At 66.4% G+C, this 57,671-nt stretch carries 41 protein-coding genes (1 of these 41 running past the window's edge); 26 read left to right on the plus strand and 15 right to left on the minus strand.

Annotated features, from left to right (window positions below; all coding sequences use genetic code 11):
• Positions 1 to 150: 150 nt before the first annotated feature.
• From ftsE to ung, 4 genes are read left to right on the plus strand one after another with little or no spacing between them, the layout of a single operon-like run.
• The gene (ftsE, locus tag QMX83_RS01335) at positions 151 to 837 is read left to right on the plus strand and encodes a cell division ATP-binding protein FtsE (RefSeq protein ID WP_260341656.1); all 687 of its coding nucleotides are present in this window, start codon (positions 151 to 153) and stop codon (positions 835 to 837) included.
• The gene (ftsX, locus tag QMX83_RS01340) at positions 834 to 1,784 is read left to right on the plus strand and encodes a permease-like cell division protein FtsX (RefSeq protein ID WP_282294875.1); all 951 of its coding nucleotides are present in this window, start codon (positions 834 to 836) and stop codon (positions 1,782 to 1,784) included. Before ftsE ends, ftsX begins: the two co-directional genes overlap by 4 nt.
• 7 nt (positions 1,785 to 1,791) lie before the next feature.
• Positions 1,792 to 2,634 carry a response regulator gene (locus tag QMX83_RS01345; protein ID WP_282294876.1) on the plus strand — a complete coding sequence of 281 codons (843 nt, stop codon included), beginning with the start codon at positions 1,792 to 1,794 and terminating at the stop codon, positions 2,632 to 2,634.
• Positions 2,631 to 3,335: a uracil-DNA glycosylase gene (ung, locus tag QMX83_RS01350; protein ID WP_282294877.1), complete on the plus strand. Its 705-nt coding sequence runs from the start codon at positions 2,631 to 2,633 to the stop codon at positions 3,333 to 3,335. Before QMX83_RS01345 ends, ung begins: the two co-directional genes overlap by 4 nt.
• Before the next feature lie 6 nt (positions 3,336 to 3,341).
• Here ung and QMX83_RS01355 read toward each other — a convergent pair whose 3' ends face one another.
• Positions 3,342 to 3,701: a helix-turn-helix transcriptional regulator gene (locus tag QMX83_RS01355; protein WP_282294878.1), complete on the minus strand. Its 360-nt coding sequence runs from the start codon at positions 3,699 to 3,701 to the stop codon at positions 3,342 to 3,344.
• A 501-nt stretch (positions 3,702 to 4,202) separates the two neighbouring features.
• Here QMX83_RS01355 and QMX83_RS01360 point away from each other — a divergent pair.
• From QMX83_RS01360 to rpoH, 6 genes are all read left to right on the plus strand, one after another.
• Positions 4,203 to 6,212: a hypothetical protein gene (locus tag QMX83_RS01360; RefSeq protein ID WP_282294879.1), complete on the plus strand. Its 2,010-nt coding sequence runs from the start codon at positions 4,203 to 4,205 to the stop codon at positions 6,210 to 6,212.
• Between the two features lie 108 nt (positions 6,213 to 6,320).
• Positions 6,321 to 17,333 (plus strand): Ig-like domain-containing protein, encoded by an 11,013-nt coding sequence (locus tag QMX83_RS01365; RefSeq protein WP_282294880.1) that lies wholly within the window; start codon positions 6,321 to 6,323, stop codon positions 17,331 to 17,333.
• Positions 17,334 to 17,343: 10 nt separating this feature from the next.
• The gene (locus tag QMX83_RS01370) at positions 17,344 to 20,973 is read left to right on the plus strand and encodes a hypothetical protein (RefSeq protein ID WP_282294881.1); all 3,630 of its coding nucleotides are present in this window, start codon (positions 17,344 to 17,346) and stop codon (positions 20,971 to 20,973) included.
• 639 nt (positions 20,974 to 21,612) lie between these two features.
• Entirely contained in the window at positions 21,613 to 21,954 is a 342-nt protein-coding gene (locus QMX83_RS01375; protein WP_282294882.1) for a hypothetical protein, read from the plus strand.
• On the plus strand, positions 21,954 to 22,262 hold the full coding sequence (locus QMX83_RS01380) for a hypothetical protein (RefSeq protein ID WP_282294883.1): 309 nt from the start codon (positions 21,954 to 21,956) through the stop codon (positions 22,260 to 22,262). Before QMX83_RS01375 ends, QMX83_RS01380 begins: the two co-directional genes overlap by 1 nt.
• A 297-nt stretch (positions 22,263 to 22,559) precedes the next feature.
• Complete coding sequence (gene rpoH / locus QMX83_RS01385) at positions 22,560 to 23,435, plus strand: RNA polymerase sigma factor RpoH (protein ID WP_282294915.1); 876 nt, start codon at positions 22,560 to 22,562, stop codon at positions 23,433 to 23,435.
• Positions 23,436 to 23,504: 69 nt separating this feature from the next.
• Here rpoH and purD read toward each other — a convergent pair whose 3' ends face one another.
• Positions 23,505 to 24,791, minus strand: a complete 1,287-nt coding sequence (gene purD, locus QMX83_RS01390) for a phosphoribosylamine--glycine ligase (RefSeq protein WP_282294884.1) — start codon at positions 24,789 to 24,791, stop codon at positions 23,505 to 23,507.
• A 68-nt stretch (positions 24,792 to 24,859) separates the two neighbouring features.
• The gene (gene purH, locus QMX83_RS01395) at positions 24,860 to 26,443 is read right to left on the minus strand and encodes a bifunctional phosphoribosylaminoimidazolecarboxamide formyltransferase/IMP cyclohydrolase (RefSeq protein WP_282294885.1); all 1,584 of its coding nucleotides are present in this window, start codon (positions 26,441 to 26,443) and stop codon (positions 24,860 to 24,862) included.
• A 77-nt stretch (positions 26,444 to 26,520) separates the two neighbouring features.
• Here purH and QMX83_RS01400 point away from each other — a divergent pair, with 77 nt between their 5' ends.
• From QMX83_RS01400 to QMX83_RS01425, 6 genes are read left to right on the plus strand one after another with little or no spacing between them, the layout of a single operon-like run.
• Entirely contained in the window at positions 26,521 to 27,126 is a 606-nt protein-coding gene (locus tag QMX83_RS01400) for a CDP-alcohol phosphatidyltransferase family protein (RefSeq protein WP_282294886.1), read from the plus strand.
• Between the two features lie 37 nt (positions 27,127 to 27,163).
• On the plus strand, positions 27,164 to 28,921 hold the full coding sequence (locus tag QMX83_RS01405) for a bifunctional alpha/beta hydrolase/class I SAM-dependent methyltransferase (RefSeq protein WP_282294887.1): 1,758 nt from the start codon (positions 27,164 to 27,166) through the stop codon (positions 28,919 to 28,921).
• Complete coding sequence (locus tag QMX83_RS01410) at positions 28,914 to 30,245, plus strand: phosphatase PAP2/dual specificity phosphatase family protein (RefSeq protein WP_336618941.1); 1,332 nt, start codon at positions 28,914 to 28,916, stop codon at positions 30,243 to 30,245. The genes QMX83_RS01405 and QMX83_RS01410 overlap by 8 nt, the downstream gene beginning before the upstream one ends.
• Positions 30,242 to 30,661 carry a hypothetical protein gene (locus tag QMX83_RS01415; protein ID WP_282294888.1) on the plus strand — a complete coding sequence of 140 codons (420 nt, stop codon included), beginning with the start codon at positions 30,242 to 30,244 and terminating at the stop codon, positions 30,659 to 30,661. Before QMX83_RS01410 ends, QMX83_RS01415 begins: the two co-directional genes overlap by 4 nt.
• Positions 30,662 to 30,700: 39 nt before the next feature.
• The gene (locus tag QMX83_RS01420; protein WP_282294889.1) at positions 30,701 to 31,333 is read left to right on the plus strand and encodes a lysophospholipid acyltransferase family protein; all 633 of its coding nucleotides are present in this window, start codon (positions 30,701 to 30,703) and stop codon (positions 31,331 to 31,333) included.
• A complete protein-coding gene (locus QMX83_RS01425; RefSeq protein WP_282294890.1) occupies positions 31,330 to 32,310 on the plus strand; it encodes a phosphatidate cytidylyltransferase in 981 nt (326 codons plus the stop codon). The genes QMX83_RS01420 and QMX83_RS01425 overlap by 4 nt, the downstream gene beginning before the upstream one ends.
• A gap of 44 nt (positions 32,311 to 32,354) precedes the next feature.
• Here the strand turns inward: QMX83_RS01425 and fis are convergent, their stop codons facing one another.
• From fis to prmA, 3 genes are all read right to left on the minus strand, one after another.
• Positions 32,355 to 32,630, minus strand: coding sequence for a DNA-binding transcriptional regulator Fis (gene fis / locus QMX83_RS01430; protein ID WP_125360167.1), 276 nt, complete (start codon positions 32,628 to 32,630; stop codon positions 32,355 to 32,357).
• Positions 32,631 to 32,760: 130 nt separating this feature from the next.
• Positions 32,761 to 33,534 carry a DUF3426 domain-containing protein gene (locus tag QMX83_RS01435; RefSeq protein WP_282294891.1) on the minus strand — a complete coding sequence of 258 codons (774 nt, stop codon included), beginning with the start codon at positions 33,532 to 33,534 and terminating at the stop codon, positions 32,761 to 32,763.
• Between the two features lie 29 nt (positions 33,535 to 33,563).
• Positions 33,564 to 34,484, minus strand: coding sequence for a 50S ribosomal protein L11 methyltransferase (gene prmA, locus QMX83_RS01440; protein ID WP_282294892.1), 921 nt, complete (start codon positions 34,482 to 34,484; stop codon positions 33,564 to 33,566).
• 171 nt (positions 34,485 to 34,655) lie between these two features.
• Here prmA and QMX83_RS01445 point away from each other — a divergent pair, with 171 nt between their 5' ends.
• The 3 genes from QMX83_RS01445 (at position 34,656) to QMX83_RS01455 (ending at position 37,938) form a co-directional block, all read left to right on the plus strand.
• Positions 34,656 to 35,615 carry a hypothetical protein gene (locus QMX83_RS01445; protein WP_282294893.1) on the plus strand — a complete coding sequence of 320 codons (960 nt, stop codon included), beginning with the start codon at positions 34,656 to 34,658 and terminating at the stop codon, positions 35,613 to 35,615.
• Complete coding sequence (locus QMX83_RS01450; protein ID WP_282294894.1) at positions 35,612 to 35,983, plus strand: hypothetical protein; 372 nt, start codon at positions 35,612 to 35,614, stop codon at positions 35,981 to 35,983. The genes QMX83_RS01445 and QMX83_RS01450 overlap by 4 nt, the downstream gene beginning before the upstream one ends.
• Positions 35,984 to 36,168: 185 nt before the next feature.
• Positions 36,169 to 37,938, plus strand: coding sequence for a hypothetical protein (locus QMX83_RS01455; RefSeq protein WP_282294895.1), 1,770 nt, complete (start codon positions 36,169 to 36,171; stop codon positions 37,936 to 37,938).
• Between the two features lie 50 nt (positions 37,939 to 37,988).
• Here QMX83_RS01455 and accC read toward each other — a convergent pair whose 3' ends face one another.
• From accC to QMX83_RS01475, 4 genes are all read right to left on the minus strand, one after another.
• Complete coding sequence (accC, locus tag QMX83_RS01460) at positions 37,989 to 39,356, minus strand: acetyl-CoA carboxylase biotin carboxylase subunit (protein ID WP_282294896.1); 1,368 nt, start codon at positions 39,354 to 39,356, stop codon at positions 37,989 to 37,991.
• A 10-nt stretch (positions 39,357 to 39,366) separates the two neighbouring features.
• Entirely contained in the window at positions 39,367 to 39,843 is a 477-nt protein-coding gene (gene accB / locus QMX83_RS01465) for an acetyl-CoA carboxylase biotin carboxyl carrier protein (protein ID WP_125362305.1), read from the minus strand.
• 44 nt (positions 39,844 to 39,887) lie between these two features.
• Complete coding sequence (gene aroQ, locus QMX83_RS01470; protein ID WP_282294897.1) at positions 39,888 to 40,325, minus strand: type II 3-dehydroquinate dehydratase; 438 nt, start codon at positions 40,323 to 40,325, stop codon at positions 39,888 to 39,890.
• Between the two features lie 154 nt (positions 40,326 to 40,479).
• Complete coding sequence (locus tag QMX83_RS01475; RefSeq protein WP_282294898.1) at positions 40,480 to 41,376, minus strand: LysR family transcriptional regulator; 897 nt, start codon at positions 41,374 to 41,376, stop codon at positions 40,480 to 40,482.
• A 99-nt stretch (positions 41,377 to 41,475) separates the two neighbouring features.
• Here QMX83_RS01475 and QMX83_RS01480 point away from each other — a divergent pair, with 99 nt between their 5' ends.
• Positions 41,476 to 42,345, plus strand: coding sequence for an NmrA/HSCARG family protein (locus QMX83_RS01480; RefSeq protein WP_282294899.1), 870 nt, complete (start codon positions 41,476 to 41,478; stop codon positions 42,343 to 42,345).
• 10 nt (positions 42,346 to 42,355) lie between these two features.
• On the opposite strand, the gene QMX83_RS01485 is transcribed toward QMX83_RS01480, so the two are convergent.
• Positions 42,356 to 42,817: a hypothetical protein gene (locus tag QMX83_RS01485; protein WP_282294900.1), complete on the minus strand. Its 462-nt coding sequence runs from the start codon at positions 42,815 to 42,817 to the stop codon at positions 42,356 to 42,358.
• A gap of 162 nt (positions 42,818 to 42,979) precedes the next feature.
• On the opposite strand from QMX83_RS01485, the gene QMX83_RS01490 reads away from it, so the two are divergent.
• Positions 42,980 to 43,471 carry a GNAT family N-acetyltransferase gene (locus QMX83_RS01490; protein WP_282294901.1) on the plus strand — a complete coding sequence of 164 codons (492 nt, stop codon included), beginning with the start codon at positions 42,980 to 42,982 and terminating at the stop codon, positions 43,469 to 43,471.
• Positions 43,472 to 43,929: 458 nt separating this feature from the next.
• Here the strand turns inward: QMX83_RS01490 and QMX83_RS01495 are convergent, their stop codons facing one another.
• Positions 43,930 to 44,505, minus strand: a complete 576-nt coding sequence (locus QMX83_RS01495) for a metal-dependent hydrolase (RefSeq protein WP_282294902.1) — start codon at positions 44,503 to 44,505, stop codon at positions 43,930 to 43,932.
• A gap of 156 nt (positions 44,506 to 44,661) precedes the next feature.
• On the opposite strand from QMX83_RS01495, the gene QMX83_RS01500 reads away from it, so the two are divergent.
• From QMX83_RS01500 to QMX83_RS01510, 3 genes are all read left to right on the plus strand, one after another.
• Complete coding sequence (locus tag QMX83_RS01500) at positions 44,662 to 49,338, plus strand: ATP-dependent helicase (RefSeq protein WP_282294903.1); 4,677 nt, start codon at positions 44,662 to 44,664, stop codon at positions 49,336 to 49,338.
• A gap of 76 nt (positions 49,339 to 49,414) precedes the next feature.
• Entirely contained in the window at positions 49,415 to 50,095 is a 681-nt protein-coding gene (locus tag QMX83_RS01505) for a type 1 glutamine amidotransferase domain-containing protein (RefSeq protein WP_282294904.1), read from the plus strand.
• Between the two features lie 108 nt (positions 50,096 to 50,203).
• Entirely contained in the window at positions 50,204 to 51,331 is a 1,128-nt protein-coding gene (locus QMX83_RS01510; RefSeq protein ID WP_282294905.1) for a Fic family protein, read from the plus strand.
• Positions 51,332 to 51,383: 52 nt separating this feature from the next.
• Here QMX83_RS01510 and QMX83_RS01515 read toward each other — a convergent pair whose 3' ends face one another.
• Positions 51,384 to 53,921: a TonB-dependent receptor gene (locus QMX83_RS01515; protein WP_282294906.1), complete on the minus strand. Its 2,538-nt coding sequence runs from the start codon at positions 53,919 to 53,921 to the stop codon at positions 51,384 to 51,386.
• A 297-nt stretch (positions 53,922 to 54,218) separates the two neighbouring features.
• On the opposite strand from QMX83_RS01515, the gene QMX83_RS01520 reads away from it, so the two are divergent.
• Entirely contained in the window at positions 54,219 to 55,136 is a 918-nt protein-coding gene (locus QMX83_RS01520) for a helix-turn-helix domain-containing GNAT family N-acetyltransferase (protein WP_282294907.1), read from the plus strand.
• A 144-nt stretch (positions 55,137 to 55,280) separates the two neighbouring features.
• The gene (locus tag QMX83_RS01525) at positions 55,281 to 56,183 is read left to right on the plus strand and encodes a LysR family transcriptional regulator (RefSeq protein ID WP_282294908.1); all 903 of its coding nucleotides are present in this window, start codon (positions 55,281 to 55,283) and stop codon (positions 56,181 to 56,183) included.
• Here QMX83_RS01525 and QMX83_RS01530 read toward each other — a convergent pair.
• Positions 56,164 to 57,504: an ATP-binding protein gene (locus QMX83_RS01530; protein ID WP_282294909.1), complete on the minus strand. Its 1,341-nt coding sequence runs from the start codon at positions 57,502 to 57,504 to the stop codon at positions 56,164 to 56,166. The two genes, QMX83_RS01525 and QMX83_RS01530, sit on opposite strands and share 20 nt — an antisense overlap.
• Before the next feature lie 16 nt (positions 57,505 to 57,520).
• Positions 57,521 to 57,671: the final stretch of a response regulator transcription factor gene (locus QMX83_RS01535; protein WP_282294910.1), read on the minus strand. It continues 560 nt past the right edge of the window; 151 of the gene's 711 nt are visible here — the last part of the coding sequence; the start codon falls outside the window, past its right edge; its stop codon occupies positions 57,521 to 57,523.

The raw sequence follows: 57,671 nt of genomic DNA on the forward strand, positions 1-57,671 counted from the left end.
GCCGTTGGCCGGCCACCGCGATGTCAGGCACCTCATGGGCCGGCCAACGGCCGGCGCTACCGGGCATCTCCCGATCGACGGTCGCGTCTGTCGATTGGTCGGGGATGTCTCCGTCCCCACCTCGCAACGCGGCTCCGGCATAATCGGGGAATGAGCGTCCTGCGTTTCGACAATGTCAGCAAACAGTATGCGGGCGGCCACCAGGCACTGGTGGACGTCAGCTTCGAGGTTGCGCCCGGTGAAATGCTGTTCGTCACCGGCCACTCCGGTGCGGGCAAGAGCACCCTGCTCAAACTGATTCACCTGGACGAACGTCCCAGCCGTGGTGCCGTGCTGCTGGCCGACCGTAATCTTCTGAAGGTGCGTGGCGGCGACATCCCGCGTCATCGGCGTGAAGTGGGCGCGGTCTACCAGGATCATCGCCTGCTGATGGATCGCAGCATCGGCGAGAACGTCGCCCTGCCGCTGATCCTGCGCGGTACCCGCCGCGCCGAGATCGGCAAGCGGGTGCGCTCGGTGCTGGAGCGGATGGGTCTGGCCCACCGGGAAAAAGCGCTGCCTTCGCAGCTGTCGGCCGGCGAACAGCAGCGCGTGGGCATTGCCCGCGCCATCGTCGGCGAACCGCGCCTGCTGGTGGCCGACGAACCCACCGGTAACCTCGACCCCACCCTGGCGGCAGAAATCATGGCGCTGTTCGCCGAGCTGCCCGAACGCGGGACCAGCGTGCTGGTGGTCAGCCATGACCTGCCGCTGCTGCGCCGCATGCGCAAGCGCGTGCTCATTCTGGATCACGGGCGTCTGGTGGACGACATCTCACCGCAGGACCTGGCCGAATGAGCACCGCGACCAATAAAGAAGCGGCGGCACCTTCGCGCCTGGGCGTATGGCTGCACCATCATGGCCACAGCGTGGTGTTCAGCCTCGGCCGCGCGTGGCGCAAGCCGTGGGCGACCCTGCTGACCATCATGGTCATGGCCGTGGCGCTGGCCCTGCCGTTGGGCCTGTCCATCGCACTGGACAACGTGAAGCTGTTCGCCGGCAGCGTGCAGCAGTCGCGCGACATCAATCTGTTCCTGAAGACCAGCATCGACGAAGCCGCTGCGGCCCAGGTGGCCGAGACGCTGCGCGGGCGTGCCGATGTCAGTGCCGTGACTGTCCGCACTCCGGAACAGGGACTGACGGAACTGCGTGACAGCGCCGGCCTGGGCGAAGCCATCGATGCCCTGCACGACAATCCGCTGCCGTCGCTGCTGATCATCACCCCGGCCAACGACACCGATGATGCGCGCCTGGCGCAGTCACTGCAGGGGCTCCCGCAGGCCGATCTGGTCCAGCACGATGCGCTCTGGCGCAAGCGCCTGGACGCCTGGATGGGCTTCGGTTCGCGGCTGGTCCAGGTGCTGTCGGCCCTGCTGGGGCTGGGCGCGCTGCTGGTGGTGGGCAACACCGTGCGCCTGGACATCCAGTCGCGGCGGGACGAAATCGGCGTGCTGCAGCTGCTGGGTGCCAGCGACGGTTTCATCCGCCGCCCGTTCCTGTATCTGGGCGCGTGGTACGGGTTGGGCGCGGGTGCGCTGGCACTGGCCCTGATCGGTGTGGCCGGACTGGCATTGCGCCCGCCACTGGCCGAACTCTCCAGCAGTTATGGCAGCCCGTTCGTGTTGCATGGGCTGGATCTTCTGCATTCCTCGCTCGTCCTGGTCGGCACCGTGGTGCTGGGCTGGCTGGGCGCGTGGCTGGTGACAGGGCATTTCCTGCGCCAGACCCGACCGTCTGAAACCTGAGGCCCGCATGCGCCCGCAAGCTCTCAAGCACCTCGTCGACGCCGCCCCCCGGGTGATGGTGGTCGACGGTTCCAAGCTGGTCCGCAAGCTCATTGCCGACGTGCTGCAGCGCGAGCTGCCGCAGGTCGAGGTGGTGGGCTGCGCCTGTATCGAAGACGCGCGGCAGGCGCTCGATGCCGGCCCGGTCAGTCTGGTCACCACCTCGCTCACCCTCAGCGACGGCGATGGCCTGGCGCTGGCGCGCATGGTGCGCGAAGCGGCCGGGCAGGCCTACGTACCGGTCATCGTGGTGTCCGGTGACGCTCAGCAGCATCTGGAGCAGCGCCGCTTCACCGAGTACGTCACCGACTACTTCGACAAGGCGCTGGGTCATGAAGCGCTGGCCTCGTTCATCAAGGGCTACGTGCAGCCGGAAACCATCCCCGGCGCGACCATCCTGTACATCGAAGACAGCCGCGTGGTGGCCGAAGCCACCAAGCGCATGCTGGAACGGCAGAGCCTCAACGTGCTGCACGTGATGACCGCCGAAGAGGCGTTCGCGCTGCTTACCGCCGAATCGCTGGGCCGCAGCAACACCCGCATCGATCTGGTGCTGACCGACGTCACCCTGAAGGGCGAGCTCAGTGGTCGCGATGTGGTCGAGCGCGTGCGCGTGGACTTCGGCTACGGCAAGCGGCGTCTGCCGGTGCTGGTGATGACCGGCGACGGCAACCCGCACAACCAGTCCGGTCTGCTGCAGTCCGGCGCGAACGACCTCGTGCAGAAGCCGATCGAAGAGCGCCTGCTGGTCACCAAGGTGCTGTTCCAGCTGCGCCTGGCCCGGCTCAACGACAAGCCCGTGCTGCGATGAGCGACGCGGTGCCCGCCATCCAGCTGGAACCCAGCTGGAAGGCACACGTTGGCGACTGGCTGTTGCGTCCGGAGATGCGTGAGCTCTCTGCCTTTCTGCGTGAGCGCAAGGCCGCCGGTGCGCAGGTGTTCCCGCCGGGCCCGCAGATCTTCGCGGCATTCGACGCCACCCCGTTCGAGCAGGTGAAGGTGGTGATCCTCGGCCAGGACCCGTACCACGGGCGCGGCCAGGCACACGGCCTGAGCTTCTCGGTGATGCCCGGCGTGCCGGTGCCGCCGTCGCTGCTGAACATGTACAAGGAAATCGAAAGCGACCTCGGCATCGCGCGGCCGGACCACGGCTGTCTGCTGCCGTGGGCGCAGCGCGGCGTGCTGCTGCTCAACGCGGTGCTCACCGTCGAGGAAGGGCAGGCCGGTGCGCACCAGAAGCGGGGCTGGGAGGGCTTCACCGACCACGTGGTGGAAACCCTCAACCGCGAACGCGACGGCCTGGTGTTCCTGCTGTGGGGCAGCTACGCCCAGCAGAAGGGCAAGGTGATCGACACCCGCCGCCATCGCGTGCTCAAGGCCCCGCACCCGTCGCCGCTGTCGGCGCACCGGGGCTTCCTGGGCTGCCGCCACTTTTCGATGGCCAACGCCTACCTGGAGCAGCGCGGGCAGCCACCGATCGACTGGTCGCTGCCGCCGCGCGCGGCGCTCTGACGATCGCTACGCGCCCAGCATCTCGATGATGTCGTGCGCCACCTGGCGTTTGCGCGGCGGTAACCGCCGTACCAGCGACAGAATGTTGCCCTCCAGGTCATTGCGGACGTAGTCGGCCGCAGGCTGTGTCGTTTCCAGCTCCTCTCCTTCCGGTTTTCCGCAACCGCGACCGGTGGCCAGCCACTCGAACCGCACGTGGGTAACGACGGCAATCCGTGCCAGATGCGACACACTGGGATGGGTGCCGCCGCGCCGCTCCCACTGTGCCACCGCACTGCGCTTGACTCCGGTTTCCAGCGCTAATTGCGTCTGAGACAACCCCGCAGCGGTCCGCGCGCTGCGAATTCGATCCGACATCGACAACATAGAAATCCCCCTTTCCCTGTCCTTAAGTGATGGGTGGTTATCGATACTACCCGGGCAGTGATTCTTTTACCTGCATGTGCAGAATGACTGACTGCCCTTGCCCCTCATGGGTATCCCATCATAACCACCCCGAGCGACAGCGTTACTAACTACCGTCTTCACAAAACGTTGTTTGACCCCTTGCCGCGTCCACGTAATTAATCCTGAAACCGGCCATGAATCGCCGGAAATAAACACCAGAACGTAGAAAGCAGTGCGTTTGCTGCTCCTCATCGTCGAGCCAATTCGACGCGTGAAGGAGGGGTGCGGCCACGGCGCAGGGGATGGGTGATGGATAAGGTTTCAGGTGTGAAGCGGGTGTTATGGGTATTCACCAAACTTAATGCGATTGCATTAATTGTGACGTTATTCGCACTATTTTCAATCGCCCCGAAAGTAAATGCGCAGGATGCGTGTACTGCGAACGGAGCCTGTGTTTCCGCGGGTCCCCGCTTGGTGGAGGTGAATTCCACCCAGAGCCCGGTACTAAACCTGCTGTTTACGACACTGCTGCCGGGCACCAGCATCAATATCACCGCGCTGGACTGGACCAACATCGCTGGCGCGGATGTGAATCTCAACGCGCTGCTGACCCAGCTCAACGGCGGCGTGGTGGTCAGCGATCCCAGCCAGGTCCTCAATGCCAATATCACCCTGGCCCAGCTGCAGGCAGCGCTGGTGTCCGTGCTGCAGGCCGACGGCCAGACCGTGGCGGCCAATTCGCTCAATCTGCTGACCCCTTCGCTGAGCGGACTTACGGGGACCATCCGCCTGGCCGATCTGCTGCAGGTCTCCCTGCCACCGGGTTCGCTGGCGAACGTCAATCTTGACGTGCTGGACCTCATCACCGGCGGGGTCCAGCTGTACAACTTCCGCAACGTGGTGACCACGCCCACGCCGATTACCCTGACCACCGCTCAGCTGGCTCCGCTTGGCCTGGCCGGTCTGGCCAACGTGCGGGTGTGGGCGCAGGTGGTGGAGCCGCCGGTCTACACCTGCGGCCCGGTCGGCAGCGCGTTCCACAGCGCCGCCATCCGTATCAAGTTCGACTTCGACATTGCGCAGGGGCTCAACGTCGCCCCGCTGATCAGCGCGGTGAATGGCCTCAATGTCGGCGGCTTGGTGTCGCTGTCCGGCACCGCGATCACCGCGTCGCTGCTGCACCTTTCCGTGTATGCCGATGTCGCCCGCGCCGAAGGCACCATCAACGCCGTCAACCTGGCCAGCAACGCGGTCACCCTGCAGGCGCGCCCCGGTCTGGTGAACCTGTACGTCGGCACCATCAGCGATGCGGTGTTCTTCAACCGCAGTGCCACGCTCACCCCGGCCAGCGTGACACCGATCAATGCCACCACGCTCAATGTCACCGTGGCGGTCAGCCTGTTGTCCAACGCACTGAAGCTGGCCGACGTCGACGTACCATTGACCGTCTCGCTGCGCGCGGTGGCCACCGGCACGCCCGGCTTCCAGTCGGTGGCCTTCAACGGCCCGTATCCGCAGACACGCACGCTCAGTACCGGCACCGTCAGCGCCTCCACCATGGTCACCACGCTGATCAATTCGCTGGATGTGCAGATCACCAGCGGCACGCCGGTCGTGCGTCTGGTCAACAACCTGATCACCCTGCCGCTGCCGGTGAACACCATCGTCAACGCGCTGGTCAGCACGTTGCTGCCGCCGCTGCGCACGGTGACCAACGCACTGGTGGGACCGGTCCTGACCACCGTGCTCGGCGGCGTGGTCGACAACCTGCTGGGCCTGCTCGGCATCCGCATCGGGCAGGCGATCTTCACGGTGGAGAGCATCTCGCAGAGCTGCGCGGCCACCGTGCAGCTGGTGAAAACGCTCGCGCCGACCACCGACACCGGCGTGTTCAATCTCAGTGTCGCGCAGGGAGCCACAGTGCTGGCGAGCGTGGCCAATGTCGGCAACAACGGGGCCACCACAGCGGTGGTCACCACACCGGGGACGGTCTACACGCTTGCCGAAACCGCCGGCACCGCCACCGTGCTGGCGCGCTACGCCAGCACCTGGGACTGCCGTGACGGGGCCGGGACGGTGCTCACCAGCGGTACCGGGCAGAGTTTCAGCTTCACCGCACCGGCGTTGTCGGCACAGCCGCTCAATGTGGTCTGCCGCATCACCAACCGAACGCGACAGGCCGATCTATCGATCACCAAGAGTGATGGCAGCGGCAGCTACATGCCGGGCGGCACCGCCAGTTACGTCATCACCGTCAGCAATGCCGGGCCCGATCCGGTGACCGCCGCGCAGGTGACCGACACGCTCCCGGCCGGGGCCACGCTGAGCGCGCCATGGACCTGCACGGCATCGGCCGGCAGCGTCTGCAGCGCCGCAAGTGGGGGCGCTGCCGGCGGCACCGGGGTGACGCTGGGGGTCAATCTGATCAATGGGGGGCAGGCCACGATCACCGTGCCGGTCAGTTTCAGCGCAGACCCCGCCGCGTACTAGCCACATCCACCCGGAGGCCACCGCGGTGGCCTTCGGCAGCAACGACGCAACACGTGACGCGCAGGTCGACCGCTCTGGTCGCCGCGCGGTGCTTCCGAGGATCACTGCATGCAAACCGCCAGCGCCCGTCGCTTCTCCTGCCACACCCCCGCCAGCCGCCTGCGCGCCCGCGCGCTGCACCTGGCCGGGGCGCTGCTGCTGACGCTGGTCACGGCCACGGCCCACGCGCAGGCCTACCGCAACCCCTTGGTCAACACCGCCACGGTCACCGCGCCGGCTGACATCTCTGATCCCACCCCGGGCAACAACACCGCCAGCGACAGCAATGCCCTCGCGGCCACCGCGCAGCTGAGCGTGATCAAGAGCATTGTCACGCCGGCGACCGGCCCGGTACCGGCCGGTGGAGCCGTGCAGTACCGCATCGAAGTGCGAAATACCGGTCCGTCGCGGGCGGTGGGGGCCACGTTGACCGACTCGGTGCCGGCCCAGCTGACCGGTGTGAGCTGGACCTGCCCGGTCGTCTCGGCCGCCACCTCCTGTGCGACTGCCAGCGGCACCGGCAGCCTCAATGTCGCCGTGAACATTGGTGTGGGTGACGTGCTGGTGGTGCTGGTCAACGGCACCGCACCCACCGTGACGCCCGCCACCATTTCGGCCAACGCGGCCACCATCACGCCGCCGCCGGGCACCACCGACCCGACCCCGGGCGACAACACCGCCACCACACCGACCATCACCGTGCAGGCAGCGGCGATTGTGGCGACCAATGATGACTACAGCGCCACCCCGTTCCCGCCTGGCGCAGGCGGTACCACGCCGCGTGTGTTCGTCAATGACACCCTGGGCGGTGCTGCGTTTGTTGACGCCGCTGTGGTGGCGACGCTGACCAACGCACCCGCCGGCTACGACATCAACGCCAACGGCACCATCGTGGTGCCGGCTACGGCGGCCGCCGGTCCGGTCACGCTGACCTACCAGATCTGCGAGACGGCCTCGCCCAGCAATTGCGCCAGCGCCAACGTGGCGCTGATCGTCAGTCCGAATGCGGTGGACGACAGCGTGGCGGTGCAGGCCGGGCAGGCCGTCAACGGCAATGTCAGCGCCAACGACAACCTGTTCGCCGGCTCCACCTTCGTGCAGACCGGTGCGGCCCCCACGCAGGGCAGCGTCGTGCTGCAAGCCAGCGGTGCGTTCACCTACACCGCCAACGCCGGTGCCACAGGCACCGATAACTTCAGCTACCAGCTGTGCCTGCCCGCGCCGAATGCAGCGGTGTGCGACACCGCGGTCGTCACCGTCAATCTCACCGCCAACGTCATCGACGCGGTGGACGACAACTTCAACGCGGCACCGATTCCGGCGGCGACCGGTGGCACCACTTCCACCGTGCTTGGCAACGACACCTTCAACAACGTGGCAGTGGTGCCGGGTGATATCACCACCACGCTGATCACCGCGCCGGCCGGCTACACCATCAACGCGGCTGGAGATATCACGGTGCCGGCCAACGCTGTCGCCGGCCCGGTCACCCTGGGCTACCGCATCTGTCTGACCGCCGCGCCCACGCTGTGCGACACCGCCGCGGTGCAGCTGGTGGTAGGTCCGAATGCGGTGAACGACACGGTCAGTACGCCCGGTGCCGGGCAGCCGGTGTCCGGCAATGTCGGCAGCAATGACAACACGCCGGCGGGCTCCGCGTTCACGAGTGCGGGTCCCGCAGCAACCAAGGGCGTCGCCACCGTCAATGGCGACGGCACCTTTACCTACCAGCCCAATGCCGGCAGTGCAGGTACCGACTCGTTCGGCTATCAGGTGTGTCTGCCGGCTCCCAACGCGGCCGTGTGCGCCACTGCGACCGTCACCGTGAACCTGGGGGCGAACGCGCTGGCCGCCAATGACGATCTGTTCGGTACGCCGGTATCGGGCCTCAATGGCGGCACCACGCCCAGCGTACTGGGCAACGACACGCTCAATGGAGCCCTCGTCAGCCAGGGCACGGTGACCGCCACGCTGCAGGGGACGGTCGCTGGCTTCGCCCTGGATGCGACCACCGGCGTCATCACGGTGGCCGCCGGCACCGATCCCGGCGCGGTATCGCTGAGTTACCAGCTGTGCGAGGTCGCTGCACCGGGCAACTGCGATGTGGCCAGCGTGCAGGTGCTGGTCAGCCCCACCGCCGTGGCCGACACCATTCCAGTGCAGTCCGGGCAGAGTGCCAGCGGCTCGGTGGCCGGCAATGACGACATCACCACCGGGGTGGTCTTCACTGCGCTCAGCCAGCCGACCCAGGGTGTGCTGACCTTTGCTGCCGACGGTGCCTTCACCTACGTCTCCAATCCGGGCAGCAGCACCAACGACAGCTTCAGCTACCAGGTGTGTCTGCCTGCCCCGAACAGCGGCGTCTGCTCCACCGCCATCGCGACCTTCGTCATTGCCGCCAACACCGTGGATGCGGTGGACGACCCGTTCACCGTGCCGGCGATCTCGCCGGTGACCGGTGGCAGTACGCCCAGCGTGCTGGCCAACGATCTGTTCAATGGCGTGGCAGTCAACGCGGCACAGGTCACGGTCAGCCTGATCAACACCCCGCCGCCGGGCTACACGATCACCAGCGCCGGCGTGATCAACGTGCCGGCCGGTGCCGCCGCCGGTGCGGTCAGCCTCACCTACGAACTGTGCGAGGCGGGCACCACGACCAACTGCGACACCGCGCAGGTCGCGCTGCTGGTTGCCCCTGCCGCAGCCGATGACACCTACACCACGCCGGCCGGACAGCCGCTGGCCGGTGATGTGAGCCTCAACGACAACGCACCTGCTGGATCCACCTTCAGCGTGATCAGTGCGCCGGTGGCCGGCACCCTGGCGCTGCAGCCGAATGGCACCTTCACCTACACCCCGGCCGGCGCGGGTACGCAGACCGCGCAGTACCAGGTCTGCCTGCCGGCTCCGGACGGTGCGACCTGTGCCACCGGCACCATCACCTTCAACGTCATCGCCAACACGCTCAATGCGGTGGACGACAACTTCCGCGCGCCGGTGTTCGCACCGGGCGCAGGCGGCAACACGCCCAGCGTGCTCGGCAACGACACCTTCAACGGTGCCGCCGCCAGCCCGCTGCAGGTCACTGTGAACCTGGACAGCGCGCCGGCGGGCTTCAGCATCGACAGCGCCGGTGTCATCACCGTGTCGGGGTTCGCCCCGGCCGGTGCCACCGCGCTGACCTACACGCTGTGCGAACTGGGTTCGACCACCAACTGCGACAACGCGACGGTGCAGCTGCTGATCGCCCCGGACGCGCAGGACGACACCGCCAGCGTGACCGGCACCCAGACCGGCACCTTCAACCTGGCCAGCAATGACAATGCACCGGCCGGCTCCACCTTCACCGTGATCAGCGCGCCGACCAAGGGCACCGCCGTTCTGAATGGAGCGGGCAGTCTGCAGTACACCGCCACGGCCGGGCAGACCGGTACCGACACCCTGACCTACCAGGTATGCCTGCCCGCACCGGACGGCACCACCTGCGATACCGCCCAGGTCACGGTGACGTTGGCCAACGCCGCATTGGTGGCGGTCAACGATGACTACAGCGCCAGCCCGATTCCGCCGAGCGGTGGCAGCACCGCCAGCGTGCTGTTGAATGACACCTTCAACGGTGCCGCGATCGTGCCTGGCACGACGCCGGTCACCGCATCGCTGCTCACCCTGGAGTCGGGCTACAGCATGGCGGCCAACGGCGTGATCAGCGTCGCTGCCGGTACGCCGCCGGGGTCGATCGCGCTGAACTACCAGGTCTGCGAAACCGCGCTGCCGAGCAACTGCGCCACCGCCACCGCCGTGGTGGTGATGAGTCCCGACGCGGTCAACGACACGCTGCCGGCCACGGCCGGCACCACCACCGTGCTCAACGTACTCGCCAACGACATCGCGCCGACCACGCCGGTCGTGACCATCAGCGTGGCCCCGGTCAGCGGCACCGCCGTGGTCAATGGCGACGGCACCATCAGCTATACGCCCACCGGTCCGTTTGTGGGTCCGGATACCTTCACCTATCAGCTCTGCCTGCCGGCTCCGCACGGCAGCGTCTGCGACACCGCGACGGTCGCCCTGACCGTCAGCGCGACATCGCTGGTGGCAGTCAATGACAGCTACCTGGCCACGCCGATTGCGCCAGGTGCCGGCGGCAGCACCACCAGCGTGCTGCTCAACGACACCTTCAATGGCAACCCGATCGTGCCGGGCACCACGCCGGTCACGGCCACGCTGCTCAGCCCGGTCACCGGCTACACGATGTCGACCGCGGGCGTGATCACCGTGGCACCGGGCACCACCCCGGCCGCCACCACGCTGAGCTACCAGGTCTGCGAAAACCTGGTGCCGACCAACTGCGCCGCCGCGACCGCTCTGGTCGCGGTGAGTCCGGAAGCCGTGGCCGACGGGTTGCCGGCCACCGCCGGCACCACCAGCGTGCTCAACGTACTGGCCAACGACACCGCACCGCTGAATCCGGTGGTCACGATCACGGCAGGCCCGACCAATGGCACCGCCGTGGCCAACGGCGACGGCTCGATCAGCTACACCCCGACCGGAGCCTTCACCGGCACCGATACCTTCACCTACCAGCTGTGCCTGCCCGCACCGGGCGGCAGCGTGTGCGACAGCGCCACGGTGACGGTTACCGTCAGCGCCACGGCGCTGGTCGCGGCCAACGATGATTTCACCGCCACGCCGATCGCACCGGGGGCCGGTGGCAGCACCACCAGCGTGCTGCTCAACGACACCTTCAGTGGCACGCCCATCGTGCCGGGCACCACGGCGGTGACCGCATCGCTGATCACCCCGCCCACCGGCTACAGCATGACCGCCAACGGTGTGATCACCGTGGCCCCGGGCACGACGCCGGCAGCCGTTACGCTCAACTACCAGGTCTGCGAGAACGCGGTGCCGACCAACTGCGCCGGCGCATCGGCCATCGTGGCCGTCAGCCCGGACGCGGTGGCCGATGCGCTGCCGGCGGCCGCCGGCACCACCACCGTGCTCAACGTGCTGGCCAATGACGCGGCTCCGCTGAACCCGGTCGTGACCGTGTCGGTCGCGCCGACCAATGGCACGGCCGTGGTCAATGGTGACGGCACCATCAGCTACACCCCGACCGGTCCGTTTACCGGTCCCGACACCTTTACCTACCAGCTGTGCCTGCCGGCCCCGAATGCCGCGATCTGCGACACCGCCACGGTGAGCGTGACGGTGGCAGCGACCACGCTGGCAGCGACCAACGACAACTTCACTGCTACGCCAATTGCACCGGCGGCCGGTGGCAGCACCGCCAGCGTGCTGCTCAACGACACCTTCAATGGCACCGTCATCGTGCCGGGCACCACCGCCGTCACCGCCTCGCTGCTGTCCCCGCCGAGCGGCTACAGCATGACCGCGGATGGCGTGATCACCGTGGCCGCGGGCACAACGCCGGCGGCGGTGACCCTGAACTACCAGGTCTGCGAGAACGCGGTGCCGACCAACTGCGCCGCCGCCAGTGCGGTGGTCGCGGTCAGCCCGGTAGCGGCGGACGACATCCTGCCGGCCACATCCGGTACCACCACGGTGCTTAACGTCACCGCCAACGACACGCTGCCGGCCAACCCGACCATCACCGTGTCGGTCGCGCCCACCAATGGCACGGCCACCGTCAATGGCGACGGCACCATCAGCTACACCCCGACCGCCGGCTACACCGGCGCGGACAGCTTCACCTACCAGGTGTGCCTGCCAGCACCGGGTGCGTCGGTCTGCGATACCGCAACGGTGTCACTGACGGTCAGCGCCACCTCGCTGGTCGCGACCAACGACGACTTCACCGCCACGCCAATTCCGCCGGCCGCCGGTGGCAGCACCACCAGCGTGCTGCTCAACGACACCTTCAACGGCACGGCCATCGTGCCGGGCACCACCGCCGTGACCGCGTCGCTGCTGACGCCGCCCACTGGCTACAGCATGTCCGCGACCGGCGTGATCACGGTGGCACCGGGCACCACGCCCGCTGCGGTGACGCTGAATTACCAGGTCTGCGAGAACGCCGTGCCGACCAACTGCGCTGGTGCCACCGCGGTGGTGGCGGTCAGCCCGGATGCGGTGGTCGACACACTGCCGGCCACCGCCGGCACCACCACCGTGCTCAACGTGCTGGCCAACGACACCGCACCGCTGAACCCGACGGTGACCGTATCGGTCGCGCCGACCAACGGCACGGCCACGGTCAATGGCGACGGCACCATCAGCTACACCCCGAACGGCGCCTTCACCGGCCCCGACACCTTCACTTATCAGCTGTGCCTGCCGGCACCGGGGGCGGGCGTCTGTGACACCGCCACGGTCACCGTCAACGTCAGTGCCACCACGCTGACCGCGCTCAACGACAACTTCACCACCACGCCGATCGCACCGGCCGCCGGTGGCAGCACCGCCAGCGTACTGCTCAACGACACCTTCAACGGCGTGACCATCGTGCCCGGCACCACGCCGGTGACCGCTTCGCTGCTGACCGCCGTAACGGGCTACAGCATGAGTGCGGACGGTGTGATCACGGTCGCGCCGGGAACGACGCCGGCGGCGGTGACGCTGAATTACCAGGTCTGCGAAAACGCGGTGCCGACCAACTGCGCCGGCGCATCGGCCATCGTGGCGGTCAGCCCGGAAGCGGTCGCCGACACGCTTGCCGCCACCGCCGGTACCACCACCGTGCTCAACGTTCTGGCCAATGACACCGCACCGCTCAACCCGGTGGTGACAGTATCGGTCGCCCCGACCAACGGCACCGCCACGGTCAACGGCGACGGCACCATCAGCTACACCCCGACTGCCGGCTACACCGGACCGGACAGCTTCACCTGTCAGCTGTGTCTGCCGGCACCGGGCGCGGGCGTCTGCGACACCGCCACGGTCACGCTGAGCGTAGGTGCGACCAGCATCGTCGCGGCGGCGGATAACTTCACCAGCACGCCGATTGCACCGGCGGCCGGTGGCAGCACCACAAGTGTGCTGCTCAACGACACCTTCAACGGGGCCACCATCGTGCCGGGCACCACGCCGGTGAGTGCGTCGCTGGTGACGCCGGTGACCGGTTACACGATGGCAGCCACCGGTGTGATCACCGTGGCTCCGGGCACCACGCCGGCGGCTGTGACCCTGAACTACCAGGTCTGCGAAACGGCCGTGCCGACCAACTGCGCCCAGTCCAACGCCATCGTCGCGGTCAGCCCGGACGCGGTCGCCGACACGCTGCTGGCGAGCGCAGGTGCCACCACGCTGCTCAACGTGCTGGCCAATGACACCGCACCGCTGAATCCGGTGGTGACCGTGTCCGTGGCACCGACCAACGGCACCGCCACGGTGAATGGCGATGGCAGCATCAACTACACCCCGACCGCCGGCTACACCGGTACGGACAGCTTCACCTATCAGCTGTGCCTGCCGGCACCGGGGGCCGGTGTCTGCGATACCGCTACGGTGACCCTGAATGTCACGGCCACGAGCGTGCTGGCAACCGCGGACGACTTCACCGCATCGCCGATCTCGCCAGCTGCCGGCGGCACCACCGCCAGCGTGCTGCTCAACGACACCTTCAACGGGCTGCCGATTGCACCGGGCACCACGCCGGTGACCGTCACCCTGGTCACGCCGCCCATTGGCTACACCATCGCCCCCAACGGTCAGATCACCGTGGCTGCCGGAACCACGCCCGCGGCCGCGACGCTGACCTACCAGGTGTGCGAAACCGCGGTGCCGAGCAACTGCGCGCAGTCCACCGCCATCGTCGCGGTGAGCCCGGCGGCGGCCAACGACACGCTGACCGCCACCGCCGGCACCACCACGGTGCTCAACGTCACTGCCAATGACACCCTGCCGTCCAACCCGACCCTGACCGTGCTGGTGGCACCGGGCAACGGGGCGGCCGTGGTCAACGGCAATAACACCATCAGCTACACCCCGACGGCGGGCTTTACCGGCACCGACACCTTCACCTACCAGGTCTGTCTGCCGGCACCGGGGGCAGGGGTGTGCTCCACCGCCACCGTCACCGTCACCGTCGGCACCACCAGCCTGAGCGCGCTCAACGACGACTTCAGTTCGACGCCGATCGTGCCTGCCTCCGGGGGTACCACCACCAGCGTGCTGCTCAACGACACCTTCAATGGCACGACCATCGTGCCCGGCACCACGCCGGTGACCGCCACCCTGATCACGCCGCCGACCGGCTACACCATGGCTCCCACCGGTGTGATCACGGTGGCGTCCGGGCTGACCCCGGTGGCGACGACGCTGACCTACCAGGTCTGCGAGAACGCCGTGCCGACCAACTGCGCACAGGCCACCGCCCTGGTCGCGGTACGTCCGAACGCGGCGGATGACACCGTGGGGGCGGGTACCGGTACCACCGTGCTCAACGTCGCCGCCAACGACACGTTGCCGCTCAATCCGGTGTTCACGGTGCTGGTCGCGCCGCTCAACGGCACCGCTGTGGTCAATGGTGACAACACCATCAGCTACACGCCGAACCCGGGCTACACCGGCACCGATACCTTTACCTACCAGGTGTGCCTGCCGGCTCCCAACCTCAACGTGTGCGACACCGCCTCGGTCAGCGTGACCGTGAGTGCGACCACGCTGCAGGCGGTGAACGACAACTTCAGCGGCACGCCCACTCTGCCCGGTGCTGGAGGCAGCACCGCTTCGGTACTGACCAACGACCTGATAAACGGTGTGCCGGTGCAGGCCTCGCAGGTCACTGTGTCGCTGATCGCGCCGCCGGCCGGTGTCAGCATCGACGCCAACGGCATCATCACCATCGCCGGCAGCGCCGCAGCAGGTGCCTTGTCGCTGACCTACCAGATCTGCGAAGCGGCCAACACCGGCAACTGTGCCCAGGCCATCGCGCTGGTGCTGGTGCGTCCGGATGCGGTCAACGACGTGGCGACCACGCCGGCAGGCCAGGTGCTGAACGCCAGCGTGGCCGGCAACGACAACGCCAGCGGCGGGTCGGTGTTCTCGCTGGTCACCGCACCGGCACAGGGCACCGTGGTGCTCAATGCCAACGGCAGCTACACCTACACGCCCAACGCCGGCTTCAGCGGCACTGACAGCTTCCTGTACCAGCTGTGCCTGCCGGCCCCGTATGCGGGTGTCTGCGATACCGCCACCTTGACCATCACCGTGACCGCCGCGGGCGGCACCCTGGATGCGGTCGACGACACGGTGACCAATGTGCCGGTCACCGGGGCCAACGGCGTAGTGAATGTGCTGGTCAATGACACCTTCAACGGCAGCGCGCTTGACCCGACCACGGTGCTGCTGACCCCGACCAACACCACCGCCATCACCATCCAGCCCAACGGCAGCGTGGACGTGTCGGGCGGCGTGGCCGGTGCCACCTACACCACCACCTACCAGATCTGCCTGGTGAGCCAGCCCAGCGTGTGCGACATCGGCACGGTGAGCGTCACCCTGGCCAGCCCGCCGGTGGGTACGCCGGTGCAGCCGGCCGACGACAGCGCCAGTACCCAGCAGGAGACCGCGGTGGTGATTCCGGTGCTGGCCAATGACCTGGTCGGGGGTGCCCCGGCAGTACCGGCCGGGCTGGTCATCACCATCAGCACCGCACCGACTTCGGGCAACGTGGAAGTGCTGGGCGACGGCACCCTGCGCTACACCCCGAACGAGATGTTCAGCGGCACCGATACGTTTGCCTACACCGTGTGCACCCAGACCACGCCGGCCGACTGCGGCATCGCGACGGTGAGCGTGCAGGTGCTGCCGAACGACGTGGAAGTGGAGGAAGAGGTCATCACCGCCGAGGACGGGCAGCCGACCACCTTCTCCATCGTGGACAACGTCAGCACCACCGGTGCACCCATCAACTGGCGCTCGTTCCGGATCCTGTTCGCGGCGCGCTACGGTCGGGTGACCTGCGAGGACGGCGTCTGCATCTACACCGCCTTCGTCGGCTACAGCGGCGCGGACAGCTTCACCTACAACATCTGCGACATGTCCATTCCCACCCCGGTGTGCGTGGACGGCGTGGTCAACATCACCGTGGTCGCCGGCGACACCTTCCTGCGTCTGAGCAAGCAGGCCGCGCAGCGCACGGTGAAGGTGGGCGAGCTGATGCGCTACACAGTCACCGTGGAGAACATGGGCGAAGTGGATGCGCTGGGCGTGACCGTGCTGGATACGCTGCCGGCCGGCTTCACCTTCGTCCAGGAGGGCTTCGCGGTCCGCGACATGGACAACGCCGGCTTCGTCACCTCGCGCACGCCGCTGCGGGTGGATGGCATCGACATTCCCGCCGGTGGCCAGGCCACCCTGGTGTACTACCTGCGGGTGGGCGCGGGCGTCGGCCAGGGCATCCATACCAACCGTGTCACCGCCGTGGATGCGGTCAACACCACCATCGGCAACGTGGCCTCGGCCGACGTGGAGGTGATCGGCGATCCACTGCTGGACGAGAGCCTGATCATCGGCAGCGTGTTCGAGGACCGCAACGGCAACGGCGTGCAGGACGACGGCGAGCGCGGCATTCCGGGTGTGCGGGTGGCTTCGGTGGAAGGCCTGGTGATGGAAACCGATGCGTTCGGTCGCTACCACCTGGTGGGTATCGATGGCGGCGGCGCACGCGGCCGCAACTTCATCCTCAAGGTCGACCCGACCACGCTGCCGGCCGATGCGCGCTTCACCACCCGCAATCCGCTGCTGCGCCGGGTCACTCCGGGCCTGCCGGCACGCTTCGACTTCGGCGTGCAGTTGCCGGATGCGCGCTTCGAGGCCGCGCCAGCGACCGCGCGACCGCCCACGTTGAACGTCGGGGAGGGCGTGTTCGAACCGGGTACGGCGCGGCTGTCGGCCGACAGTGACGCGGTGCTGGCACACGCCGCACGGTTGCTGCAGGCCGGCGGTGGCGGTCGCCTGCTGCTGCAGACCCCCAGCGGCCAGGAGGCGCTGGGACTGGAGCGGGTGGAAGCACTCCGACAGGCGTTGTTGCCACGCGTCCCGGCCGACGTCGCCGACCGCGTGCAGGTCCAGGTGCAGCCCACCGCACCGGCCCGCCCTGCCGACCGCGCCGAGCGCTGAGGAGATGACCATGAACAAGACTCCCTTCATGACGGCCCTGGTCATCGTCCTCGCGCTGGGCCTGCCGGTCGCTTCGGCCCAGACCACGACGCCGCCACCTGCAGTGGATGTCCCCAGCACGCTGTGCGGTGCCGACGGCTGCCGCCGTGGCAATGAACTGCTGCTGCAGGTGCAGGAAGAGCCGATGGCCGCACCGTCACCGGCACCGGCCGCGCCGGTGGGGGCCAACGTGCCCGCTCCGGGCGGCCAGTTCGTCACCGAGCTGCCCGATGGTGCGGTGGTGTGGGCGACGGAAGACCCGGCGTTGTCCGCGCCGGTACTCAACGTCCAGACCGGTTCAATGGCTCCGTTCGAGAACGGCCGCCTGACCAAGCCGCTGCGTTTCCACGGCTACAACAATTACGCCTCGTTCATCGAGCGGATCGAGATCACCCTGTATCGCGGCTCCGACACCGACCTGGTGACCCCGCTGGCCCGCATCGACATGCCGGTGGACTACGTGGCCAACACCGAGTGGGACGGCCAGCTGCCGGCTGACCTCAACCTGCGCGAGGGCGACGACCTGCAGTACATCGCGCGCGCCTATGGCAAGGACGGCTCGTTCGATGAAACCAGTGCGCAGCACTTCCAGCTGGTGCTGCCCACCGACTACGAGCGTGGCACCCAGCAGGTACGCGACAACGTGCAGAAGACTCTGGGCAAGGTGCTCAACGGTGAAGACGCGCGTGACCAGCAGCTGACCAACGCCATTTACGGCCAGAATGCGCTGCGCCAGCAGAACATTCCCATCTACGGCTCGCGCGTGCGCATCTACGGTCGTGGCCTGGCTCCGAATGCGCGGGTGCTGATCAACGGCCAGAGCTTCCCGGTCGACCTGGAGCAGAAGTTCGCGGCCGAGTTCCTGGAGCCGATCGGCCAGCACCGGTACAACGTGCAGGTAGAGGCGCTGGATGCGCCGCCGCTGAGCCGCACGTTGGACGTGGATGTGACCGGCAGCTACCGCTTCCTGGTGGCGCTGGCCGACGTGACCATGTCCAAGAACACCGCCAGCGGCAATCTCGACCCGCTGGTGGCCGACCAGGACCGTGATGACAGCTTCCTCAGCGAAGGGCGGCTGGCGTTCTATCTGAAGAGCAAGCTGCGCGGTAAATACCTGATCACCGCGCAGGCGGATACCTACGACCGCGAACTCAAGGACCTGTTCAGCGGCTTCCTCGATGCCGACGCGCGCGACGTGTTCCGTCGTCTCGACCCGGACCAGTACTACCCGGTGTATGGCGACGATTCCACCACCTACCGCGACGTGGACACCCAGGGCCAGCTGTACGTGCGCGTGGACTGGGACCAGAACCAGGCGCTGTGGGGCAACTTCAGCACCGGCTTCACCGGCACCGAGTACGGCCAGTACGTACGCTCGCTGTACGGTGCGGCGTTGAGCTGGCGCTCGCGCGCGACCACCCCGCTGGGTGATCCGCGCTCGTATCTGAAGGCCTTCGGTTCCGAGGCGCAGTCCGCGCTCGGCCACAGCGAGTTCCTCGGCACCGGTGGCAGCCTGTACTACCTGCGGCACACCGACCTGCTGCCAGGCTCGGAACAGGTCGTGCTGGAAGTGCGCGACCGCACGACCGGCCGCACCGAAGTACGCACCACCCTGCAGGCGGGCGTGGACTACGAGGTCAACGAGATCCAGGGCCGCATCCTGCTGACCCGCGCGCTGTCGCAGATCACCCGCGAGAACGTGCGCACGCTGACCCGTGATACCCCGCTGGACGGCTACGACCAGATCCTGCTGGTCGACTACGAGTACGTGCCGCTGGGCTTCAGCACCGACGACGTCAGTGCCGGTCTGCGCGGCAAGCAGTGGTTCGGTGACCACGTGGCCGTGGGCGGCACCTACGTGGATGAGAACCGCAGTGGTGACGACTACAGCCTGATGGGGGCCGACCTGACCCTGCAGGCCGGGCGGGGTACGTACCTGAAGCTGGAGCAGACCCGCACCGAGGCCACCGCCGCGCCGATCTTCTACTCGGACAACGGCGGCTTGAGCTTCATCCAACGCAATCCGCTGACCGACCAGCGCAAGGGCGATGCGCGCGCAGTGGAAGCGCGGGCCAACCTGCGCGAGCTGGGCTGGACGAAACAGGACTGGAGCTTCGGTGCCTGGTGGCGCGACGTGGACGCGGGTTTCTCGGTGTCGCGCACCGACACCGGTCTGGCGCTGGAGGAGTATGGGGCGGAGTTCCTCGGCTACTTCACCGACAACCTCAGCCTGTATGGTCGGCAGAGCCGTGCCGAGCGGGGCGACGTGGCGGTGGAGCAGTCGCAGCTCACCCTGGACTGGCGGCTGGGCAACAACGGCCAGCTTGGCGGCGAACTGCGCCGTGTCCGCGAGGAGAGTGCCGGTGTGGAAGTGGACGGCACCTTGGCCGCACTGAGTTACCGCCAGCGCTTCGGCGCGAAGTGGGAGCTGTACGGCGTGGGGCAGCTGACCGTGGACGATGACGGCGGCGCATACGAGGACAACAACCTGCTCACCCTGGGCACGCGCTATCTGTTCGGCGACCGCTCCAGCGTGGGCGCGGAAGTGAGCAGCGGCAGCCGTGGCGACGGCGGCAAGGTCGAAGCCGAGTACTGGATGACGCCCGAGCACAGCTTCTATGGCAACTACAGCTACAGCACCGACAGCACCACGGTGGATCCGCTGTATGACACCGGCCTGCAGTCCGGCTGGACGCTGGGCCAGCGCTGGCGCTTGAGCAACCAGGTCAACGTATTCAATGAAAGCCAGTACCTGAAGGATCGTCGCGAAGACACCGCCGGACTGGTGAACACCTTCGGCATGGACTTCTATCCCGCACAGGGCTGGAACCTCGGCTTCACCGTGATGGATGGCAAGCTCGACGCCACCACCGGCCGCGTGGACCGCCGCGCGTACAGCGTGAGTGGCGGGCGCACCGATGCCAACACGCAGTGGACCAGCAAACTGGAATACCGCCGCGACCAAGGGGCCGAAGACCGCGAGCAGTGGGTGACCACCAACCGCCTCCTATACAAGGTCAATGAAGACTGGCGCATTGCATTGCGTGCTAACTACGCCGACACGCAGGACAAGCGCAACGCGTTGGCCGACGCCAAGCTGGTCGAATCCAACCTGGGCTTTGCCTGGCGGCCGCATGACAACACCCGCTGGGCCGCGTTCGGCAAGTACACGTATCTCTACGACGTGGCCTCGCTCGGGCAGGAGGGCGGCAACGTGTACGACCAGAAGTCGCAGATCGTCTCGTTCGAAGGTGTGCGGCAGCTGGGCGAGCGCTGGGAAGTAGCCGGCAAGCTGGCCGCGCGCTGGGGCGACTACCGCACCGGGCGGGGTACCGGCGACTGGCTGGACAGCCGGGTGAATTTCTCTGCGTTGCAGTTGCGCTACCGCTTGTGGGCGCAGTGGGAGGGGCTGGCCGAGTACCGCTGGCTGGACGTGCGCGAGGGCGGCGACAAGCAGGGCTGGCTGGTCGGCGTGGACCGCCAGATCGGGCAGAACTTCAAGGTCGGTGCCGGCTACAACTTCACCGAGTTCAGCGATGACCTGACCGAGCTGCGGTATGAGAGCAAGGGCTTCTTCCTGAATCTTTCGGGGTATTACTGATACCCCGATGCGATGGCGGCTGCCGATGGGGTCGCCCGATGTCTGGGATCGATGAAGGCTGTGGATGGCAGTAGCCGATGCCTGGGATCAATCTGCGACACGAACGGCAGCTTTGGTGGGGTCGGTCGACAGACGACCGCCGTGGACTTCTCCACGCTCGGTAACGCATGACAAATGACCGGTGCCGTTGCTTGAACTTGCGGGGTCTCGGGTGCATGGCGCAGGGTCGTACCTCGCGCAAATTGACGCACCTGGCACGTCCCGCGTCGTGCACAACGTTCGGACGCCGAACCACGCGGGCACGAATCCGGTACCTGCGCCGATTGATCTCTTCAATTCTGGAACGCAGTTCTCACCAAATGAGGGCGGATGCGCCATCGAATTGCATTGACATCGAGATTCCACGAAAGACGTCGTTTTTGCCTATTTCTTTGCGATTTTCAGAAGGTCATGGTGCGCGGACGGAGGTTAGAAGCTCCTACATAACGTTACTGTTCGGATGTCCCTTGGTCGGGAGGGTGGCTAATACAACACCCTCTTCAGGGGAAATACGCCCCCCGTCTTCGTTATGTACGGTTTCTAACCTCCCGACCTCCCCTCGCCATTCCGGCGAGGGGCATTCTCAGTTGAGGACGTGCCATGCATAAGCAATGGGAAAACTCCCCTGAAGTTGAAACATCCACGCAGCCGGAAGATCACGACGACGAGATCCAGCTTGCTGCTGGCCACGGCATCCCGTGGGACATCTACGACGATCCCACCACCCCCTTCCTGATGTCACGCGGCCACTGGCTCAGCCAGATCGGTATGGGATCAGGCACCCGCATCCGTACCGAGTACGGTGACGGCTTCCTGCTCTACCGGGTGATCGGTCCGCATGGCCCGGTGGCGCTGCATGTGCCGCGCGTGCTCGACCGCTTGGTGCGCTACACGGAGGTGCTGCCGTACAGCCACATCGCTCCCCGACGGAGGAGCCGCTGATGAAAAGGCCGGTCATGTTCAAGTTCAGGATGGAAGACGAGATGCGCTGCCGTCTTAAAGACATTGCGCGCCGCACAGGCTGTCCTTCGCCAGACCTGGTGAGGCTGCTGGTCGACCGCCTGATCGCCTACGACTACAACCCGCACGTCGTCGATCTCACCGTATGGAGCAACATGATTGACAAGGCGGCGGTGGCCACCGGCGAGATCGTCGATCTCTCGGCCGACCCTCCCGCCTACGGCGAGGAAGATGAAGTGGACCGGGCGCGGCGCGAGGGCTGGGCCAGCCCGAAGTTCGGTCGCCGGTAGTCCTGACAGGGGAGGGGACGGGCCTGGGCCGTCCCCTCCGCCCTGAATCCATGGCAACGTTTTCATCCTGAATGGGGTCGTCGGACTGGGATTATCCGGCCCAAAACGACGCGTCCATGACGTTTTTGAACCTATCTCATTGAAATACAGGCCTTTTTGCTAGAATTCCGGCCACTCGCCACTGTCACCATTTCCCTGTAGGTTAGACGGGTGATCTGAGCCAGCGTTTCGCCTGCGGAACACTGGAACTTTTTAACCCCCCAGCAGTCCAAATACCGGACTGCTAAAATGACGACCATGAGCCAGAACACCTCTACTGCCCTTGTGGCAAACAATCTCCCGATTCCCAGTGCGCTCGGTTCGCTGGACGCCTACATCGGTGCCGTGCACCAGATTCCGGTGCTGTCGGTCGATGACGAGCAGGACTTGGCCCGCCGCTTCCGCGACGAGCAGGACCTGGACGCCGCGCGCGAGCTGGTCCATTCCCACCTGCGCTTCGTGGTGCACGTGGCCCGTGGCTACAACGGCTATGGCCTGGCCCTGGGCGACCTCATCCAGGAAGGCAACATCGGCCTGATGAAGGCGGTGAAGCGCTTCGACCCGGACATGGGCGTTCGTCTGGTCTCGTTCGCCGTGCACTGGATCCGTGCCGAAATGCACGAGTTCATCCTGAAGAACTGGCGCATCGTGAAGGTCGCCACGACCAAGGCGCAGCGCAAGCTGTTCTTCAACCTGCGCAAGTCCAAAACCCGCCTGGGCTGGATGAACGCGGCAGAAGTCAGCGCCGTGGCCAAGGACCTCAACGTCTCCGAGCGCGAAGTGCTGGAAATGGAATCGCGCCTGTCCGGTCGCGACATCGGTTTCGACGCACCGACCGACGAAGACAACGACAACGCCCCGCCGTCGCCGGCTGCGTTCCTGGTTGCCAACGACGAAGACCCGTCGATGGCCTATGAGCGCGCTGACAGCGAAGACAACCAGCTGCAGCTGCTGCGCGAAGGCCTGGCTGAGCTTGATGGCCGCTCGCGCGACATCATCCGCCGTCGCTGGCTGGACGCAGACAGCAAGGTCACCTTGCAGGAACTGGCCGATGAGTACGGCGTCTCCGCCGAACGCATCCGCCAGGTGGAAGCCAACGCCCTGAAGAAGATGAAGGCGTTGTTTACCGCCTGATCCTGCGGCGAAGCATCAAACAAGAAACCCGGCATTGCCGGGTTTTTTGTTGTCCGTAGTACGAGCGTGTTACGCCTGCTCGCGCGCAATCGCGCGCCACCCAATATCACCACGATGGAACTCGTGTTCCCACGTGACCTTGGTCACACCGGCATACGCGTTCGCCTGTGCCTCACCGACGCTGTTACCCAGCGCGGCCACACACAGCACGCGTCCACCAGCGCTGAGCACCTGGCCCTGCGCGTCCAGCGCGGTGCCGGCATGGAACACCTTGGCGCTGGCCGGCACCTGATCCAGACCACTGATCACGTCACCGGTGATCGGGGTTTCCGGGTACGGCGAGGCGGCCATCACCACGCCCAGCGACGGGCGCGGGTCCCACTGGGCGGTGGTCTCATGCAGTCGTTCGTCGATGGCCGCTTGGACCAGATCCACCAGATCCGACTGCAGTCGCAGCATCACCGGCTGGGTTTCCGGGTCGCCGAAGCGCACGTTGAACTCGATCACCTTCGGCGCGCCGTTGGCATCAATCATGAGACCGGCGTAGAGGAAGCCGGTGAACGGAATGCCGTCGGCGATCATGCCCTGCACGGTGGGGTTCACCACTTCGCGCATGACGCGGGCGTGCACCTCATCGGTGACCACCGGGGCAGGCGAGTACGCGCCCATGCCGCCGGTGTTCGGGCCGGTGTCGCCATCGCCAACGCGCTTGTGGTCCTGCGAGGTCGCCATCGGCAGGGCGGTCTTGCCGTCCACCATCGATATGAAGCTGGCTTCTTCGCCGTCCAGGAATTCCTCGATCACCACGCGTGCACCGGCGTCGCCGAAGGCATTGCCCGAGAGCATGTCGCGCACCGCGGCTTCGGCTTCGTCCAGCGTCATGGCCACGATCACACCCTTGCCGGCGGCCAGGCCGTCGGCCTTGATCACGATCGGTGCACCCTTCTCACGCACGTACTGCAGCGCGGCGTCCACGTCGGTGTGTACGGCATAGAACGCGGTCGGGATGTTGTGGCGGGCCAGGAAGTCCTTGGCGTAGGCCTTGCTGCCTTCCAGCTGCGCGGCCTTGGCGGTCGGCCCGAAGATGCGGTGGCCCGCAGCGCGGAAGCGGTCCACCACGCCGGCGACCAGCGGAACTTCCGGGCCCACCACGGTCAGCTCAACACCTTCGGCCTGCACCAGCGCCAGCAGCCCGTCCAGATCGGTGACCTTGACGGCCACGTTGCGGCATTTGGCTTCGGTCGCGGTGCCGGCATTGCCGGGAGCCACCAGCACTTCGCTGACGCGGGCGGACTGGGCCAGCTTCCAGGCCAGGGCATGTTCACGGCCGCCAGAGCCGATGACGAGGATTTTCAAGGCAGTTCTCGCAACAAAGGGGTAGAAAGAAAAACGGGGACCGGCATCTCCCGGTCCCCGCTGTGTCATCAATGCCGGAAATGACGCACGCCGGTGAACACCATCGCGATCCCATGCTCATCCGCTGCGGCAATCACTTCCGCGTCGCGCATCGAACCACCCGGCTGGATCACCGCCTTGATGCCGGCCGCTGCCGCCGCGTCGATACCGTCGCGGAACGGGAAGAACGCATCAGACGCCATCACCGAACCTTCCACCACCAGATTTGCATCACCGGCCTTGATCCCGGCAATGCGCGCGGAATACACGCGGCTCATCTGGCCGGCACCGACGCCGATGGTGCGGTTGTCCTTGGCATACACAATGGCGTTGGACTTCACGAACTTGGCCACGTTCCAGGCAAACAGCAGGTCCGCGAACTGCTTCTCGGTCGGAGCCAGCTGGCTCACCACCTTCAGCTCGTCACGGCTCATGCCACGGTTGTCGGCGCTCTGCACGAGCAGGCCCGAGCCGATGCGCTTGGTGTCGTAGTTGTTGCGGCCGTCGCCATGCGGAATGCGCAGCACGCGCACGTTGGCCTTCTTCTGGGCGTATTCCAGCGCGGCCGGCTCGTAGTCCGGGGCAATCAGCACTTCGACGAACTGGCGGTCGAGGATGACCTGCGCGGTGGCGGCGTCGAGCGGCTTGTTGAAGGCGATGATGCCGCCGAAGGCGCTGGTCGGGTCGGTGGCGTAGGCCAGCTCGTAGGCATCGCCGTTGGCGACGCCCACCGCCACGCCGCACGGGTTTGCGTGCTTGACGATGACGCAGGCAGGGGCGTCGAACTGACGCACGCATTCCCACGCGGCGTCGGCGTCGGCCAGGTTGTTGTAGCTCAGTTCCTTGCCCTGCAGCTGCTGGAAGGTGGCCAGGGTGCCCGGCACCGGGTACAGATCGCGGTAGAACGCGCCGGCCTGGTGCGGGTTCTCGCCGTAGCGCAGGTCCATCACCTTGAGGAAGTTGGAATTCATCTGCGCCGGGAACTCGGCACGCACCGGCACGGCGGCGTCGGTGGCGGTCACCGAGGACAGGTAGTTGCTGATTGCAGCGTCGTACTGGGCGACGCGGTTGAACGCGGCGACCGAGAACGCAAAGCGCTTGGCGGCGGAGAGCTGGCCGTCATTGGCGTCCAGCTCGGCCAGCAGCTCGGCGTACTGCGCCGGGTCGGTGGCCACGGCAACGCGGGCGAAGTTCTTGGCCGCCGAACGCAGCATGGCCGGGCCGCCGATGTCGATGTTCTCGACGGCGTCGGCGAGGGTGCAGTCGGCCTTGGCGGTGACCGACTCGAACGGGTACAGGTTCAGCACCAGCAGGTCGATCGGGGCAATGCCGTGTTCGGCCATGACGGCCTCGTCCAGGCCGGCGCGACCGAGCAGGCCGCCGTGGACCACCGGGTGCAGGGTCTTGACCCGCCCGTCCATCATTTCCGGGAAGCCGGTGACGTCGGCCACATCCTTGACCGGCAGGCCGGCGTCGCGGATCGCCTTGGCGGTGCCGCCCGTGGACAGCAGTTCCACGTTGCGGGCGGCCAGGGCACGGGCCAGGTCGATCAGACCGGTTTTGTCGGAAACGGAGAGCAGGGCCCGGCGCACGGGCAGCAGATCGGAACTCATGGGGGCGGCAGTTCGAAGCGGAGCGGGTGCATATTGTAGGCTGAGCGGCATCTGCCTTCGACCGCGGGAAAGGATTCGTGTCGATCTATGCACTGAAAGGACGCTTCCAGGGCCTGCTGCGGCCGGCCGTGGGAGCCTTGTACCGGGCCGGCGTCACCGCCAATGCGGTCACCGTGGCGGCCGCGCTGGTCTCGCTCGGCGTGGCCTGTGCCGTTTACGTCTGGGCTCCCGGCCAGCCATGGCTGTATGTGCTGCTGCCCGGCTGGATGCTGCTGCGGATGGCCCTGAACGCCGTGGACGGCATGCTGGCCCGGGAGTTCGGCCAGCAGTCCCGGCTCGGGGCCTATCTCAACGAGCTGTGCGACGTCATCGCTGACGCGGCGCTGTACCTCAGCCTGCTCAGCGTGCCCGGCGTGTCTGCCACGGCGCTGTGGGCCCTGGTCTGGGCGGCAGCGGTGTGCGAGTACGCCGGGGTGCTGGGGCTGATGGTCGGGGCCAGCCGCCGTTACGACGGCCCCATGGGTAAAAGTGATCGTGCTTTTGTAGTGGGCGTGACAGGATGTGGCTTGGCGCTGGGCTGGCTGGACGGGGCCTGGGTGGGTTACGTGGCGTGGGCGGCAGCAGCGTTGTGCGCGCTGACCACCTGGCGACGGGTACGCAATGGATTGGCGGAAGCGGGCTGACCCGCCCCTGGCCGCTGGATGCACAACGGAGTGATGCATGCGCGTAGAGCAACAGCTGACGTTTCACAGTTTTGATGGCCAGGAGCTGTTCTACCGGTACTGGCCGGCCACCACCGGAACGACTCCGGCGAAGGCCGTCGTTCTGCTGCACCGGGGCCATGAGCACTCGGGCCGGGTGGTCCATCTGGTGGATGAACTCGACATGCCGGATGCGGCGGTGTTCGCCTGGGATGCGCGCGGCAACGGCCGGTCACCCGGCGTACGCGGCGATGCGCCGGGTTTTGACGCACTGGTGCGCGACCTGGACCGCTTCATCGCGCTGATCGGCGAGCAGCATGGCATCGCGGTGGAAGACATCGCCATCGTCGCCCAGAGCGTCGGTGCCGTGGTGGCGGCCACCTGGGTGCACGACTACGCGCCGCCGCTGCGGGCGCTGGTGCTCGCCTCGCCGGCCTTCAAGGTGAAGCTGTATGTGCCGTTGGCGGTGCCGGGGCTGAAGCTGATGCAGAAGCTGCGTGGCAACTTCTTCGTCAACAGCTACGTCAAGCCGCAGTGGTTGACCCATGACCCGGCACGCGTCGAGAGTTACCGCAGCGACGATTTGATCACCCGGCCGATCTCGGTGCGTGTGCTGCTGGGTCTTTACGAGGCGGCCGAACGCGTGGTTGGCGATGCGCAGGCGATCACCGTGCCGACCCAGTTGCTGGTGTCCGGCTCGGACTTCGTGGTGCACCGCGCACCGCAGGACCGCTTCTACGAGCGCCTGTCCAGCCCGGTGAAGGAACGTCACCTGCTGCCGGGCTTCTTCCACGACACGCTGGGCGAGCACGACCGCGCGCCCGCCATCGCCGCCATCCGTCGCTTTTTGGGCGAGCGCTTCGCCGCGCCGCTGGTGCGCCCCAGCCTGCGTGATGCGCACCGCCAGGGGCCGACCTTCAATGAAGCAGAAGTGCTGGCGTGGCCACCGCAGCGCAACAGCCTGCAGGACCTGTACTGGCGCTTCACCCGCGCCGGGCTGCGCTTCGGCGGCAACCTCTCCGAAGGCATCGCACTGGGGCTGCAGACCGGTTTTGATTCGGGCAGCACCCTGGACTACATCTACCGCAACGAGGCGCGCGGCCGTGGTCCGTTGGGGCGCATGGTGGACCGTAACTACCTGGACGCGATCGGCTGGCGCGGCATCCGCATCCGTCGCACGCATGTGCGTGAGTTGCTGCAGCAAGCAGCCCGGCTGCTGCGCGCGCAGGGACAGCCGGTGCGGGTCATGGACGTGGCGGCCGGTCATGGCCGCTACGCGCTGGATGACCTGGCGCAGGGCGATCAGCGCGCAGACGCCATTCTGCTGCGCGACTTCAGCCCGCTCAACGTAGAGCAGGGCAGGGCGCTGATCCGCCAGTTCAATGCGGACGACATCGCCACCTTCGAACAGGGCGATGCCTTCGATGCGCAATCCTTGGCCGCGCTGCCGGTGGGCCCAACGCTGTCGATTGTCTCGGGCCTGTACGAGTTGTTTGCCGATAACGACGCGGTGTCACGTTCACTCCAGGGCATTGCAGCGGCGATGCGTGACGGCGGCTACCTGGTCTACACCGGGCAGCCTTGGCACCCGCAGCTGGAGTTCATCGCGCGCGCACTCACCAGCCACCGCGAAGGCGCGGCGTGGGTCATGCGTCGGCGCACCCAGCAGGAGATGGACGAACTGGTGCGGTTGGCCGGATTCGAGAAGGTCGAGCAGCGCATCGATGCGTTCGGCATCTTCACCGTTTCACTGGCACGACGGGTGACCCATGGCTGAGGGTGCGCGCCCGTGGCGACGCGCGCTGCTGTGGCTGGCCGTGCTGGGGCCGTTCTTCTTCCTCAGCTACGGCCTGGCCAATCACCTGGCGTCGCTGCGGTCGTTTGTGCCGTCCATCGTGTTTGGATGGGAAGCGCGGATCCCGTTCCAGGCCTGGACCATCGTGCCGTACTGGTCCATCGATCTGTTCTACGTGGCCTCGTTCTTCATCTGTACCTATCGCGCCGAGCTGGATGCGCATGCGCGACGGCTGCTGACGGCGCAGCTGCTGTCGGTGACGTGCTTCCTGCTGTGGCCGCTGCGCTTCAGCCTGGAACGACCGGAAACCGGCGGCGTGTTCGGCTGGCTGTTCGACGTGCTGCTGGGCTTCGACAAACCGTTCAACCAGGCACCCTCGCTGCACATCGTGCTGCTGGTGGTGCTGTGGGTGCGCTACCAGCAGCATCTGCAGGGGTGGTGGCGTGCGGCGCTGCATGTGTGGTTCGGCCTCATCGGGCTGTCGGTGCTGACCACCTGGCAGCACCATTTCATTGACGTGCCCACCGGCGTGGCGGTGGGCTGGCTGTGCGTGTGGATGTGGCCGATTGAAGCGCGCTCGCCGTTGGCCGCATGGCAGACCGCGCGTGACCCGGTGCGCTGGAAGCTGGCGGTGCTGTATGCACTCGGCAGTGCAGGATGCGCGGCCTTGGCGCTGCATCTGGGCGGTTGGGCGCTGTGGCTGGGGTGGCCGGCGCTGTCGCTGGCTCTGGTTGCGCTGGCCTATGCCGGCCTGGGCGCTGCGGTGTTCCAGAAACAGGAAGATGGCCGCTTGAGCATGGCGGCGACCTGGCTGCTCGCCCCCTATCTGCTGGCCGCGTGGGGCAACTCGCGCTGGTGGACGCGGCGCATGCCGCAGCCGCAACAGGTGATCGAAGGTGTCTGGCTGGGTCGACTGCCCGAGGCGGGTGCCGCGTTGCAGCCGACGACGGTGGTGGATGTCTGTGCCGAGCTGCCGTTCCGCGGGCGCGTACGCCACTACCGCCACATACCAATGCTGGACCTTGCGACCCCGACACCCGCAGCGCTGCGCAGGGCCGCCGAGGCGATCGCGCACGGCCACCGACGCGGCAGCGTGCTGGTGTGCTGCGCACTGGGCTACTCACGCAGCGCCGCAGCGCTGGCGACCTGGTTGTGCCTGAGCGGTCGCGCCGACAGTGCCGATAACGCGGTGGCGTTGCTGGCACTGGATTGTCCGTGGATCGTGCTGAAGCCACGGCATCGCCGCGCCATCGAACAGGCGCTTCTCCTCCCCGAGTCGCACGGCTCACTGCAGGTGAACGCATGAGCGACCTGATGCAGATCCGCACCATGGCGGCCATCCTGCGACAGGGCCGCGGCCTGGCGTCGGTGGCCTGGTTGTGCGCGGCCGCCGCGCTGGCCCTGCTGTGCCTGGGTCCGCTGACCACCGTGTCCAGCGGTGCGGCGTTGTTCTCGCTGATGGCCGGAGCGGTGCAGGCGGGTTACGCGCTGCGGGTCAACTTCGATCACGCGTTGCTGGAGGCCTTTGCCGCCACCGGGAACGATGACGATCCGACGCGTCTGGACGCGGCGCTGGCCGCCCTCGGGCTGCGTGCAACGGCACAGGCGCAACGCAGCTGGGCGGACCGCTGGCAGGGCATGCGCGGCTTGCTGCGGGGGCAATGCATCGCGCTGATGGTGCAGGTGTTGCTGCTGCTCTGCGCGATCTGGCTGCGCGGATGAAGGGGAACGGGGAGAAACGATACATGCGGGGGATCTTTGATGCTGGCTGATCTGGTGGCGCGTGGCTGCAGTGGTGCGATCCGCACCCTGACCGGGGCACGCGCGCTGTGGCAGGGCTGCGCGCCGTCGAGCGACCATCGCGTGTACTACGGCAACCATGCCAGCCACGGTGACTTCGTGCTGATCTGGTCGTCGCTGCCGGTGCAGCTGCGCCGCCAGGTACGTCCCGTGGCGGCCGCCGAGTACTGGCAGCGCGACGGTCTGCGCCGCTATCTGATCCATGCCGTGTTCAACGGCGTGCTGATCGAGCGCGAGCGCACGGCACGGCAGCAGGATCCGATCGCGTGCCTGTGCCAGGCGGTGGATGAAGGCAACTCCTTGATCCTGTTTCCAGAAGGCACGCGCAACCCCGAGGAAGGCCTGCTGCCGTTCAAAAGCGGCATCTACCACCTGGCGCGGCAACGGCCCGAACTGGAGTTCGTGCCGGTGTGGATCGACAACCTCAAGCGCGTGATGCCCAAGGGGCGCTGGTTGCCGTTGCCGCTGCTGTGCACCACCACCTTCGGCGAGCCGCTGCGGTTGAACGCCGGCGAGGACAAGCAGCAGTTCCTCGACCGCGCGCGTCAGGCCCTGCTCGCGCTGGATCCGCAGCCGGCACGGAGTGGCGCATGATCGCCCTGCAGAACCTCGCCGCGCACGTTGCGCAGCTTTCCACCCATGCGCAGACCCGCCTGCTGTTTGCCGGTATTGCGGCCGTGCTGGTGGTGGCCACGGTGATCGCCGAGACGCTGCGCTGGCGCACCCGGCATGCGCCCAGCAGCGTCGTTGCCAACCTCGTCTCGCGCATCCGTGCGTGGTGGGTGATGGCGGCGGTGGTGGCATTGGCGTTCTTCTTCGGCCGCACCGGTGTGATCGTACTGTTCGCGATCGTCTCGCTGTTCGCGCTGCGCGAGTTCATTACCCTCACGCCGACCCGCGCCGGCGACTACTACGCGCTGCTGGCCGCGTTCTATGTGGTGCTGCCATGGCAGTACTGGCTGGTGTGGACCGACTGGTACGGCATGTACACGCTGCTCATTCCGGTCTACGCGTTCCTGTTCCTGCCTATCCTGGCGACCATCGGCGGTGACACCACCCACTACCTGGAGCGCACCTCCAAGGTGCAGTGGGGGCTGATGATCTGCGTGTTCTGCATTTCGCACGTGCCGGCGCTGTTGAACCTCCGCCTGGAGGGCGTGGAGCCGGCGCGCAACCTGCTGCTGTTCGCCTTCCTGGTGATCGTGGTGCAGTCCTCGGACGTGCTGCAGTACATCTGGGGCAAGCTGCTGGGCCGGCACCTGATCGCACCGAAGCTCTCGCCGTCGAAAACGGTGGAGGGCTTCGTCGGCGGGGTGCTCTCGGCCAGCGCGCTGGGCGCGGCGCTGTGGTGGCTGACGCCGTTCACGCCGTGGCAGGCGTTCGGGATGTCGCTGGCGATCAACCTGATGGGGTTCTGGGGTGGCCTGGTGATGTCGGCGATCAAGCGCGATCGCGGGATCAAGGACTGGGGCCACATGATCGAGGGCCATGGCGGCATGCTCGATCGGTTGGATTCGGTGTGCTTTGCCGCGCCGGTGTTCTTCCACCTGGTGCGTTATTTCTGGGGTTGAAGCGCGTGCCGACCAACGGTCGGCACCTACCGTCGTCTGGCACCTCAGGTGGCGATGCCGTATTCCTTGAGCTTCTTGCGCAGCGTGGCGCGGTGGATGCCCAGCATCGCCGCGGCGCGGCTCTGGTTGCCTTCGCAGTGGTTGAGCACTTCCACGAACAGCGGAATTTCCATCTCGCGCAGGACGATCTCGTACACGTCATCGGCATCACAGCCATCCAGGTCGCGCAGATAGCGCCGGACCGACTGGGCTACGTGTTCGCGCAGCGGTGGCTTGGCCGCGCCACGACTGGTGTCAGGACGAGAAAAGACTGCGTTCAAGAAGAATCCCGGATGCGAATGCCGGGGCGGACCGCAGCCCCGGACGGAAAGACGAAGGCGACCAGTCTAGCGCGTGCCGGTGGCCCCCGCCATGCCAGAACGCGCAATAAAGGGTTACAGCAGTGAACGCTTACAGAAACTCAAAGGTGAACGCGACCGTCGAGGCGGCGGGTTCACGAACCCGGAACGCGATCTGTGCGCTTTGCCCCGGTTCAAGTATGGACGCCGCATCGCCGCCGGGGCCCAGATAGTCCTGGGGTGCGAACACGCCGGTGCCGATCACACGGCCGTCGGCATCGGAAAGCGACAGGCGCAGCAATGGCCACGCCTGCGCCCAGCGGGCATCGTTGCGGAAGCTGGCCTGTACCTGCAGCGCGCCGGGCTGGGTGGGGACCGGCCGCACGTCACGGCTGATCATGCTGAAAGCGGTCGGCTCATGCCAGGCAGGCAGGCTGCAGCGCAGCACGCTGCACAGTCCGGCCACCCACGGCCGGCTGCCGGCGTCGGCAGCGAGGTTGGCGCGGTCGGCCACCATGATCTGCACCACCAGCAACGCCACCAGGCCACCGACCAGGCCCCATTGCCAACGCGGCGCGCGCGGCGCGGCAGCAGGTGCACGGGTGAAGCTGGGAGCCACCACGGTCGGTTCTTCCTGCGCGGAAGCGGCTGCCGGCACGGGTTCCGGTTCGGCGACCGGCGGCTCGCTCGGCGGTTCCGTTGCGGGAATCGCTTCTTCAGCCGCTTCTGCTTCCGTTGCAGGCACGTGGGCCTGCAGCGCCTCTTCGGCCGGTGCTGCCCGTTCGGGCGCGTCCTCGGCGGACGGCTCTGAAGCGGCAGCAGGTCCGGGCGTGGCACGCAGGAACGTGGCCAGAGGGCGGCGTGGTGGCGGGGTGGGCTCGGTCATGCGTCAGGGCCGGGCGAAGGTGCTGCTATTCAAGCACGACGGACGCCGGTGATGCGCATCCAGTCGTCTTCGCGGGTGGCTTCCAGCTGATCGAACCAGGCGGCGTAGCGCTGCAGCAGCTCGTCTTCCTGGCCGTGCAGAATGCCGGACAGCGCAATGCGGCCGCCCGGTGCCACGCGTGCGGCCAGCACCTCGGCCAATGCATCCAGTGCCGAGGCCAGGATGTTGGCCACCACCACGGGGTAGGTGGCCTGCGGTTCGTCGGCGGGCAGGTACACCTGCATCCGGTGTTGCTCGCCATTGCGCTCTGCGTTGTCGCCGGTGGCGATCACGGCCTGCGGGTCGTTGTCCACGCCCACCGCCTGCGCGGCACCCAGCTTGAGTGCGGCCAGGGCCAGAATGCCCGAGCCACAACCGAAGTCGAGGACGGTGCGGCCTTCCAGCACGCCTTCTTCGGCCAGGCTGTCCAGCCAGCGCAGGCACAGCGCGGTGGTCGGGTGCGTGCCCGAGCCGAACGCCAGGCCCGGGTCCAGTCGTACCACGGCCGCATCGGCGCCCTGCGCCGCCTCGGGCAGCTCATGGTTCCACGGCACAATCCAGGTGCGGGACCCGAATGCCATCGGCTGGAACTGATCCAGCCAGGCGCGTTCCCAGTCTTCATCTTCCACCGCACGGAAGCTGGCGCTTTCCCAGGCCAGTCCCGGATCGAAGGCCTCCAGCGCGGCCAGCAGGGCCAATGCATTGGTGTCGGCGGGGAACAGGGCGCTGAGCACCAGGTCGTTCCACAGCGGCGTCTCGCCCACACCCGGCTCCAGAATGGCGCGTTCGTTGCTGGTGTCCGCATCGGCATCCAGCAGGGTCACCGCCAGTGCGCCCACATCATCCAGCGCATTCTCGTAACGGGGCTGGGTGGCTTCGGTGCAGTGCAGGGTGAGTTCCAGATACGGCATGGGCGGGCAGCAACAGGCGGGAAAGCGAGCATGCTAGACGATTGCGCACGGCCCTGCCCGGAAGATCTCACCATTTGGTGAGAATTCAGCCTCAATCATGTTCAGGCAGCCGGGCGACAGCTTGATAAACTGGGGGTTGCGCTGTCCGTATCGTGGCCCGGCCCACTAAACATGACGTTTGTGCCCACCCTCAAAACCTGGTTGCTGGTGGTTCCGGCCCTGGCCTTGCTGGGGGTGGTGGGTTACCGCGCGGGCGGTCGTGTACTGGCACCGGCCGATCATGCCGAAGTGACGGCGGCCGAACTGCCTGCGGCGGCGTCCACTGCGGTGTTCCATCCGCAGGACCTGGCGCGCCAGTTGATCACCATGGAACGTCCGAACGCGGTGCCGTCCGGCTTGCCGCTGGACATCCGTGCCGACATCGAAGGTGACACCGACTTGTTTGCCTATGCCCAGCGGCTGCGCCAGCAGGCCGCGGAAGGCAACGCCGAAGCGCGCTGGATGGTCAGTCGTGTCTACGACTACTGCGCGCTGTATGCGATGGACCCGGGTGGCTACCAGCTGGACAACCATCTGCTCAGCAGCATGGGCATGAACAGCAGCGCGCCCATCGTGGAGGCGCGCGAACGGGTGGCGCGGCGCTGTGGCGGGTTTGTCGCTGCAGACGGCCTCGGCCGCAAGTTGATTCTTACCCAGCGGCTGCAGGCCGCACAGGCAGGCAATCTGGCGGCCGAAGCGGCGCTGATGGCTGACGGTCAGCCGCTGCAGCCGACGTCTGAGTATCGACGCGGCCTGGTTGAGCGCGTGCTGGATTCGCGCGACCCGGAAGCCTTCATGGCGCTGTCGCCGGCCATGGGCCAGCGTGCGGCCGGCGACGCGGCACTGGAGGGCTTGGTGGCCGGTGATCAGTTCAGTGAACTGGCCTGGCGTCTGGCTGCCTGCGAACTGGGCATGGCCTGTGGCCCGGACAGTGTGCTGATGAACAATTTCTGTGCGAACGGAGGGATCTGCTCGCAGGACAGTGGACAGGATTTTTCTGGTTTCGTGTATGACGCTGCGGTCTCGCGGCAAGGTGCGGGGAAAATGAAGACGTTGGTCGAAGAGCTGATCAAGCGGAGAAACGGGCGATGAACTACCGTCGATTCCTGCATGGCGCGAAATTCTGGTTCTGGGTGGCGCTGTTCGTGGCCTACTCAGCCGGTGCGGTGGGCCTGGTGTTGATCGACACCTACGACGACCGCTACCGCAATCTGTCCAAGGTGAAGCTGACGTCGGTGAAGGTGCAGGAAGACGTGCGCCGGGCCGGGGCGAGCCAGGTGGCCGCGGTGTACCGCGCGCAGAGCGGCATGCCATTTGCGTCACTGCCGGCTGGCAGCACCTTCCAGGTGGTATGGCCGGATGGCTCGACCGAAACGATGGTGATTGTCGATCCGACCTCCACGCTGGGCGTGGCTCCGGTAAAGGACACCCAGGTCACGGCAGCTGACGCCGCGCGCTGAGTTGAAACAAATCGAATGGACGGCTCGGTGCGGGTGGATTACTTCTTCCGCCCCCGAGTTTGATCCAGGAGATCGGTTTGCCCATTGGAGCACTACAAGCGGTTCACGAGACCGGGCAGTCCCGTAATCACGTACACCGCAAGCTCGCGCGACAGAAGCTTTCGGTGTCACCCAGGAACCTGCAGTTGGACAGCCCCTGGCAGGTGATCATGGTGCTGCTGCTGATCAGCAACGCAGCCAGCGCCCGACCCACTTCCTTTCGTTCCGAAGGCGACGCAACCGCAGCGTCGTCGCAGAACCCGCGTGCGGTGAACTGTCCACCTGCGACACCACTCAAGGTGTCCAAAGTGCTGCTTGGGGTAGGCGACTTCCTGGGTCATCCGTTCACCGGCACCGTGCATCTGGGCCAGAAGTGGGCCTATCGCATTCTCAGCCATGACTGCCCACCTCCGGACGGCGAGCTGGAGAAGACGGTGCTGGAGATCGGCGACGTCGGTGCCAGCTTCGCGGAGGGCGAGATCCTGGGCCCGGAGGCTCCAGGGCTGATCCAATTGGTCGCTGTCGGTCTAAAAGCGGTCGGCGACATATTGGACAACAAGCCAGTATCCCCCGAGCTCATGGGGGATGCGGTGCTCTCATTGGGCGGGGGGCTGCGCGCGGAGCCGCTTCCCGCCTCATGGGGGCCATCGAGCATTGCGATCTTTTCGCCCGCCGTACACGCCATCCGCCAGCAGCCGGCGCTGGACCCGGAGCAGATCCAGCTTCAGCCGGCGGACGAAACCGGCATGCATCTCTATCTGGACAAAGGCAATGGCAAGATGGGCCGCGCCGTGCAGGTCGACGGTGCGTACTACCCAGTGACCGAACTGAGCGCCGACAGTGCGGTGATCGGCGGGGTACCCCTGATCCGACAGGACGGCCGTTTCCGTTTGCGCGCGGACGCGGCCGCCGAGGGGGGCGAGTCAGAACCCGCAGTGGCCGTGCGCTGCCGCCGCGCGCCCGACAGCATCTGCCACCGTTCGCCTTACTCGCCCGAGCTCACCTCCGTGCTGCGCCAGCATCTGCGGCTCGGCGTTACCGAAGCGCAGGCACAGCACCGTGGATTCTCGGCGGACCCGCAGCGTCCCGGCTGGTACTGGCATATGCGCGGTGAGCGGCTGCATGGCTATTTGCGCCTGGAGGATCGCTACTTTCCGGTCAAGACCCACCGCTACGGCCGCTGCGAGCGCATGACGGTGCACTTGCCGCGCCGGGCGCATGTGCCCGACAGAACGAGTGCTGGATCGGGCTTGATCGACATTGCCGAGTCGCCGATGGCGACCGGTCCGCACACACTCACGCAGGCCGAGCTGAACGCGCATCGTGGTCTGGCCAGTCGTACGGCGTCGGACGTGTACGAGCATGCGGTTCGTCACCTTCCGCACGTCCACCTGCGGCAGCTGGAGAGAGCGGCGCTGGTGAACTATTACGGTGCCGGGGAGGTGCGTCTGAACGACTTCCTTCACCAGGATCCGGTGCCATCCCATCAGCGGCAGGACCTTGACCGGGAGGTGCGGACCCTGCAGCAGGCCTTGGCGCGCATACCGGCCTACCCCGGGCGTGTGTATCGCGGCACCGTCATGTCCGAGGCGCTCTTCAACAGCCTGCACGTTGGGCAGACGATCTACCTGCGCAGCTTCGTTCGCGCCAGTGGCGATCGCAGCGTCGCGCTGCAGGAACTGGCTGGACGACCCCTGGAGGCCGACCAGATGCATGTGGTGATGGAGCTGGACATGCGTCGCAGTGCCCATCCCACCGGGCTGCACACCCTGCGTGACGAGGCCGAAGTGGTGATCGACGACGGACGAGTGTATGTGGTGGATGCGGTGCGACCGGGAGAGCTGTGCCTGCGGGAGGCGGGAGTGACACGGCAGGCGCTGGGGCAAGCGGGCGCCACCGTGCTGCCGCTTGCTTAAGCCAAAAAAAACCCGGTGCGCGTGCACCGGGCTTCTCTGGAACCGCTCGATCAGGTCAGCGCGATCGGCTTGGTCTTGCGCTCGGCCAGACGCTTTTCCAGGTAGTGGATGTTCTGTCCACCGGCCTGGAAGCCCTTGTCGCGCATGATGCGCTGCTGCAGGGCCACGTTGGTCTTGATGCCGTCCACCACCATTTCGCTCAGTGCCACGCGCATGCGCGCGATGGCGGTTTCGCGGTCCGGCCCGTGCACGATCAGCTTGCCGATCATCGAGTCGTAGTTCGACGGCACGCGGTAGCCGCTGTAGATGTGCGTATCCACGCGCACGCCCGGACCACCCGGCGGATGGAAGCCGGTGATGGTGCCCGGGCTGGGTACGAAGGTTTCAGCATCTTCAGCGTTGATGCGGCATTCGATGGCGTGGCCGGTCAGGACGATGTCGCTCTGCTTGATGCTGAGCTTCTGGCCAGCGGCGATCTTCAGCTGCTCGGCGACCAGGTCGATACCGGTCACCATTTCCGTCACCGGATGTTCCACCTGGATACGGGTGTTCATTTCGATGAAGTAGAAACGGCCGTCTTCGTAGAGGAACTCGAAGGTGCCAGCGCCGCGGTAACCGATGCGGATGCAGGCTTCCACGCAGACCTTGCCGATCTGCTCGCGCTGTTCCTGGCTGATGCCCGGAGCCGGTGCTTCTTCCACCACCTTCTGGTGGCGGCGCTGCATCGAGCAGTCGCGCTCACCGAGGTGGATGGCGTTGCCCTGGCCGTCGGCCAGCACCTGGATTTCCACGTGACGCGGATTCTCCAGGAACTTCTCCATGTACACCTCACCATTGCCGAACGCGGCCTTGGCCTCGCTCTTGGTGGTTTCGATCGAGGTCTTCAGCGAGGCTTCGGCGTGCACCACGCGCATACCGCGACCGCCGCCGCCACCGGCCGCCTTGATGATGACCGGGTAACCGATCTCACGGGCGATCTTGGTGTTGGCGACGATGTCCTCGCCCAGCGGGCCGCCCGAGCCGGGCACGCACGGCACGCCGGCGGACTTCATCGCGCGGATGGCTTCAACCTTGTCGCCCATCATGCGGATGGTGTCGGCCTTGGGACCGATGAAGATGAAGCCGGACTCTTCCACGCGCTCGGCAAAGTCGGCGTTCTCCGACAGGAAGCCGTAACCCGGGTGGATGGCCTGCGCATCGGTCACTTCGGCGGCTGCGATCAGCGCCGGAATGTTGAGGTAGCTTTCCGGCGACGGGGCCGGGCCAATGCAGACCGACTCGTCGGCCATGGCGACGTGCTTGAGGTTGCGGTCGACCGTGGAATGCACGGCCACCGTGCGGATGCCCAGGGTGTGACACGCGCGCAGAATGCGCAGCGCGATCTCCCCTCGGTTGGCAATAACGACTTTGTCGAGCATGGACGCGTCCTTAGCCGATCACGAACAGCGGCTGGTCGAATTCGACCGGCTGGCCGTTTTCGCCCAGGATGGCGACGATGGTGCCGGCGACGTCGGCTTCGATCGGGTTGAACATCTTCATCGCCTCGATGATGGCCAGGGTTTCGCCTGCCTTCACCTGCTGGCCGACCGACACGAAGGCCGGCTTGTCCGGAGCGGCCGAAGCGTAGAAGGTGCCGACCATCGGCGAACGCAGCACGTGGCCTTCCGGCAGGGCCGGGCCCGGCTTGGCGGTGCCGCCGGTGGAGGCTTCGGTCGGCGACTGCATCGGCATGGCCGGGGCGGCAGCCACCGGAGCCGGGGCAATCATCTGCACAGGAGCGGGGGCATAACCGGCTACCGGAGCGCGCGACAGGCGCACCGACTCTTCGCCTTCCTTGATTTCGATTTCAGCCAGGTTCGACTCTTCCAGCAGGTCGATCAGCTTCTTGATTTTGCGCAGGTCCATGGAGGCCTCGTTGGTCGTGTATGGGGGTCGGTAAGAAGGAACGCTCAGGACAGCCGCGTCAGTGCGGCGTCCATGGCATAGCGGTAGCTGTCGGCCCCGAAGCCACAGACCACACCCACCGCCTTGTCGCTGAAATAGCTGTGCTGGCGGAACGGTTCGCGGCTGTGCGGGTTGGACAGGTGGATTTCGATGAACGGCACGTCCACCGCCGCCAGCGCGTCGCGCAGCGCGACCGAGGTGTGGGTGAACGCGGCCGGATTGATCAGGATGAACGCGGTACCGTCTTCACGGGCGGCCTGCACGCGATCCACCAGGATGTGCTCGGCGTTGGACTGCAGGCTCTCCACCGCGTGCCCGGCCGCCTCGGCCTGGGCCAGCAGGGCCTGGTCGATCTGCGCCAGCGTGGTGTGCCCATACACCCCCGGCTCGCGGGTGCCGAGCAGGTTGAGGTTGGGGCCATGCAGGACCAGCAGTTTCGCCATGGGGACCACGGAATCGGAAAGGGCGAAGTCTGGCGGATGCGGTGGATGGTGTCCAGTTCGGCGAAGTTACGCGTGTTTCAATCAATCGTTTGAAAATCCGGCGGAACGCTTGACGCTTATGGCCTGCACCGGCACGGGGCTACGTGAACCGGTCTTAGCCTGCCTGTTCGGCGAAGTTGGCCAGCTCTTCAGGGTCGCCCTGAGGAAACGCCGCCTTCAGACAGTTCAGGAACGCCGATACCCGCGCGCTGAGCAGCCGCCGGGACGGGTACAGCGCCCAGATCTCGATCGGTGGCCCCTTCGCATCGCCCCACGCCGCCAGTCGCCCGGACCGAAGATCAGAGGCAACCAGTGAGTAGGGCAGCAGCGCGGCTCCCGTGCCGGCGCGGGCCGCGTCGCGGATCATGATCAGCGAGGCCAACCGCAGCACCGGCGCGATCGCGACGTGGCGGTTGCCGCGCGGCGTCGCCAGCTCCCAGCCGGCGGCATCGCTGGAAGGGCGGACCACCGCCGGCACGGCGTCGTTGCCGGCCGGCAAGGTCAGATCCGGATGCGCGACGACGACCAAGCGGTCGCGCAGCAGCACCCGGCCGACCAGTCGCTCGTCCGTCTTCGGGTTGACCCGGATCACCAGGTCATAGCCTTCCTCGACCATGTCCACGGCACGGTCCTCGGTCGTGATTTCCAGCTGCACCTGCGGATGCCGCTGCGCAAAACGTGCGGCGATCTTTCCCAGCGCCATCTGCGAAAACAGCAGCGGAGCACTGACCCGCAAGCGGCCGCGCGGAATGTCGCCGCCGCTGGCGATCGAGGTAGTGGCCTCGTCCAGCTCCGTCAGCAGGGATTCGGTACGCGCATACAGGGCGTGACCTTCCTCGGTGAGCTTGAGCGTGTGCGAGCCGCGTTCGAAAAGACGCACGCCCAGGCTGGCCTCCAGCTCGCCGACCCGACGCGACAGGGTGGCCTTGGGACGCTCGGCAGCACGTGCGGCGCGGCCGAAGCCGCCATGTCGGGCTACGAGGGTGAAGTCGGCCAGGGCGAGCAGGTCCATGTGTTCCGCCAGTGAGACAGGTGGTCCAAGTATATGGGCTATCGGTCCGATTGCGGATCAACAACCATGAGGCCTCCCAACCCAATCACGGAGTCACCCATGACCCATCTTGTTACCGGAGCCACCGGCACCGTCGGCCGTCAGGTCGTCCAGCATCTCCTCCAGCGCGGTGCCACGGTGCGTGCGCTGGTCCGCAACCCGGCCACCGCCAATCTGCCTGAAGGCGTCGAACTGCATCAGGGCGATCAGCTGGACGTCGATGCCCTACGCGCCGCCTTCAACGGGGTGTCGACCGTGTTCCTGCTCAACGCGGTGGTGGCTGACGAGTTCACCCAGGCACTGATCACCCTCAACATCGCCCGCGAGGCGGGCGTGAAGCGGGTGGTCTACCTGTCGGTGATCCACAGCGACCGCTACGTCAACGTGCCGCACTTCGCCGGCAAGTACGGTGTGGAACGCATGATCGAGCAGATGGGTTTCAGCGCCACGATCCTGCGCCCGGCCTACTTCATGGACAACGATCTGACGGTCAAGGACGTGGTGCAGGGCTATGGCGTGTACCCGATGCCGATCGGCAGCAAGGGGCTGGCGATGATCGATACCCGCGACATTGCCGAGATCGCGGCACTGGAGCTGATCGCCCGTGATGCGGCCGCCGCTGACGCCGCCCTGACCCGGCTGAATCTGGTCGGACCGGAAGCCCTGACCGGCGCGGATGTTGCGGGGATCTGGAGCGACGTGCTCGGTCGCTCCATCGCCTACGGTGGCGACGATACCACGGGGTTCGAACAAAACCTGCGCCAGTTCATGCCGCCGTGGATGGCCTACGACATGCGCCAGATGGCCGAACGCTTCATCTCCGACGGCATGCTGCCAGCGGCTGGCGATGTGGAGCGTCTGATGCAGTTGCTGGGGCGGCCGCTGCGGTCGTACCGGGGGTTCGTGGAAGGTGCGCTTGCAGAAGGCTGAAACCCGCCTTTCATCTTCCGAACATCAGTACCGTCAGGCGGTTCTCATGCAGCATCGACACCGAACGTTTCGGTGTCGTCCGGCTCAGTACGCAGCTGGTGGTGTCGTAATGAATGTGCTTGATCAGCTCGGGGTAGCGAGCGGCCACATCATTGGAGGCCATCAGCTGACCGCCGCGCGCTTCGCAGCTGCCCAGCAGTTCCTGCGCGAGGGCGTCGGGCAGGCGATAGCCACGGGACCGGAGATCGGTCGGGATGAGCTCCCTGCGTCTACGGCGGTCCGTCCATTCTGGGCCCAGTCCTTCGGGCAGCTCGAAGCCAATGGCGTCCCGGATCCGGGTGTCCATGGCGGCACCTCGGCTCCTGGCGGTCGCAAAGAAGACAAGCAGCGAAATTACGATGGCGCCGGCCATGAGCGCCCATGACGATGACTTGCTGGAGTCCAGCTCGAAGCCAAACAGTTCAAGACGCATACCGGCGCACCACACCATCCCTGTGAACAAGGATGACATGATGCCGGGGTGCGGTGATCAACACCAGCGCAGACGGCGATGCAGCGACATTCAAAGACGCCGGTCGCCAACCGACGCGGGGAGTGGTATGAATCCATCAGCACCCCTGAGATGCCACGCGCCATGACTGCCCCGATACCTTCCACCCTGACCATCCACGAATTCAGCGACGACCTAGCCCACCACTTCCACGACATCAACGCGGAGTGGATCAACGCCATGTTCAAGCTGGAGGACACCGACCGCGAGGTGCTGCAGCATCCGCGTCGCAACATCATCGACAAAGGCGGGGTGATCCTGTTCGTGGAGGCCCAAGGACTGGGCATCGTCGGCACCTGCGCACTGCAGAAGTCGGCTGACAACGGCTACGAGCTGACCAAGATGGGCGTGCGCGAGAGTGCGCGCGGCTTGAAGGTGGGCGAGTTTCTTCTGGCGGCAGTCCTTGAGCGCGCGGCAGCGCTGCAGGCATCGCCGTTGTATCTGCTCAGCAACGCCAAGTGCGAGGCGGCGATCCACCTGTATGAAAAGCTCGGTTTCCGCCACGACGCGGAGATCATGGCGACTTACGGCGCGCGCTATCAGCGCTGCGATGTGGCGATGCGGTATTCGTGGTGAGCGCGCCAGTTGAGGGTTGCATAAAGGTTTCCGGCAGAACGTTCGAGTGGTGGATCCTTCGTAACACCAAGGAATATGACGCGGCCAACAGAGATTGGGGCTTCGATCGACCGCAGCCGATCAATGTTGTCCGTATTCGGGAGCCGGGCACTGGATTCGATATCGCAATCCGAATCCACTATCCCAGAGAGGGGGGACCCAGGATCTGCTATCTGGAGCAGTTCGCCTTGGTGCTTGACTCGGGCTTTCCCTCGCAGAAGATGCCCGTGCCGACCGGGCACCTGATCCGCCTGCGGCCAAAGCTGTGCTGGGTCCCTGAGGCTGAGCCAGGCCCCCGCAGCGTCGAGCGGGTGGTCCAGTGGATTCTCAGCGCACACTTCCGGCCGTTCCGGGTCAGCCTCTCAGGATTGCGCTGGAATGGTCCCGGGTGAGCGCAGCGGCAACGTCAACCGCTGCCTTCAGCGAGGGAGACTCATTGACCAGGCAAGCATGGCCGACCAAGGAAGAATCAAGCGTAGTGTCCATATGCGGACACGTTGAGGCGGGTAGCGTCTGCAACATGCCACGATCAAAGCCAGCGCAGGGAGTAATACCCCCAGCTCGATGACCACGTTTCTCCAAAGGTAGTAATTTCCCAGTGACAGTGCGCCAGCGCTGGGAAGCAGGCCGACGGGGGCGGACAACTCTGGTCCAAGCGGCCACAGCACCGGAACCGGGTGTGCGCCCACCGCAAGATCCAGCAGCGGGTGCGATGCGCTGGCAGTCAACAGGGCCAGGAAGGGGAGACGGGTCGACGCAGTCGTTGCCAAGGGTATCCACACCAGCAGCGCGGTCACCATCGCAAACAGCAGGCTGTGCGTGATGCGGGGATCAGCGGCGTAATCGAACAGCCAGACCGCGAAATAGTCCAGGTCAGGGCAGACAGCGAGGGCGACGAACGGCAGTGCGGCCCACCACGACCTTGTCGGGAGCCATCTGCGGGAAGCCATGAAGAACGCGACGCCTGCGGCGGCGTGACCGGCGATGGAGGACATGGCGAAACCGGATCGTGGACTGGCCTGCATCCTCAAGCCGGAGTGTGAGCCCCCGATGCGCCGGAGATGAGGCCACGGTGAAGTCGATGACGGCAACGCGTTGAGATGGCTGCGGGCATACTGGCCAGTAGCACCATCACCCGGAGCATGGTCCCCTTGAGTTCGCCGCTTCCCCCGGTAACCGATGCCCTGGCCGCGTTCAGCCCGGCGACCCGTGCGTGGTTCGGCGCTGCATTCCCGGCGGCCACGCCGGCGCAGCAGGCGGCGTGGGCGGCCATCGCGGAGGGCGACCACACCCTGGTCATTGCCCCCACCGGCTCGGGCAAGACACTGGCCGCGTTCCTGCATGCCATTGACCGCCTGTTCGGCGAGAAGGACGCGGCGCTACGCGAGCGGGTACCGCCTTCGGCGCGCAACATGACTCGCGTGTTGTACGTCTCTCCGATCAAAGCCTTGGCGGCCGACGTGCAGCGCAACCTGCAGCGGCCCTTGCAGGGCGTGCGGGCGCAGCGCAGACAGCAACAGCTGCCCGATGTCGATCTCTCGGTCGCCATCCGCAGCGGAGATACACCCACTGCCGAGCGCGCGCGCCTGGTGCGCAAGCCGCCGGACATTCTGATCACCACGCCCGAATCGCTGTTTCTGATGCTGACCTCCAACGCGCGCGAGACGCTGCGCGGTGTCGGCACGATCATCATCGACGAGATCCACGCCGTGGCGGGGACCAAGCGCGGCACCCATCTGGCGCTGAGCCTGGAGCGACTGGACGCGCTGCTGGAGCAGCCCGCCCAGCGGATCGGGCTGTCTGCGACGGTCCGCCCGGCACAGGTCGTGGCGGAGTTCCTGGGCGGTGACCGCCCCGTCACCGTGGTCAATCCCCCTTCGCCGCGCCATCTGGAAATGAAGATCGTCGTGCCCGTCGAGGACATGGCGGATATTCCTACGCGCGGGGGCGATGCCGGGGAGTCGCGCGCTGGCTCGATCTGGCCGCATGTGGAAGCCAGCATTCTGGATGAGGTGCTGCGGCATCGTTCCACCATTGTGTTTGCCAACTCGCGTGGCGTGGCGGAGCGGCTTACCGCGCGGTTGAATGCGTTGCATGCGGAGCGGGTTGGGATGGGGGCAGCCGGGCAAGGCCCGGCTCTACGCGAAGAAGTGCTGGGCTCGTTTACGGGCAGCACGTCAGGTCGCGTCGACAACGCCGGTGAACTGATCGCGCGCTCGCACCATGGGTCGGTGTCGAAGGAGCAACGCGCGCAGATCGAGCAGGCGCTCAAGGACGGCGCGCTGCGCTGTGTGGTCGCGACCTCCAGCCTGGAGCTGGGCATCGACATGGGCGACGTGGATCTGGTGATCCAGGTCGCCGCCCCCCTTTCAGTGGCCAGTGCGCTGCAGCGGGTCGGTCGTGCCGGCCATCAGGTGGGCGGCACGTCTAGTGGGCGGGTGTATCCGCGTACGCGCCGGGACCTGATCGATGCGGCAGTGGTGGTGGAAAGCATGCTGGCCGGGCAGATCGAAGCACTCGAGCTGCCGCTCAACCCGTTGGATGTGCTGGCTCAGCAAACGGTTGCTGCGGTGGCGATGGAGCCGCTGCAGGTGGACGCCTGGTATGCGCGGGTTCGCCGCGCGGCACCCTATCGGACGCTGCCTCGCAGTGCGTTCGACGCCACGCTGGACATGCTGGCCGGCCGCTACTCGTCGGACGACTTCGCCAGCTTCCGGCCGCGGCTGGTCTGGGACCGCGACACCGGCCTGCTCACCGCACGCCCGGGAGCGCGGCAATTGGCAGTGACCAGCGGCGGCACCATCCCTGACCGTGGCCTCTACAGCGTGCTGCTGCCCGAAGGGGTGGAGCGTGCCGGCTCACGCCGTGTGGGCGAACTCGACGAGGAGATGGTGCACGAATCCCGGGTCAACGACGTGATCACGTTGGGCGCGACCTCCTGGCGCATCGATCAGATCACCCACGACCAAGTGATCGTCAGTCCGGCCCCTGGACGCTCGGCGCGGCTGCCGTTCTGGCGCGGCGAGGGGGTGGGGCGGCCGGCCGAGCTGGGGCAGGCCATCGGTGCATTGCTTGGGGCGCTGGACACGGCACCGGAGGCGACGAGCGCTGATGCGCTGCCCGCAGCGCTGCGCGAGCGGCTACGCGGATGTGGCCTGGAAGACAACGCCATCGTCAACCTGCTGCGCCTGGCGCAGGAGCAGCGCGCCGCCACCGGTATGCTGCCGAGCGACCGGAAACTGGTGGTGGAGCGGTGCCGCGACGAAACCGGCGACTGGCGGCTCATGCTGCACTCGCCTTACGGACGGCGGGTGCATGATGCCTGGGCGCTGGCAGTCGCCGACCGACTTCGCGAGCACTGGCACGTGGATCCGAATGTGGTGTCCAGCGACGATGGCATCGTCGCCCGCATCCCGGATACGACCGGTCGGGTGCCGGATGCGGCGGTCTTCGTGTTCGATCCCGCCCGCCTGCGGCAGGTCATTACCCAGCGGGTCGGTGGTTCAGCGTTGTTCGCGGCGCGCTTCCGCGAATGTGCCTCGCGCGCGCTGCTGCTGCCGCGCCAGCAGCCGGGCAAGCGCTCGCCGCTGTGGCAGCAGCGGCTGCGTGCCGGCCAGTTGCTGGCGGTGGCGCAGCAGTACCCGGACTTTCCCATCCTGGTGGAAACCGCCCGCGAGTGCCTGCAGGATGTCTATGACCTGGACGCGCTGGGCCAGTTGATGCAGCACATCGCCAGCGGCGCGGTGCAGCTGGTGGACGTGCAGACCGAGGTACCTTCGCCCTTCGCGGCCGACCTGCTGTTCGGCTACGTGGCCGAATTTCTGTATGGCAGCGATGTGCCGCTGGCCGAGCGTCGTGCGTCGGTGCTGGCACTGGACAGCCGCCTGCTGGGCGATCTGCTGGGCCAGGTCGACCTCGCGGAACTGCTGGACCCGGTCGCGGTGCAGGGCGTGGCCGACGCGTTGCAGCGTCTGTCGCCGGAGCGCCAGGTGCGGGGTGCCGAAGGGATTGCGGATCTGCTGCGTGAGCTGGGACCGATGAGCGAAGCACAGGTCGCCGTACGTCTGCAGGATGAGGACGCGCTGGCACTGCTGCAGTCGCTGCAGAAGCAGCGCCGCGTCATCCGTGTGACGCTGGCAGGCATGCCGCAGTGGGCAGCCATTGAAGATGCCGCGCGGCTGCGCGATGCACTGGGCGTGGCGCTGCCAGCGCGGATACCCGCGACGTTCCTGGAAGCCTCCCAGGATCCGCTGGGCGACCTGATCGGCCGCTATGCCCGCACCCATGGACCTTTCACATCGGCACAGGTGGCCGCAGCGTTTGGATTGGGAACGGTGGTGGTCGAGAGCGTGCTGGCCGGGTTGGTCGAGCAGGGGCGGGTGTTGGCAGGTGACTTCGGTGCGCCGGCCACCCCGCCAGAGGTGGCGGACGACGGTGCCGGAAGCCGCCGTTGCTGGGTGGATGACGCGGTGTTCGCCCGGCTGCGCGTGCGCTCGCTGCAGGCCGCTCGCGCGGCGACGCGCCCAGCCCGGCGCGAGGCCTACGTGAACCTGCTGCTGGAACGGCAGGGCGTGGGAGCACTGGAAGGCAGTGATGGTGTCCTGCGCGTGATCGAGCAACTGGCGGGCGTGGCGTTGCCGGCAGCGACCTGGGAGCAGCAGGTGCTTCCTGCACGCGTGCGGGATTACACGCCCGCAGTACTTGATGCGTTGATCGCCTCGGGTGAGGTGGTCTGGGCCGGACACGCGCGCGGTGGCGACGACGATGCGTGGGTGTCACTGCATCTGCAGGAATCTGCCAGTGAGTCCCTGCCGCCGCTGCAGGACGCATCACTGTCGGCCCTGCAGCAGGCCATCATCAATGTGCTGTCCGACGGCGGCGCGTACTTTGCGCGCGCATTGGCGCAGCGGGTGGTGAACGCAGGCGGCGACGACGCGGATGCGTTCCACGCTGCCTTGTGGGAGCTGGTGTGGCAAGGGCGCATCACCTGCGATCTGTGGACACCCCTGCGTGCGCTGGGCGGCGACAAGCCGCCACGCCCACGTGCGACGACGGCGCTGCGCCGGCGACGCGGGTTCCGCGTGATGATGCACGACGGGATCAGCAGTCCCAGTGGTCCCACCCAGGCCACGGTTGGTCGTGTCCAGATGACTGCCGCCACGCTGGCCGGGCGCTGGTCGCTGCTGCAGCGCGATGCCATCAGTGAGACCACGCGCGCGGTCGCCTTGGCTGAGGCGCTGCTGGACCGGCATGGCGTGGTCACCCGTGGGGCGGCGATGGCCGAGGACGTAGTGGGCGGCTTCCCGGCCATCCAGCAGGTGTACCGCGGCATGGAGGACACCGGGCGGGTGCTGCGCGGCCGCTTTGTGGAAGGCATGGGCGGTGCCCAGTTCGCCGAGCGTTACACCATCGATCGTCTGCGCGAACTGGCGGACCGCGCCGACGACGCGGTGGCTGCGGTAGCACTATCGGCGGTCGATCCCGCCAATCCCTATGGGACGGTGATGCCATGGCCGTCCCACGCGGCGGGCACCCGACCCATACGCCGCCCGGGTGCGTGGGTGGTGATCGGCTCGGGCGGGCTGCAGTTGTACCTCACGCAAGGCGGCCGCTCGCTGTTGAGCTACGTGGACGCGGATGCTGCCGACGCCGAAGAGCGCCTGGGCTTCGCTGCGCGGGCATTGGCCACGGCGCTGCGGCGCAATCCGCGGCTGCGCTTCACCCTGGATCTGATCGATGACGTCCCGGTGGGGCGGGGCAGGGTTACCGATGCGCTGCGTGCCGCCGGTTTCCGCAATGCACCTCGCGGCTTGAACTGGGAGGGTTGACGACTGCTCCACGGAATTGGACAGAACCTTTACCCTCGCTTCCGCATGCTGGCGTTCCCCATTGATGGAGCCCGCCATGAACGTCCTGATGGTGCTCACCTCACACGACCAGCTCGGAAACACCGGCAGAAAAACCGGCTTCTGGCTGGAAGAGTTCGCCGCGCCGTACTACGTATTCACCGATGCCGGCGTGCATGTCACCCTGGCTTCGCCTGCGGGTGGCCAACCGCCCCTGGACCCCAAAAGCGACGAGCCGGACTTCCAGACCGCCTTGACCGCCCGCTTCAAACAGGACACGGCCGCGCAGAAGGCATTGGCCAGCACGGTGCAGCTCTCGCACGTGGACCCGGCGGACTTCGACGCGGTGTTCTACCCCGGCGGTCACGGACCGCTCTGGGACCTGGCCGAATCGCGCGATTCCATTGCGCTGATTGAAGCGTTTGACCGGGCCGGAAAAGCGATCGGCTTTGTCTGCCACGCCCCCGGCGTGCTGCGTCACGTCAACGGCGCGCATGGCTCGCCGCTGGTGAAGGGGCGTCACGTCACTGGCTTCAGCAACAGTGAGGAGGCCGCCGTCGAGCTGACCGACATCGTGCCCTTCCTGGTGGAAGACGAGCTGGCCCGGCTGGGCGGTCGCTACGAGAAGGGGGCCGACTGGGGCCAGTACGTGGTCACTGACGGCAAGCTGGTCACCGGGCAGAACCCCGCCAGCTCCGAGGAAGCCGCCCGGGAACTGCTGCGGGTGGCCGCGCGCTGACACAGCAGGTGCTCCGGATGGCGGATGAGCCGATTAGGGGGCATAATCGGCTCACAAAATGAGCCGATTAGCCCTTCTAATCGGCTCACTCACCTGAATGGAGTGTTCATGTCTGGTCCGCTGTGGATCTGGGAGCGCCCTGACTGGCCCGCCTTCCGCTGGGAGTCCGATGTGTTGGCCCCGCTTCTCCGCCAGTGCGTGGAAGCCCAGGGACAACTGCTGGGCATGGCAGGTGCCGCCGACCCTTTGGGACAGGCCGAAGATGCCTTGGACACGCTCCTGGCCAACATCGTCACTTCTTCTGCGATCGAAGGGGAAGAGTTGAACGTGGGTTCGGTTCGGTCCTCGCTGGCTCGTCGTCTGGGTATCGAGTCGGAGGCGATCACGCGCACCAGCGCACGCAGTGAAGGGCTGGCTGAGCTCATGCTCGATGCCACCGGACATCCGGAACGCGCCTTGGACAATGCACGGTTGATGCAGTGGCATCGCTGGCTGTTTGCCGCGCAGGACGATCTGCTACCGCTGCGCATCAGGGTGGGAGGGCTGCGTGGCGAAGAGCCGATGCAGGTGGTGTCGGGCCGAATTGACCGCCCCACAGTTCACTTCGAGGCTCCGCCCAGGGATGGACTCGAACTTCAGGTGGATGCGTTTCTGACCTGGTTTGCCGCCTCCCGTGAGGATGCAACGCTGGACCCGCTGCTGCGCGCAGGCATTGCACACTTCTGGTTCGTGACCCTGCACCCGTTTGACGATGGCAATGGTCGCTTGACCCGTGCGCTCACTGACCTGGCGCTGGCGCAAGGCCAACCCCAGGCAATCCGCTTCCACGCCATGTCGGCCAGCATCCTGGAAGACCGGGCGGGCTACTACCGTGTACTGGAAAGTAGTCAGAAGGCAGATCTGGACATCACAGCGTGGTTGCAATGGTTCTTGCGGACGCTGCATAAAAGTCTGCTTCAGGCGATGAAGCGCATCGATGCGGTGCTTGCCAAGGCACGGTTCTGGCAACAGCACCGCATGGATGATCTGTCGGCCGAGCAGATCAAGGTTCTCAACCGCCTGCTGGATGGCGGCGAGCGGGGCTTCGAGCAAGGAATCAGTGCGCGTCAGTATCAGGCGGTGGCCAAGGTATCCAAGGCGACGGCGACGCGTCACTTGGCCGAGTTGCTGGAGAAGGGCTGCCTGCGTCGATTGCCTGGGAGCGGACGAAGCGTGCGCTACGAGATCAACGCCTGATACGAATCTGCCGGGCCCTTCTGGGCCCGGCACTTCTGGCAGGCATTCCTGCTCAGAACTTCCAACCCACTCGCGCGTAATAGAACCCGCCGTTGAAGCCATAGGGCGAGTGCACCGGGTACTCGGCACCGGCCACGCCGCTCCAGGGATTCTTCGCCGGGGTGCGGTCGAACAGGTTCTGCGCGCCCAGGCTGAAGTACAGGCCCGAGTCGAACTTCCAGCCCACCTCGGCGTCCACGATCAGCGCGCTGCCGCCGTAGATCGGCAGGCCACCGTCCGCCGCCGAGATCACGCCGCTGTCCAGGTGATCCTCATACCAGGAGCTGTAGTAGTTGAAGCGCAGGTTGGCATGGAAGATCTGGCGCTGGTGGTGGATGCTGAAGTAGCCCTTGGTCTTGGGCAGTGACTCCTCGAGCTTGTACACACGCGCTTCGTCGATGAAGTCGGTGTCGAAGCGGTCCACCTTGGTCTTGTTCCAGTTCGCGGCAAGCGAGTAGGTGGTATCGCCACCGAAGTGGTCGCTCTTGTAGCTGGTGACCAGGTCCACGCCGGTGGTGGTGGTGTCAAACGCATTGCCGAAGTAGGTCACCTGCGAAATGGACGCCGCCTCCGGATTGCCGCCGGCTACCAGCGCGGCGCGTTCGGCGTCGGTGATGGTGAAGCTGGTACTCAGCGCGATGCGGTCTTCCACTTCGATGCGGTAGCCGTCCAGCGTCACCAACCAGTTGCCTTCGGTCCACACCGCACCCAGCGAGAAGTTCTTCGATTCTTCCGGGGTCAGCGGCTGTGCGCCCTTGATCTGCGCGATCGGGTTGGTAGGCGGCAGCGTGGCGATGTCTTCCAGCGCGGTACCACCGAACACGGTGCTGATCTGGCTGATGTTGGCCTGGCCCGGGGTCGGGGCACGGAAGCCGGTGTTGTACGCACCACGGATGGCGAAGTTCGGCGTGAAGTCGAAGCGGCCGGTCAGCTTGCCGGTGGTAGTACTGCCGAACGAGTCATAGTCCTCGAAACGCAGCGCGCCTGCGAGCAGGAACTTCTCGGTGAGCTGCGCTTCCAGATCGGCATACGCCGCCCAGTTGCGGCGATCGAACGTGCCGGCGGTGCGCGGGCTGAAGCCGTTGAAGCCGTTGGAGCCCAGCGCGAAGCCCTGTTCGGTAAGCGGACCAATCGCGGTGGACGGACCATCACCCTGGCTGATCTTGAAGCTCTCCTCGCGCCATTCCGCACCCAACGCCAGACGCAGCGGCTGGCTGCTGAAGGTGACCGGGATGTCGCGGCTCACATCGACGTTGAAGTTCTTTTCGGTCTGGGTGTTGCCGCCCGGACGGAAATACAGGTTGGCCGGCTGATCCGGACCCAGCGAGGCGTTCACCGTGTTGTAGATGGTGAATTCAATGTCGTTGCGGCCGTACGAACCGCTCACGTCCCAGTACCACTCGCCCAGCGTGCCCTTGGCACCGGCGACCACGGACGCGTCTTCCAGCTTGCCGCCAAAGCGTGGGGTGAAGCCACCGGGCAGGCTGGAGAGGAAGGTGAAGCAGTTGGCGGGCAGCGCGCCTACCGCAGCAGCAACGCCCGCGTAGGGCAGCAGGTTGCCGGAGGGATCGCGCAGGGCAATGGTGGGGCAGGTACCCACGCCGGTCAGGTTGCCAACCAGCAGCGTCTCGCCGCCGTCATTGGAGTACACGCCCGAGCGCGCGGTGGGATCGCGGTAGTAGAAGCCGCCGTCCACTTCACGCTTGGCGTAGTTGCCGAACAGGTAGAAGTCCACGTTCTCGGTGGTCAGGCCCAGGTTGGCGACGAACTTGAAGTCATCATCGACCTTGGGCGAACCCCAGATCTGCGCCGGGTTCTGCACATCCGGATAGCCGGCCGCTGCCGCTGCGGCGGCGTCGTCACGCTGCACGCTGCGCGAGGTGTCGTCGGCCTTGCGCCATTCGGCGGTGAAGGTGGCAAAGCCGTGCTCGGTCAGCGGCAGGCCGATCTGCGCCGAGTACTGCGTGGTCAGGCCATCGCCCTCGTAGTACTTGCCGGTGAACACTTCGGCGGTGCCGCCTTCGCGCAGCTTCTTGAGGCCGAAGTTGAGCACGCCTGCAATGGCGTCCGAGCCGTACTGCGCGGCCGCGCCATCACGCAGCACGTCCACCTGTTCCAGCGCCAGTGACGGGAATACCGAAAGGTCCGGTCCCTGCGCACCATCGGACAGGCCGTGTCCGAGGAAGGTGATCACCGCCGAGCGGTGGAAGCGCTTGCCGTTGACCAGCAGCAGGGTGTTGTCCGGCGGCAGGCCACGCAGGTTGGCCGGACGCACCAGGCTGGCGGCGTCATCGATGGGAATGGTGCTGACGTTGAACGAGGGCACCAGCACCTTCAGCTGGTCGAGGGCATCGGTGGCACCCTGGTTGCGGAATTCTTCTCCGCTGATGATGTCGATCGGCACTGCCGACGACGAGACGGTACGGGGTTTGGTGCGGCTGCCGAGCACTGAAACGGTGTCCAGTGTGGTGGCCGAGCTTCCCTCTGTGCTGCTGTCCTGTGCGGCCGCGCCGGGGCTGGCGGCCAGCAGCGCGGTGGCAAGGGCCACCATCACTGCAGATGCCAATGGCTTTATCGCTTTTGGGGCCTGAACACTACTGCCAATACGGTAGTTCATGCATGCACCTTGCAGTCAGTTTTTTGGGTGGTCGTTCTGTCAGTGCTTCATCCAGTTGGTTCTCCTTGCGGCCAGGGCCCTGGTCGCTACACGCAGAATTAACAGAACGCAAACCGTACTGCAACGAATCTTTCGTTTTGGCGATATAAGCCGCGAAATAGATCACATAACCCGGCGATATATGTGCTTTTGGCATGTACTATGTGCCTCAGGCAAACATAAGAGCCCATCATGTCCGAGCCAAACCGTGAAGCAGTGGCACAGGTGCGCGCGTTCAACCGCTTCTACACCCGCCAGATCGGCGTCCTGGAAGAGCGGCTGCTGGACAGCGCGTTCACCCTGACCGAGGTGCGCGTGTTGTTCGAGTTGGCTGAAGGGCAGGGCATTACCGCCGCGCAGCTCGGCCAGCGCCTGGGACTCAATGCCGGCTATCTCAGTCGACTGCTCAGTGGCCTGCAGACGCGCGGGCTGGTCCGCCGCGAGCCTTCCGCGATGGACGGGCGGGCGAACCGGCTGGTGCTCACCGATGAAGGTCGCACTGCATTCGCCCAGCTTGATGCAGCATCCACCGACAGCATCGGCGCCCTGGTGGGAACGCTGAGCGAGCCGGGACAGCAGCGCCTGGTCGAGTGCATGGACCAGATCCGCGCGCTGCTGGGCGGTTCCGCTGGCTCCTATGTGCTGCGCGATCCGCGCCCGGGTGACATGGGCTGGGTGATCCACAAACACGGCACCCTGTACGCACGTGAGTTTGGTTGGAACGCCGAGTTCGAGGCACTCGTTGCCGACATCGTCACCCGCTACCTGCGCGAACATGATCCACAGACCGAGCGCTGCTGGATCGCCGAACTCGACGGCAACGCGGTGGGCTCGGTGTTCGTGGTCCGCCATGATGCGCAGAACGCCAAGCTGCGGCTGCTGCATGTGGATGCCAGTGCGCGCGGCCTTGGCATCGGCCAGCGGCTGGTTGAAGAGGCCATGAGCTTCGCACGCGCGGTGGGCTACAAGCGTATGGTGTTGTGGACCAACGCGGCACTCGTTGACGCGCGTCGACTGTACGAACGCGCCGGCTTCGAACTGCTGACCGAGCAGCATGAACAGCTGTTCGGGAAGCCCCAGGTGTCGCAACTGTGGGCGCGCGCACTGTAAACGGGCGCAGTGTGCAGTAGAAATACGGTATTGCTGAACAAGTCAGCTTGCTACGCTCCTGCACGTCGGTATCGCGCAGGACGCTGTGGACGAAGGTCCACTTCCCCGACCGTCTGGCGGACTCGTCAGTAAGGAAGACAGCACGTGAATCAGTTGATCGCCATCCGGGCGTTCACCCGCGTTGTGGAGACGGGCAGCTTCACGCGTGCCGCCGAAGCGCTGGACATGCCCGCCGCGACCCTCAGCAAGACCGTGCGCGAGCTGGAGGCGCATCTGGGCGTACGCCTGCTCGAGCGCACCACCCGACGGGTGTCAGTCACCGCCGAAGGCGTGCTGTACTACGAGAAGGCGGGGCGCATCCTGCATGACCTGGAAGACATCGATGCCTCGTTCGGCGCGGTGAGCGATGCGCCACGCGGCGTGCTGCGCGTGGATGTGGGCGGGGCGACGGCGCGTAACGTGCTGGTCCCCGCGTTGCCGGATTTCCTCGAGCGCTATCCCGACATCCGCCTGGAACTGGGCGTTTCGGACCGGCCCCTCAGCCAGATCAGCGAGCACGTGGACTGCGTGGTGCGCATTGGTGCGCTGGCCGATGCCTCGATGGTCACCCATCTGCTGGGCTATGCCGAGGTGGTGAGCTGCGCCAGTCCCACCTACCTGGCGTGGCATGGCACCCCTGAGCACCCGGATGCGCTGCGTCACGGGCACCGGTTGCTGAACTACCTTTCGCCGATGAGCGGCCGGCCCTTTCCGTTCCGCTTCGAGCAGGGCGATGACCGCGTGGAGATCATTGCCGAGAACCAGCTGGGCATCAACGAGAGCAACGCGCATCTGGCGGCGGCGGTGGCCGGACTCGGCGTGATCCAGACCTTCCTGCACACCGCGCGGCCGGCATTGCAGTCCGGTGAGTTGGTGGAAGTGCTGCCGGACTGGCGGCCGTCGGCGTTGCCGCTGCTGCTGGTCTATCCGCAGACGCGGCAGATGACCCATCGGCTGCGGGTGTTCGTGGAATGGGTAATCGAGGCCTTCAGCTCGCGGCTCGGCTGAGTTCGCGCGTAATGCTGACGACAAAGCACGCACCGGCATCTTGGTCGGGAGGTGTCAGCACAATCTCCCAGCCGTGCGAGAGACAGATCTCCATGCAGATCGCCAAGCCCAGGCCCGCCCCCTCGCTTTCCTTCGGTGCTCCGCGCCAGAACCGCTTGAACAGCAATGGGCGATGCGCGGCGTCGACGCCGGGTCCAGCATCGCGCACGCTGAAGCCAAGGTGGTTCACCTGTATATGCACGGTGCTGCCACGCGGGGAATGGTGGATGGCATTTTCCAGCAGGTTCTTGACCAGCACGAAGACCGCCGACGCGTCCGCCTCCACCTCGGTTTCCGAGGGGTCGGCCACCTGCACCACCACCGCCACCGCGTGCTGCTTCGCCAGCCGTGAAAGGTAGTCGACGGTGTCCGCAATCACCGTGCCCAGATGAACCGGAGCAAAGGTGTAGTTGTGTCCTTCGCTGACTTCGGCAAGGTGCAGCAGTTGATGGACCTGGCGGGCCATCTGCGCGGTATCGCGCAGCAGAAGCGGCGTGTTTGGAGCTCCGCTGAGTTCGATCTCCGCCTGCAGCAGCGCCAGCGGCGTCTTCAGTTCATGTGCGGCGGCGGCCAGGAACTCCTGCTGCACCCGGTAGCCCTGCTCCAGGCGCGCCAGCGCCGCGTTGAAGGCATCGATCAGGGGCACCACCTCCGACGGCAGGTGCTCACTGCGTAGGCGCATGCCGAGCCGGCGTGGTCCTACCTGTGTGGCGGCACGCGAGACCTGGTGCAGGGGCCGGAGCATGCAGCGCACGGTGAGGTAGATGACCGCTGCAAAGGTCAGCAGTGCCAGTGCACCGACCGCCAGCCCGGCGCGAAGATAGAGTTTGGTGGCGTGGTTCTTGAGCGTGCTCACCAGCCGGTCGCTGCGGGCGATGCGGGCCGTGTAGTCGCGGCTGGCATGCGTCATCGGAGCCTCGATCACCTGCAGGGTGATGGTGCCGGCTGGATTGGCGACGGTCATGTCGGTGGCCCCCACGGGCAGGCCCATCAGCGCCTGCAATGCCGGTCCCGGTCGGCTGCTGGCGACGGTGCGGCCGGTGGCATCGATGATCCAGAATGCGGCGTCGCGCGGCATGGCGTCGTAGACGTTGCCGACCTCGGCCGGCAGATCCAGCCGCAGCGTGCCATCTGCCGCACTACGAAGCCCGGCACGCAACTCAGCCACCTCTTCGACCAGCTCTTCACGGGTCAGGGTTTCGGGCGTGGCGTGTCGGGCCAGCAGCAACAGTGCGGTGCCCGCGGCGGTGGCGGTGAGCAACGCCAGCAGGGCCGCCAGCATCAGGCGTGTGCTGAGGCTACGCGGCCGCATCGACAGGACGCAGGGCAAAGCCGAGGTTACGGACGTTGACGATGGCCAGCGTGGAGTCAATCGCGACCAGCTTGCGCCGCAGCCGGTGCAGCGCGACGTCCAGGGCATTCGGGGTAACCGCTTCGCCCATGCCCCAT

It is taken from the genome of Stenotrophomonas sp. PS02289, from assembly GCF_029960115.1.
In the GTDB taxonomy this organism is placed as follows: Bacteria; Pseudomonadota; Gammaproteobacteria; order Xanthomonadales; family Xanthomonadaceae; genus Stenotrophomonas.

Coding starts and splice junctions, on each gene's coding strand:
- purH (WP_282294885.1), bottom strand. CDS start 26,443: ATGAGTTCCGATCTGCTGCCCGTGCGCCGGGCCCTGCTCTCCGTTTCC.
- QMX83_RS01495 (WP_282294902.1), bottom strand. CDS start 44,505: ATGTCCTCCATCGCCGGTCACGCCGCCGCAGGCGTCGCGTTCTTCATG.
- prmA (WP_282294892.1), bottom strand. CDS start 34,484: ATGCCGTATCTGGAACTCACCCTGCACTGCACCGAAGCCACCCAGCCC.
- QMX83_RS01485 (WP_282294900.1), bottom strand. CDS start 42,817: ATGCGTCTTGAACTGTTTGGCTTCGAGCTGGACTCCAGCAAGTCATCG.
- accB (WP_125362305.1), bottom strand. CDS start 39,843: ATGGACCTGCGCAAAATCAAGAAGCTGATCGACCTGCTGGAAGAGTCG.
- rpoH (WP_282294915.1), top strand. CDS start 22,560: ATGAGCCAGAACACCTCTACTGCCCTTGTGGCAAACAATCTCCCGATT.
- ung (WP_282294877.1), top strand. CDS start 2,631: ATGAGCGACGCGGTGCCCGCCATCCAGCTGGAACCCAGCTGGAAGGCA.
- QMX83_RS01355 (WP_282294878.1), bottom strand. CDS start 3,701: ATGTTGTCGATGTCGGATCGAATTCGCAGCGCGCGGACCGCTGCGGGG.
- QMX83_RS01370 (WP_282294881.1), top strand. CDS start 17,344: ATGAACAAGACTCCCTTCATGACGGCCCTGGTCATCGTCCTCGCGCTG.
- QMX83_RS01405 (WP_282294887.1), top strand. CDS start 27,164: ATGCGCGTAGAGCAACAGCTGACGTTTCACAGTTTTGATGGCCAGGAG.
- ftsX (WP_282294875.1), top strand. CDS start 834: ATGAGCACCGCGACCAATAAAGAAGCGGCGGCACCTTCGCGCCTGGGC.
- aroQ (WP_282294897.1), bottom strand. CDS start 40,325: ATGGCGAAACTGCTGGTCCTGCATGGCCCCAACCTCAACCTGCTCGGC.
- QMX83_RS01480 (WP_282294899.1), top strand. CDS start 41,476: ATGACCCATCTTGTTACCGGAGCCACCGGCACCGTCGGCCGTCAGGTC.
- QMX83_RS01520 (WP_282294907.1), top strand. CDS start 54,219: ATGTCCGAGCCAAACCGTGAAGCAGTGGCACAGGTGCGCGCGTTCAAC.
- ftsE (WP_260341656.1), top strand. CDS start 151: ATGAGCGTCCTGCGTTTCGACAATGTCAGCAAACAGTATGCGGGCGGC.
- accC (WP_282294896.1), bottom strand. CDS start 39,356: ATGCTCGACAAAGTCGTTATTGCCAACCGAGGGGAGATCGCGCTGCGC.
- QMX83_RS01410 (WP_336618941.1), top strand. CDS start 28,914: ATGGCTGAGGGTGCGCGCCCGTGGCGACGCGCGCTGCTGTGGCTGGCC.
- QMX83_RS01475 (WP_282294898.1), bottom strand. CDS start 41,376: ATGGACCTGCTCGCCCTGGCCGACTTCACCCTCGTAGCCCGACATGGC.
- QMX83_RS01345 (WP_282294876.1), top strand. CDS start 1,792: ATGCGCCCGCAAGCTCTCAAGCACCTCGTCGACGCCGCCCCCCGGGTG.
- QMX83_RS01530 (WP_282294909.1), bottom strand. CDS start 57,504: ATGCTGGCGGCCCTGCTGGCGTTGCTCACCGCCACCGCCGCGGGCACC.
- QMX83_RS01505 (WP_282294904.1), top strand. CDS start 49,415: ATGAACGTCCTGATGGTGCTCACCTCACACGACCAGCTCGGAAACACC.
- QMX83_RS01415 (WP_282294888.1), top strand. CDS start 30,242: ATGAGCGACCTGATGCAGATCCGCACCATGGCGGCCATCCTGCGACAG.
- QMX83_RS01380 (WP_282294883.1), top strand. CDS start 21,954: ATGAAAAGGCCGGTCATGTTCAAGTTCAGGATGGAAGACGAGATGCGC.
- QMX83_RS01515 (WP_282294906.1), bottom strand. CDS start 53,921: ATGGTGGCCCTTGCCACCGCGCTGCTGGCCGCCAGCCCCGGCGCGGCC.
- QMX83_RS01365 (WP_282294880.1), top strand. CDS start 6,321: ATGCAAACCGCCAGCGCCCGTCGCTTCTCCTGCCACACCCCCGCCAGC.
- QMX83_RS01425 (WP_282294890.1), top strand. CDS start 31,330: ATGATCGCCCTGCAGAACCTCGCCGCGCACGTTGCGCAGCTTTCCACC.
- QMX83_RS01510 (WP_282294905.1), top strand. CDS start 50,204: ATGTCTGGTCCGCTGTGGATCTGGGAGCGCCCTGACTGGCCCGCCTTC.
- QMX83_RS01420 (WP_282294889.1), top strand. CDS start 30,701: ATGCTGGCTGATCTGGTGGCGCGTGGCTGCAGTGGTGCGATCCGCACC.
- QMX83_RS01445 (WP_282294893.1), top strand. CDS start 34,656: ATGACGTTTGTGCCCACCCTCAAAACCTGGTTGCTGGTGGTTCCGGCC.
- QMX83_RS01435 (WP_282294891.1), bottom strand. CDS start 33,534: ATGACCGAGCCCACCCCGCCACCACGCCGCCCTCTGGCCACGTTCCTG.
- QMX83_RS01375 (WP_282294882.1), top strand. CDS start 21,613: ATGCATAAGCAATGGGAAAACTCCCCTGAAGTTGAAACATCCACGCAG.
- QMX83_RS01490 (WP_282294901.1), top strand. CDS start 42,980: ATGACTGCCCCGATACCTTCCACCCTGACCATCCACGAATTCAGCGAC.
- QMX83_RS01450 (WP_282294894.1), top strand. CDS start 35,612: ATGAACTACCGTCGATTCCTGCATGGCGCGAAATTCTGGTTCTGGGTG.